The sequence below is a fragment of the Actinoplanes subglobosus genome (assembly GCF_042650585.1).
GTDB classification, from domain to species: Bacteria; Actinomycetota; Actinomycetes; order Mycobacteriales; family Micromonosporaceae; genus Actinoplanes; species Actinoplanes subglobosus.
Map to the genome: position 1 here is coordinate 52,086 of NZ_JBHSBL010000023.1, position 45,645 is coordinate 97,730.

The 45,645-nt window shown below is 68.9% G+C and carries 44 protein-coding genes and 1 riboswitch; of the genes, 25 read left to right on the forward strand and 19 right to left on the reverse strand.

The genetic code is table 11. From position 1 onward, the window contains the following. The 5 genes from ACFO0C_RS33865 to ACFO0C_RS33885 form a co-directional block, all read left to right on the forward strand. The coding region (locus ACFO0C_RS33865) for a hypothetical protein (RefSeq protein ID WP_378070835.1) at positions 1-766 on the forward strand (766 nt) is incomplete at its 5' end. Between the two features lie 95 nt (positions 767-861). Continuing rightward, complete coding sequence (locus ACFO0C_RS33870; protein WP_378070836.1) at positions 862-1,641, forward strand: hypothetical protein; 780 nt, start codon at positions 862-864, stop codon at positions 1,639-1,641. Between the two features lie 3 nt (positions 1,642-1,644). After that, positions 1,645-2,319 carry a class F sortase gene (locus ACFO0C_RS33875; protein ID WP_378070837.1) on the forward strand — a complete coding sequence of 225 codons (675 nt, stop codon included), beginning with the start codon at positions 1,645-1,647 and terminating at the stop codon, positions 2,317-2,319. Positions 2,320-2,474: 155 nt separating this feature from the next. After that, positions 2,475-2,834 (forward strand): response regulator, encoded by a 360-nt coding sequence (locus ACFO0C_RS33880; RefSeq protein WP_378070838.1) that lies wholly within the window; start codon positions 2,475-2,477, stop codon positions 2,832-2,834. Then, positions 2,831-4,291: an RAD55 family ATPase gene (locus ACFO0C_RS33885; RefSeq protein ID WP_378070839.1), complete on the forward strand. Its 1,461-nt coding sequence runs from the start codon at positions 2,831-2,833 to the stop codon at positions 4,289-4,291. Before ACFO0C_RS33880 ends, ACFO0C_RS33885 begins: the two co-directional genes overlap by 4 nt. 101 nt (positions 4,292-4,392) lie before the next feature. Here ACFO0C_RS33885 and ACFO0C_RS33890 read toward each other — a convergent pair whose 3' ends face one another. Next, positions 4,393-5,040 carry a hypothetical protein gene (locus ACFO0C_RS33890; RefSeq protein WP_378070840.1) on the reverse strand — a complete coding sequence of 216 codons (648 nt, stop codon included), beginning with the start codon at positions 5,038-5,040 and terminating at the stop codon, positions 4,393-4,395. A gap of 147 nt (positions 5,041-5,187) precedes the next feature. Then, complete coding sequence (locus tag ACFO0C_RS33895) at positions 5,188-5,961, reverse strand: VHL beta domain-containing protein (protein ID WP_378070841.1); 774 nt, start codon at positions 5,959-5,961, stop codon at positions 5,188-5,190. Positions 5,962-6,315: 354 nt separating this feature from the next. Between ACFO0C_RS33895 and ACFO0C_RS33900 the strand changes: the two genes are divergently transcribed. The 5 genes from ACFO0C_RS33900 to ACFO0C_RS33920 all read left to right on the forward strand — a co-directional run bounded on the left by ACFO0C_RS33900 (position 6,316) and on the right by ACFO0C_RS33920 (position 12,956). After that, positions 6,316-7,257, forward strand: coding sequence for a DUF4142 domain-containing protein (locus tag ACFO0C_RS33900; RefSeq protein WP_378070842.1), 942 nt, complete (start codon positions 6,316-6,318; stop codon positions 7,255-7,257). 46 nt (positions 7,258-7,303) lie between these two features. Further along, positions 7,304-7,960, forward strand: a complete 657-nt coding sequence (locus ACFO0C_RS33905; protein ID WP_378070843.1) for a DivIVA domain-containing protein — start codon at positions 7,304-7,306, stop codon at positions 7,958-7,960. Between the two features lie 178 nt (positions 7,961-8,138). Beyond that, positions 8,139-10,757, forward strand: coding sequence for a LuxR C-terminal-related transcriptional regulator (locus tag ACFO0C_RS33910; RefSeq protein ID WP_378070878.1), 2,619 nt, complete (start codon positions 8,139-8,141; stop codon positions 10,755-10,757). A gap of 165 nt (positions 10,758-10,922) precedes the next feature. Beyond that, positions 10,923-12,239, forward strand: coding sequence for a hypothetical protein (locus tag ACFO0C_RS33915; protein WP_378070844.1), 1,317 nt, complete (start codon positions 10,923-10,925; stop codon positions 12,237-12,239). 84 nt (positions 12,240-12,323) lie between these two features. Continuing rightward, positions 12,324-12,956, forward strand: coding sequence for a hypothetical protein (locus tag ACFO0C_RS33920; RefSeq protein ID WP_378070845.1), 633 nt, complete (start codon positions 12,324-12,326; stop codon positions 12,954-12,956). 11 nt (positions 12,957-12,967) lie between these two features. On the opposite strand, the gene ACFO0C_RS33925 is transcribed toward ACFO0C_RS33920, so the two are convergent. From ACFO0C_RS33925 to ACFO0C_RS33940, 4 genes are all read right to left on the reverse strand, one after another. Continuing rightward, positions 12,968-17,479 carry a fibronectin type III domain-containing protein gene (locus tag ACFO0C_RS33925; protein ID WP_378070846.1) on the reverse strand — a complete coding sequence of 1,504 codons (4,512 nt, stop codon included), beginning with the start codon at positions 17,477-17,479 and terminating at the stop codon, positions 12,968-12,970. Continuing rightward, positions 17,370-18,110, reverse strand: a complete 741-nt coding sequence (locus tag ACFO0C_RS33930) for a hypothetical protein (RefSeq protein ID WP_378070847.1) — start codon at positions 18,108-18,110, stop codon at positions 17,370-17,372. The genes ACFO0C_RS33925 and ACFO0C_RS33930 overlap by 110 nt, the downstream gene beginning before the upstream one ends. A gap of 139 nt (positions 18,111-18,249) precedes the next feature. Continuing rightward, positions 18,250-19,488, reverse strand: a complete 1,239-nt coding sequence (locus tag ACFO0C_RS33935) for a PP2C family protein-serine/threonine phosphatase (protein WP_378070879.1) — start codon at positions 19,486-19,488, stop codon at positions 18,250-18,252. Between the two features lie 76 nt (positions 19,489-19,564). Beyond that, a complete protein-coding gene (locus tag ACFO0C_RS33940; RefSeq protein WP_378070848.1) occupies positions 19,565-20,578 on the reverse strand; it encodes a chemotaxis protein CheB in 1,014 nt (337 codons plus the stop codon). 394 nt (positions 20,579-20,972) lie between these two features. Here ACFO0C_RS33940 and ACFO0C_RS33945 point away from each other — a divergent pair, with 394 nt between their 5' ends. Further along, complete coding sequence (locus ACFO0C_RS33945) at positions 20,973-22,103, forward strand: sigma-70 family RNA polymerase sigma factor (protein WP_378070849.1); 1,131 nt, start codon at positions 20,973-20,975, stop codon at positions 22,101-22,103. A gap of 124 nt (positions 22,104-22,227) precedes the next feature. On the opposite strand, the gene ACFO0C_RS33950 is transcribed toward ACFO0C_RS33945, so the two are convergent. Then, positions 22,228-22,614, reverse strand: a complete 387-nt coding sequence (locus ACFO0C_RS33950) for a DUF2795 domain-containing protein (RefSeq protein ID WP_378070850.1) — start codon at positions 22,612-22,614, stop codon at positions 22,228-22,230. Positions 22,615-22,693: 79 nt separating this feature from the next. Further along, positions 22,694-23,722: a zinc-dependent alcohol dehydrogenase family protein gene (locus ACFO0C_RS33955; RefSeq protein WP_378070851.1), complete on the reverse strand. Its 1,029-nt coding sequence runs from the start codon at positions 23,720-23,722 to the stop codon at positions 22,694-22,696. 169 nt (positions 23,723-23,891) lie between these two features. Here ACFO0C_RS33955 and ACFO0C_RS33960 point away from each other — a divergent pair, with 169 nt between their 5' ends. From ACFO0C_RS33960 to ACFO0C_RS33970, 3 genes are all read left to right on the forward strand, one after another. Then, positions 23,892-26,036 carry a SpoIIE family protein phosphatase gene (locus ACFO0C_RS33960; protein WP_378070852.1) on the forward strand — a complete coding sequence of 715 codons (2,145 nt, stop codon included), beginning with the start codon at positions 23,892-23,894 and terminating at the stop codon, positions 26,034-26,036. A gap of 83 nt (positions 26,037-26,119) precedes the next feature. Then, positions 26,120-26,455, forward strand: coding sequence for an STAS domain-containing protein (locus tag ACFO0C_RS33965; RefSeq protein WP_378070853.1), 336 nt, complete (start codon positions 26,120-26,122; stop codon positions 26,453-26,455). Further along, entirely contained in the window at positions 26,448-26,858 is a 411-nt protein-coding gene (locus ACFO0C_RS33970; RefSeq protein ID WP_378070854.1) for an ATP-binding protein, read from the forward strand. Before ACFO0C_RS33965 ends, ACFO0C_RS33970 begins: the two co-directional genes overlap by 8 nt. 19 nt (positions 26,859-26,877) lie before the next feature. On the opposite strand, the gene ACFO0C_RS33975 is transcribed toward ACFO0C_RS33970, so the two are convergent. Then, on the reverse strand, positions 26,878-27,045 hold the full coding sequence (locus ACFO0C_RS33975) for a hypothetical protein (RefSeq protein ID WP_378070855.1): 168 nt from the start codon (positions 27,043-27,045) through the stop codon (positions 26,878-26,880). Between the two features lie 93 nt (positions 27,046-27,138). Here ACFO0C_RS33975 and ACFO0C_RS33980 point away from each other — a divergent pair, with 93 nt between their 5' ends. The 4 genes from ACFO0C_RS33980 to ACFO0C_RS33995 all read left to right on the forward strand — a co-directional run bounded on the left by ACFO0C_RS33980 (position 27,139) and on the right by ACFO0C_RS33995 (position 29,847). Continuing rightward, a complete protein-coding gene (locus ACFO0C_RS33980; RefSeq protein ID WP_378070856.1) occupies positions 27,139-27,618 on the forward strand; it encodes a MarR family winged helix-turn-helix transcriptional regulator in 480 nt (159 codons plus the stop codon). A 72-nt stretch (positions 27,619-27,690) separates the two neighbouring features. Then, complete coding sequence (locus tag ACFO0C_RS33985) at positions 27,691-29,088, forward strand: MFS transporter (RefSeq protein ID WP_378070857.1); 1,398 nt, start codon at positions 27,691-27,693, stop codon at positions 29,086-29,088. Then, positions 29,085-29,336: a hypothetical protein gene (locus tag ACFO0C_RS33990; RefSeq protein ID WP_378070858.1), complete on the forward strand. Its 252-nt coding sequence runs from the start codon at positions 29,085-29,087 to the stop codon at positions 29,334-29,336. The genes ACFO0C_RS33985 and ACFO0C_RS33990 overlap by 4 nt, the downstream gene beginning before the upstream one ends. A gap of 31 nt (positions 29,337-29,367) precedes the next feature. Then, entirely contained in the window at positions 29,368-29,847 is a 480-nt protein-coding gene (locus ACFO0C_RS33995) for a GGDEF domain-containing protein (RefSeq protein WP_378070859.1), read from the forward strand. A gap of 63 nt (positions 29,848-29,910) precedes the next feature. Here the strand turns inward: ACFO0C_RS33995 and ACFO0C_RS34000 are convergent, their stop codons facing one another. Together ACFO0C_RS34000 and ACFO0C_RS34005 are read right to left on the reverse strand one after the other, a co-directional pair. After that, on the reverse strand, positions 29,911-30,456 hold the full coding sequence (locus ACFO0C_RS34000) for a transglycosylase family protein (protein ID WP_378070860.1): 546 nt from the start codon (positions 30,454-30,456) through the stop codon (positions 29,911-29,913). Next, positions 30,455-30,698, reverse strand: a riboswitch (cyclic di-AMP (ydaO/yuaA leader). (Overlaps the previous gene by 2 nt.) Before the next feature lie 170 nt (positions 30,699-30,868). Further along, positions 30,869-31,768 carry a CPBP family intramembrane glutamic endopeptidase gene (locus ACFO0C_RS34005; RefSeq protein WP_378070861.1) on the reverse strand — a complete coding sequence of 300 codons (900 nt, stop codon included), beginning with the start codon at positions 31,766-31,768 and terminating at the stop codon, positions 30,869-30,871. Positions 31,769-31,865: 97 nt separating this feature from the next. On the opposite strand from ACFO0C_RS34005, the gene ACFO0C_RS34010 reads away from it, so the two are divergent. Further along, on the forward strand, positions 31,866-32,366 hold the full coding sequence (locus ACFO0C_RS34010; RefSeq protein ID WP_378070862.1) for a GNAT family N-acetyltransferase: 501 nt from the start codon (positions 31,866-31,868) through the stop codon (positions 32,364-32,366). A 26-nt stretch (positions 32,367-32,392) separates the two neighbouring features. On the opposite strand, the gene ACFO0C_RS34015 is transcribed toward ACFO0C_RS34010, so the two are convergent. The 3 genes from ACFO0C_RS34015 to ACFO0C_RS34025 form a co-directional block, all read right to left on the reverse strand. Then, positions 32,393-32,935 (reverse strand): hypothetical protein, encoded by a 543-nt coding sequence (locus ACFO0C_RS34015; RefSeq protein ID WP_378070863.1) that lies wholly within the window; start codon positions 32,933-32,935, stop codon positions 32,393-32,395. A gap of 123 nt (positions 32,936-33,058) precedes the next feature. Next, positions 33,059-35,767 (reverse strand): beta-galactosidase, encoded by a 2,709-nt coding sequence (locus tag ACFO0C_RS34020; RefSeq protein ID WP_378070864.1) that lies wholly within the window; start codon positions 35,765-35,767, stop codon positions 33,059-33,061. Further along, positions 35,764-36,786: a rhamnogalacturonan acetylesterase gene (locus ACFO0C_RS34025; protein ID WP_378070865.1), complete on the reverse strand. Its 1,023-nt coding sequence runs from the start codon at positions 36,784-36,786 to the stop codon at positions 35,764-35,766. The genes ACFO0C_RS34020 and ACFO0C_RS34025 overlap by 4 nt, the downstream gene beginning before the upstream one ends. 275 nt (positions 36,787-37,061) lie before the next feature. Here ACFO0C_RS34025 and ACFO0C_RS34030 point away from each other — a divergent pair, with 275 nt between their 5' ends. Continuing rightward, entirely contained in the window at positions 37,062-38,030 is a 969-nt protein-coding gene (locus ACFO0C_RS34030) for a serine hydrolase domain-containing protein (protein ID WP_378070866.1), read from the forward strand. A gap of 298 nt (positions 38,031-38,328) precedes the next feature. Here the strand turns inward: ACFO0C_RS34030 and ACFO0C_RS34035 are convergent, their stop codons facing one another. Continuing rightward, positions 38,329-39,360 carry an NADP-dependent oxidoreductase gene (locus tag ACFO0C_RS34035; RefSeq protein WP_378070867.1) on the reverse strand — a complete coding sequence of 344 codons (1,032 nt, stop codon included), beginning with the start codon at positions 39,358-39,360 and terminating at the stop codon, positions 38,329-38,331. Between the two features lie 132 nt (positions 39,361-39,492). Between ACFO0C_RS34035 and ACFO0C_RS34040 the strand changes: the two genes are divergently transcribed. Continuing rightward, complete coding sequence (locus ACFO0C_RS34040; RefSeq protein ID WP_378070868.1) at positions 39,493-40,344, forward strand: helix-turn-helix transcriptional regulator; 852 nt, start codon at positions 39,493-39,495, stop codon at positions 40,342-40,344. A gap of 123 nt (positions 40,345-40,467) precedes the next feature. Here ACFO0C_RS34040 and ACFO0C_RS34045 read toward each other — a convergent pair whose 3' ends face one another. The 3 genes from ACFO0C_RS34045 to ACFO0C_RS34055 form a co-directional block, all read right to left on the reverse strand. After that, the gene (locus tag ACFO0C_RS34045; protein ID WP_378070869.1) at positions 40,468-40,725 is read right to left on the reverse strand and encodes a hypothetical protein; all 258 of its coding nucleotides are present in this window, start codon (positions 40,723-40,725) and stop codon (positions 40,468-40,470) included. Positions 40,726-40,846: 121 nt separating this feature from the next. Next, a complete protein-coding gene (locus tag ACFO0C_RS34050; protein WP_378070870.1) occupies positions 40,847-41,287 on the reverse strand; it encodes a hypothetical protein in 441 nt (146 codons plus the stop codon). A 962-nt stretch (positions 41,288-42,249) separates the two neighbouring features. Further along, a complete protein-coding gene (locus ACFO0C_RS34055; RefSeq protein WP_378070871.1) occupies positions 42,250-42,486 on the reverse strand; it encodes a hypothetical protein in 237 nt (78 codons plus the stop codon). 132 nt (positions 42,487-42,618) lie between these two features. Between ACFO0C_RS34055 and ACFO0C_RS34060 the strand changes: the two genes are divergently transcribed. From ACFO0C_RS34060 to ACFO0C_RS34075, 4 genes are all read left to right on the forward strand, one after another. Then, the gene (locus ACFO0C_RS34060) at positions 42,619-42,894 is read left to right on the forward strand and encodes a hypothetical protein (protein ID WP_378070872.1); all 276 of its coding nucleotides are present in this window, start codon (positions 42,619-42,621) and stop codon (positions 42,892-42,894) included. Positions 42,895-42,964: 70 nt separating this feature from the next. Beyond that, the gene (locus tag ACFO0C_RS34065) at positions 42,965-43,687 is read left to right on the forward strand and encodes a hypothetical protein (RefSeq protein ID WP_378070873.1); all 723 of its coding nucleotides are present in this window, start codon (positions 42,965-42,967) and stop codon (positions 43,685-43,687) included. Positions 43,688-43,920: 233 nt separating this feature from the next. Further along, positions 43,921-44,661, forward strand: a complete 741-nt coding sequence (locus tag ACFO0C_RS34070) for a hypothetical protein (RefSeq protein ID WP_378070874.1) — start codon at positions 43,921-43,923, stop codon at positions 44,659-44,661. A gap of 156 nt (positions 44,662-44,817) precedes the next feature. Further along, positions 44,818-45,174 (forward strand): hypothetical protein, encoded by a 357-nt coding sequence (locus ACFO0C_RS34075; protein WP_378070875.1) that lies wholly within the window; start codon positions 44,818-44,820, stop codon positions 45,172-45,174. A 48-nt stretch (positions 45,175-45,222) separates the two neighbouring features. Here the strand turns inward: ACFO0C_RS34075 and ACFO0C_RS34080 are convergent, their stop codons facing one another. After that, complete coding sequence (locus ACFO0C_RS34080; protein WP_378070876.1) at positions 45,223-45,501, reverse strand: hypothetical protein; 279 nt, start codon at positions 45,499-45,501, stop codon at positions 45,223-45,225. Positions 45,502-45,645 lie beyond the last annotated feature (144 nt).

The following is a 45,645-nucleotide window of genomic DNA, read 5'->3' on the forward strand; positions in this document are numbered from 1 at the left end:
CCGCCCGGCCGACAACGCCGTCCAGTACCGCTCCGCCGCCGCCCCGCTCGCCGCGGTGCCCGTCGCGCCGGCGCAACCCGTCGTGGAAGCGCCGCCACCGCGGTGGCGGGGCCTGCTCATCGCCGGCGTGGCCACCGCGGTCGTGGCCACCGGAACCGTCGCAGCGGTCCGGGCCAACGGTCGCGGTGACGTCAGCGCCGCGGCACCGGCACCGGTGGCCGTCGCCAGTCCGATGGGCGCCTGCCCCACGGCCGGGTCGCGGCCGGTGACCGACTCCGGCAAGGAGGCGCCGATCTCCCTGCCCGAGGGCTGGCTGTGGCACGTCGACACCGACGGGTTCGCCCTAGCCGTACCGCGTGGCTGGCATCGCGGCTCCGACAACGGCGACGTGTGTTTCGGTGACCCCGGCGGCGTCCGGTCCTTCACCGTGGCACCCGGCGGCCCGCTCGACGGCAAGCCGCTGCGCCGGTGGCAGGACGCCGAACGCAACGCCCCGCCCGGCTACCGCAAGATCAGCATGGGTCTGCTGCTGGTCACCGGTGGTGGCGCCGACTGGGAGTACTCCTGGCAGCCGGCCACCGGACCACGCCTGCACACCTATCGGATGCTGGTGGCCGCCGGCGACGCCCGCTCCTATGCGCTGACCTGGACCACCCGCGACGCCGACTGGAGCCTCGACCTGCCGATCCAGCGCACCCTGACCAACGGGTTCCGCGACACGTCACGGCCCGCAGTGACCTGGACGATCCCCGGCCCACGGAACTGACCGGAAAGAAATCCGCCGTCCGGACCAAACCGAGTAACTTTCGGCTACGAATCCCTGCTGACGGAAGAACCACCCCCGCTGGCAAGGAGCCCCTCGTGAAACTCTCCCGCACCCTTCTGGCCGTGCCCGCCGCGACAGCGATCCTGCTCGCGATCCCGACCGCCGCGTTCGCCGACGAGAGTGTCCACGTCAGGCTCGACCCGCTCAACAATTCCGGCGCCTCCGGCACCGCCACGCTGACCGCCATGTCCGACGGCGACCTCAAGGTCAGCATCCGGTCCACCGGCCTGGTCCCGAACTCACCGCACGCCCAGCACCTGCACGGATCCACCGACGGCATGGACTTCCACTGCCCCGACATGTCCGCCGACTCCGACGGCGACGGCTACGTCAGCACCGAGGAAGGCATGCCTGACTACGGCAACATCTTCATCTCGCTGACCACCAAGGGCGACACCACCCCCAAGAGCGGTCTCGCCGTCGACCGTATGCCGACCGCCGACGCCGAGGGCAACCTGTCCTACGAGCGTGTCATCCCGGCCGCCGAACTGCCCACCGGCACGATCAAGCACCTCAAGGACCTGCACGTCGTCCAGCACGGTATCGACGCCAACGACAACGACAAGTACGACCTGGACGGCCTCGGCGAATCCACCCTCGCCAGGTCGGCCGGCCTCACCGGCATCCCGCAGGAGGCGACCGACCCCGCCCTGTGCGGCATGGTCTCCGGCGCGGCCGCCGGTTCGGTCCCGGTCGGCGGCGTCGACACCGGCGACGGCAGCACCCGGCACGACTCCACCCCGCTGTACGGCCTCGGCGGCCTCGCCCTGCTCGGCGCGGCCGGCGCGTTCATCGCCCGTCGCCGTCTGGCCTGACCCATGACCGGCACCGGCACGTCACAGCCGGCCGGGAACCGCTGGGGGCGCTACGCGCTCTCGGCGGCTGTCCTGGTCCTCAGCATCATCGGCGTCACCGCACTCATCCGAGGCGGTCAGGACCAGCCTCGCCAGATCCCCCTCGCGGTCACCGCGCCGCCTACCGCTTCCGGCAGCACCCCGTCCGACGGCGGCGCGCTGACGACCGGACCCCTGATGGGCACCTCGAACCCGACCCGGCTCGTCATCCCCGCCCTCGACGTCGACGTGCCGCTGACCGGCCTCGACCAGCGGGCCGACGGCACCATGCAGGTGCCCGCCGACGCCACGACCGTCGGCTGGTACACCAGGGCACCCACCCCGGGCGCTCTCGGTCCGGCCGTCCTCGCCGGCCACGTCGACTACAAGAAGCAACCCGGCACCTTCCAACGACTCGCCGACCTCGAGCCCGGCGACTCCGTCAACGTCAGCCGCGAAGACGGCAGCATGGCCATGTTCACCGTCGTCGAGGTGGAGCGGCACGCCAAGGCGCAGTTCCCCACCGACGCCGTCTACGGAGCGATCAACCACGCCGGACTACGCCTGATCACCTGCGGTGGCGATTTCGACCACACCACCGGCCACTACGAGGACAACATCGTCGTCTACGCCGACCTCACCGTGGCCCACCCCGCCTGAGCACGCCGACTCAGCGCGTCAACGGCTGCACTCGGCCCGCTGTCGATGCGCGGATCTGCTGGAACGCCGGACCGCTGGCATATGTGGTCAATAGGGTATTTATATCCGGCGTCGACGTTAACTGCTGCCGGTACCTCGAAAAGCGAATGAGGTCGATGGCCAGGGTCTTGGTGGTCGATGACGAGCCGGATCTGCGGTTCCTGCATCACCGCGTCCTCAGCCGGGCCGGGCACGAGGTGGTCGAGGCGGGCGACGGCCTGGCCGCGCTGGAGTCCGTGCGGGCGTCGCCGCCCGATCTGGTGGTCACCGACGTGATGATGCCGGTAATGGGAGGAATCGAGTTCATCCGACGGTTGAAGGCTGATCCCGCGACGGCGGCGATCCCGGTCCTGGCGGTCAGCGGGGACTGGCAGCTGGCGATCGAGGCGGACGGTGCGCTCGCCAAGCCGTGTCGCACGCAAGACCTGCTCGCGGCAGCCGAGGAGTTGCTGCGCAAGAGAGGTGATGGGCGGTGACGCGACTGACGAGCGGGCAGACGGATCTGGATCTGATCCTGGGCGGCGGCTTCGAACCCGGGTCCACGGTCGTCGTGGCGGGACCACCGGGATCCGGCAAGACCATCCTGGCGCAGCAGATCTGCTTCGCCGTGGCCAGCGCCGAGCACAAGGCCGTCTACTACACGACGTGGTCCGAACCGCACTCCAAGCTCGTAAAACACCTCCGCGAATTCACCTTCTTCGTACCCGAACATCTCGGTCCCCGGGTCGAGTACGTGCACCTGGGAGACCTGTTGCGCGAGGGCACCGGCAACGACCTCGCCCCGATGTTCGACGAGGTGCTCCGCAAAGCGTTCGATGACCAGCCCGCGGTGCTGGTCATCGACAGCACCAGGATGCTGCGCGACTTCGTCAGCGAGCACGAACTACGGATGTCGCTCTACGACCTGGTCAGCAAGGTCGCTCACAGCGGGGCGGTGCTGTTGCTGCTGGGCGAGTACACCCTCGAGGAGACGCAGAGCAGCGCCGAGTTCACCCTGGCCGACGGGATCGTGCAGCTGTCCTACCATTCCCGCGAGCCGATCGACCGGCGTGGGCTTCGGGTGATCAAGATGCGCGGTGCCCCGCACCTGCAGGGCACCCACACGGTGCACATCACCTCCGACGGGCTCCAGGTGTATCCGCGGATCGAGTCGATGCAGCCCGACGAGGGTGTCCCCGGGCCGCGGCGGATCCCCACCGGGATCAGCGGTCTCGACACGCTCATGGGCGGTGGAGTACCGGACAGCGACGCCACCCTCGTGCTCGGGCCCACCGGAGTCGGCAAGACCATCAGCTCCTTGCACTTCATCGCCGAGGGACTCGCCCGCGGCGAACGGTGCCTCTACATCAGCTTCCAGGACCCCGCGGAAGAACTGATCCAGATGGCCGACAGGTTCGGATGGGACTTCACCGCCGCCCGCACGGCCGGCACGCTGGACATTTCGCACGTGCCGGTGGGCAACCTCGACCTGGACGGGCTGGCCACGGTGGCCCGTCGCAGCCTGTCCGAAAAGGCCACCACCCGGATCGTGATCGACAGCCTGGCCGAAATGGCCTACACCGCCCGCGAAGCCGAACGATTCCCCGCCTACCTGCGCTCCCTACTCGGCTTGATCCGTGGCGCCGGAGCCTGTCTGTGGGTGACCAGCGAAACCCGGACCATCGGGCCGGCGGAGGAACCCCTCGCGGGCCTGATGTTCCTGTTCCACAACGTCATCCAGCTCCGCTACATCGAGCACTGCCGTGAAATCGGGCGCGCAGCCACCGTCCTCAAGATGCGTAACAGCAGCCACGACCACGCCGTGCACGCCTACCACATCACCGAGACCGGAGCCGCCGTCGGCGACCCGCTCGACCACGTCACCGGCATGCTCGGCTGGAGTGCCCTACGCGACTGCCCGATCACTGCCGCCGACGACAAGAGCACGCATTGAGGCCACACCTGATGGCTCCGGTCGACTCGCTCCAGCCCCGGCTTCCCCACCACGGCCGACCGGCCGGCACCGTCACCGCCGGCGCGGCGGCGGGTGCGTCGCTAATCCGAGGGGGTGGCCAACCATGTCGCCACGGGCAGGATCAGGTCGATGAGTTCAGCAACGGCCGCCAGGCCCTTGGCGGAGACGCCGAACCCGACGAGAGCGCCCAGGATGACGGCCCGCTCCAGCCGGCCGGCCGCCGCCATGTCGGCGAGTAGCCGGTGCGCACTGCCGAGGTCGGAGGTGTGCCCGTTCATGTCGTAGCCGGCGAGCGTGGTGAGGCAGTCGCGGAGTGAAGCGTCGAGCCTGGAGCGTTCGCCGGTGTCCAGGTTGACGGCTCCGACCGCCCCGGCCCACCCGGTGAGCCGGTGGGGCCCGCGGTCGCCGACGACGGCCAGGGCGCTGCCCGCCGACAGTTGCCCGGCCCACCCCAACAGGTCGAATGTCGGGTTGCAGAGGACCACCGCTCCCGGGCCGTCCCTGAGCGGAGCGTCCGGCGCGAGTCCCCGGCCACCGGCCCGGCGCCCGAAGACCGGCCCGCTGTTGGCGCTTCTGCCGCCACCGATGGAGATGACCGGCCGGCCACGCGCCGCGGCCTGCCGGGCAGCCCATTGCCACGCCAGATCGGATGCGGCCTGACGACTGCGATCGGGCGCGAAGGGGACCCAGGCCGCCTCGAATCGGCTGTACACCGGCGGTTGCGGCATCGCGGGATTCACTGCCCTCGCCGTCCTCACGTTATGTGTTCAAAAAATCACGCATGGGCACGCTATCGTGAGGATCGAAGAACGAACAGTCCTTGACGGACACCAGTACCGGCGCCAGGCCGGCCACTCCCCCGCACTCGGAGCAGCTCACGTGATAGTCGCCTGAGCCGGACGACTCGCGGGAAGGAAGATCGCCAGGCCATGGCCCCGCACGTCGGTGACCACCCACGGGTGGCTGACGTAGGTCGACTGCTGTCGTGCCTCCCCACTGCGGAGGATGTCGTAGCGTTCTCGCGCCCCGTGGTAGTCGAGCCAGTGGATGAGGACGGGCTCGTCCCGGCGGTTGACGAAATCGATCTCGGTCTGCTGCCTGGATTCACGTGAGCGGAGATATCGCTCCCGCAGTGGCGAGAGAACGATGACTTCCGCTGAAGCACGGGTTGCGCTCGGGACGGCGGGGACTGTCGGCGACGGGGCCATCGGACGGGGCGCCGTCGACGACGGCCACGACGGCTGGCGTGAACCCGTCGTCGCGCTGCTTGCCGCGGGGGTGGCGGTCTCGTCCGGATCGGGAACGGGCCGGGCAGGGGTCTCCGCTCCGGCACTGATCGGGTCGGCGTGCCGATCGACCGGTTCAGCGCCGGGCCACGTCAGGGCAGCGGCGGAACCGGCGAACAACAGACCGGTCAAGCCGGCGGCCAGGATCCGGCGCTGGACGCGTGGGAGCCGTGCCGGCCGATGCGGCGGTCCGGGCGGCGTCCGGCCCGCGGGCACCCCTGCGACCTCCGGCTCATGGCGGGTCCGCGTCGGACGGCCGGCATGACGGCGGGGTCCACCGCCGTGCACATTGCCGGTCTCGGCGGGAACCCAGCGGCCGATGCGCAGGCCCGTTTCCGGCGGCGCGTCGTCGGCAGGCGTCATCGGGCGTACTCGAACAAAGGTCGGCCTCTCAACGGCGTCCGGGAATCAATCGGCCCCGATCTTGCAGATGATCAAATGCATTGTCAACTTATCCAGGGTGTCGTTCCGTCGCGATGAGAGCGCATTTCGGTCGTTGCTGGACGGCGCTCCGGAGATTGGCCCCCCAGTGCCTCGCCCGCCTGACCGGGAGTGCGAATCGTTTCATTATCGCCCTGGGAGGGCTCCCACCGGCGCGGGCGACGGGCTGCATATCTGTAAAGATTCCGTCGTACTCGATCAGTTGATCCACAACGCTTTCTTCCGCGTATTGCCGGTCAACAAGATCGGTTGATGTGGCCGTTGAAGGGAGTAGGTTTGTTCTTCGTTGGTCGAACGCTCCGACGTCGTCGGGAATGGACGGTCGGAACGCTGGCCGCCATCGCTCTGATCATGCTGAGCCCGTTGAGCGCCCACGCCGAACCAGGGGTACCGGAACCGCCCAGCGGACTACTGCCCGACCGCGGCGTGGGTGACGTCTCGGAGGCCGACCGAGACTTTCTGATCAAGGTTCGCCTCGCTGGGCTATGGGAGACACCTGCCGGCGAGATGGCGCAGTCACACTCGGGGAGCCAGCGGATCAAGTCCATCGGACGTGACATCGCCGCCCAGCACAAGGCGCTGGACAAGCTGGTCGTCGAAGCGGCGGGCAAACTCGACGTGGCTCTGCCGGACGAGCCGAACAAGGACCAGCAGGGCTGGCTCGACGAAATGGAACAGGCGCGGGGAAACACCTTCGACCAGATCTACATCGACCGGTTGCGGGCGGCACATGGAAATATTTTTCCGGCCATAGCAATGATCCGGTCCAGTACACGCAACGATACGGTTCGTAAACTCGCTCAACGCGCCAATCAGTTCGTCATGACACACATGACTCTGCTGGAGAGCAGCGGAATGGTGAATTTCGCCGCACTGCCCACCGCGAAGGCGCCGGCGGCAACCGCATCGGCCGCCACTGCGCAGACGTTGCCGAGAGCCGGTCGAAGCGATGCCGACCCGACGGCTATCGGGACGCCCGTGCTCGTCGCCGTCATCGCCGTTCTCGTCCTCGCCGCGCTGTTCGTCACCAAGCGAATCCTGCCTTCGCGCAACCGGCTGGAACCTCGGTACCGCGGTAGATATCGATATGCCTCTCCGGGCGCGGCAACAGCTCGTCAAGCACTGCGGTCTCTCGGCGAAAGTAAACTTGCTGGACGGCCGATCCGGACCGCCACAGATCTTCTGGGCATCCGGCGTCAGAAAGGCCGGCGGAAATGACGGATCCACGAATTCATGGGTGTAGGCGCACGCCGGAGGCATCGTCGTGACGGGCCGGGCGGGCTCGTATGAGAGAGCCGGGGTCTCGTCGGCGCCGGCCGGCACCGGCCACAAGGCCTTCCGGCTGTCCTCGGTACGTACTCGCAGCTACGACAAGGGCGAGGTCGACGCCTTCATGGCGGAGGCGTTCCGGGAGATCGACCGGATCGAGGCGGAGAACCACGGCCTTCGCGGCGAACTGCGCCACAACCGCCCCTCGAAGCGTGAACTGGCCGCCGAGCTGGAGCGGCTCCGGCGGGAACTGGCACGAGCGAAGGAGCACACCCGGAACGTGCGGGCCGAGCTGGAACACCACCGGACGGCGGCTCGATCACCCACTGAACGGCCCGGTGACTTCGTCGTCATCGCTCAGCGATTCGCCGACCAGCACATCCGTGAGGCCGAACGGGATGCGCAGGAGTTGCTCAGCGTCGCGCGCACCAAAGCGGACAAGCTTCTCGGTGAGGCGGAATTGCTGGCTTCCACGATCGACAGCAACGCCCAGGCTCGGCACACCGAAGCGGTCGGCCGGATCGTCAGCGACCGGACAGCGGCACGCGAGGACATCGACCGACTCACCACCAGGCTGATCGCTCTACGCGACTCCTTGCGCGACCAGATGGTCCGGGACGTGCCCGAACTGCTGCCACCCGAGCAGATATAACGTTCCCGGCAATGGCCGCCAGCGCCTTCAGGACACCGGAGTGGCACGGATGGTTCGTAGACTCCTGGAACCGACTCATCCCGAACGGGTCCGCTTTGAACGGGACGATCGGATCGTCGGGTGACCCTGGTGGTGGTCGCAGAGGCCGGTGGGGTGACGCTGAGGAGTGGTAGTGAGGATGCCGCCTTCGGCCGCGGCCAAGACGTCGCGTCCGCGGAAGATGCGCTCGGCTGTGCAACGGACCGGGCTGACCACGCTGCTCGACGCGGCCGTACGCCACCCGGTGACGCTGGTCTGCGCGGGCGGGGGCTGGGGCAAGACGATGGCCGTGTCGGCCTGGGCGGAGGGCCGCGACGGGATCGCCTGGTCGACCGCCGACACGCATGACAACGATCCGCAACTGTTCTGGGCGTACGTGCTCGCCGCGCTGCGGACAGCCGACGTGATCACCTCGGGGAACCCGCTCGCCGAGCCCGGTTCGATCCCGGCTGACCAGCGCGAACGCGGCAACTGGCTCGCGACGGGCTTCGCCCGGCTACCACTCGGCACGATTCTGGTCATCGACGACGTACACGAGATCAACGACGCCGACGTCCTGCGCGAGCTGAGCGAGATGCTGCGCCGGCTGCCGCCGTCGTTGCGGCTGGTGCTGGTCAGCCGGGCCGAGCCACAGCTGCGGTTGCACCAGCTGCGGGCCGCCGGGGAGATGACCGAGATCCGCACCGAGCACCTCGCCTTCACCCGCCAGGAGACCATCGACCTGACCGCCGGGCACGGGCTCGTCCTGACCGCCGACGAGGTGGCCACGTTGCTCGGACGTACCGAGGGCTGGGCCACCGGGCTCCAGCTCAGCGCGGCGTATCTGGCCGGGCACGACCGTGCGCAGGTCACCGACATCGTCGGCGACCTGCGCACGGTCGACGACTACTTCGCCCAGGAGGTGCTCGCCGGACGAACCCGGCAGCAGCGGCGGTTCCTGTTGCAGACCAGCATCTGCGAGAACCTGTGCGCCGGCTTGGCCGACGCCATCACATACGGCGGCAACGCTCAGCGCACCCTCGAACAGTTGGAACGGGACAACGAATTCGTCGTCCGGCTGGGCACCAGGGCGATCTGGTTCCGCTACCACCACCTGCTTCGCGACATGCTGCTGCACCGCTTGCGGTCGGAGATCCCGGCGATGGTGCCCGAGCTGCACCGCAGGGCCGCGAGCTGGCACATGGCGAACAACTCGATAATGGAGGCCCTGTTTCACGCCGTGGAGGCGCGGGACTGGGCGTACGTCGGACGGCTCATCGTGGTCGAGGCGGGCCCACTGATCGTCTCGGCACGCCGTCCGGCCCTCGTCAAGATCCTTCGCGGCGTGCCGGCCGCCGAATTCGCCAGCACCCCGGAACTGATGATCTGCGCTGCGCTCATGATGTTCCACACCGGTGACTACGCGGCGATTCCCGCCCGGCTGGACGGGGCTCGGGCGCGTTCGCAGAACCGGCCGGATGCCGAGCGTGAACCGGTCGAGATCTTGTCGTACACGCTGAGGCTCGCCGCGGACCGGGTGGTCGGTGACATGCCCGCCGTGATCGACGGTACCGGCCGTCTGCTCGAGATCCTGGCCGGCGCGCGGTCCACGGCCGTACCCGCAATCGCCCAGAGCCGAGCGATCGCGCTGAACAATCGTGGCCTGGCGCTGCTGTGGACGGGACGCACGGGTGAGGCCGAACGCGACCTGTGGGCCGGGTCGAATGCGGCCCGCGGGGCCGGTGTGGAACTCACCGAGATCAACGCGACCGGGCATCTGGCGCTGATGCAGGCCATGTACGGATCGGTGCACGAGGCCGGGAAGCTGGCATCGGACGCGCTCGACCAGGCCGACCGGCGCGGGTGGCGATATGCGCTGCAGACCGTCGCCGCCCACTTCGCCCTGGCCCTGGTCCGGCTGGCCGGGCAGGACCTCGACGGCGCCGAACGAGCGAGCCGCGACGGCGCCCGCGCCCACCTCAGCGACCCGGAGACAGCCCAGCGACTCATCATGCTGGGCGTCCGGGCCCGACTGGCCGTCGCCCGCGGGTCCTTCGACACAGCCCGCGAGTTGTATGTCGAGGCCACCCGCGAGCGGGGCCCACGGTTGAACGTCCCCGCGATCGACCGCTGGCTGGCCCAGGGCATGGCCCACCTCAACCTGGCCGCCGGTCACCCTGACCAGGTGGAGCAGGGCTACGCCGGCTCGGCGTCAGGCCCGCCCGAGCAGGTCCTGCTGGCCGGTGCGGCCTACCTGCGGGGCAACCAGCAACGCGCTGAGGAAATCCTGACCGTCACCACGGTCGACGAACGCGACACCAGCACCCAGGTTCAGGCCCGAATCCTTGCCGCCTTGGTGGCCGACGCACGGGGGCAGGGCATCCGAGCCACCGACCAACTGGCCGACGCGGTCACCATCGCCGCCAGAGAGGGCATCCGGCGACCGTTCGCGGCAATGGCCGACGCCCGGCTGGACGGGCTCTTCCGCCGGCTGCGGCTGCTCACCTCTGCCGGCGAGCCACTGATCGCGGACCTCATCGACGACGTTCGCCAGATCGGTGCCGGCTCGGACGACGGGCCGCCGCCGGTGGCGCTCAGCGAACGGGAGACCGAGGTGCTGCGCTACCTGTCCACCATGCTCACCGCGGCTGAGATCGCGACGAGCCTCGGCCTGTCGGTCAGCACCATAAAGGCACACACCCGAGCGATCTACCGGAAGCTGGGCGCCACCCGCCGTACCGAAGCGGTGCTGATCGCCCGCCGCAACAGAATCCTGTAACTCGCCGCCACTCCGCCGGAACCCGTGGCCTGCTTCCAGGTGCTGCGGATCACCATCCCACCGGGCACCTCCGACGTCAGCGGCCATCCGCGTTTACCAGCGGTTCGGGCGGGTAGCCCTGTCCCGGTTTGCGGTGATCATGAGACAACGAACGGTGGCGGAACCATGCATATCTGGCCGGGCAACCCGTACCCGCTGGGCGCCACCTATGACGGCGGCGGCACCAATTTCGCGCTCTTCTCCGAGGCGGCCACCCGCGTCGAGTTGTGCCTGTTCGACGACGACGGCAAGGAGACCCGCATCGACCTGCCGGAGCGGGAGGCGCTGGTCTGGCACGGCTACCTGCCCCGGGTGGTGCCGGGCCAGCGCTACGGCTACCGGGTCCACGGCCACTACGAGCCGGCGAACGGGCTGCGCTGCAATCCGAGCAAACTGCTGCTCGACCCGTACGCGAAGGCGATCGACGGCACCTACGAGTGGGATCAGGCGCTCTACTCCTACGATTTCGGCGACGTCGACTCGTACAACGACGCTGATTCGGTGCACTTCTCACCGCGGTCGGTGGTGATCAACCCGTATTTCGACTGGAACAACGACCGGCCGCTGAAGATGCCGTTCCACCAGACCGTCATCTACGAGGCGCACGTCAAGGGCATGACGATCCAACACCCCAACGACGGCCGCCGCCCGATCGCGTCGATCAACTTCGTCACCGCGCACGACGGGTTCACCCTGCACGACCTGGTCTCCTACAACGAGAAGCACAACGACGCCAACGGTGAGGGCAACCGCGACGGGGAGAGCCACAACCGGTCGTGGAACTGCGGTGTCGAAGGCGAGACCGACGACGCCGACGTCATCGTGCTCCGCGAGCGGCAGAAGCGGAACTTCCTGGCCACCCTGCTACTCAGCCAGGGCGTCCCGATGATCGCCCACGGCGACGAACTCGGCCGTACCCAGCACGGCAACAACAACGTCTACTGCCAGGACAGCGAGATCTCCTGGGTCGACTGGGCCGAGGCCCGCAACGAGGACGTGCTCACCGGTTTCGTCCGGCGGCTGCTCAAGCTCCGGGCCGACCACCCGATTTTCCGGCGGCGGCGGTTCTTCACCGGCCAGCCGGCCGGCGACTCGGCGCTGCCGGACATCGCCTGGCTACGCCGTGACGGCAGATCGATGACCGAACACGACTGGGACGCCGACGCCGACCGCACCCTGGCGGTGTTCCTCAACGGCGACGGCATCCATGAACCTGATGCGCTCGGCGGGACCATCCGGGACGACTCGTTCCTGCTGATGTTCAACGCCTCACCGAACGACGCCGAGTTCATGCTGCCGCCTACCGAGTTCGGTCAGATGTGGGAGGTCGTCCTGGACACCACACGGACCGGGGCCGGAGAAGACGCCGAGCAAACCGTGAAAGCGCAGACGGCGGTACTGGCCGAGTCGCACAGCATGCTCGTCCTGCGCCGCCGATACTGAGAAACGGGCCGGCTGCCCGGTCTTTGGTGTTTCTTTGGCGGTTCTCTCCATGCTGTCCGCACAGGTCAGACAAGGAGAGACAACATGTTCAGCGCTCGACGGACCGCCTCGGCCCTGATGGCCGTCATCGCGGTCGCCACCCTCACCGCATGCGGCAGCGCCGAGGCCGGGCCCGGCCCGATCTTCGACACCGGGCCTCCCGGCAGCGAGATCTCCGACGAGGTCGCCCTCTCCATCGCCCCCAGGGTCACCCTCACCTTCGACATCACCGGAGCAAAGACCTTGAGGGGTACGGCCACCGCGCTCGCCCCGTCCGGCGGCGCACACTTCCTGGAGTACTGCGACGAGTACGCGAAGGGCACCGCCGACGGGCAGTACCTGGCGGCGGGGCTGCTCGACGGCCCGGTCGACGGTCACAAGGTCACGATGGAGATGCGGGTCTCCGGCTACGCGGGACCCGGCACCTACCCGAAGGACCAGCTCGCCGCGCCCGGCTCGCGGCCGAACATCGCGATCGACGGCACCGTCTACGGGACCTGGTCGAACAGCACCGCCGGCACGGCCACCACCGACGGCAAGGGTGGCGGCACCTGGACCTTCGGGAAGCTGGCCAAGACCGGTGAGGGCGGCCTGCCCGGCGCCGCCATCAGCGGCACAGTCTCCTGGACCTGCCAGGAGCCGGTCAGGCCCCAGCCGAGCGGCGTGGCCGGGCCCTGACCGATCAGCGCCTACGCACCGCCCAGCTCGCGGGCCATGATGGCGTCACTGCCCTCCTGCTGCCAGACGACGACGGTGGGGTTGTCGGCGAGTTCCATGTCGGAGACCGCAAGGTACTGCCCGGCGGCGAGCTCGTACTCCTCGCCGGTGGCGGTGTCGTACAACACGACTCGTTCGTAGCCCCAGTTCGGATCCGACAGCAGCGAGATGGTGGTCGTGTAGCCGATGATCCGGCCGTCCTCGCTGATCGAGAACGGTCTCACCCAGATCCCCTCGTCGAACGGTTTGATGACGTCGGACATCTGAATCGGCCCTGTCGCGCCCGGGGCCCGCACCAGGCCGTACCAGTTGTAGGGGGCGGTGAAGCCGTCCCAGTAGGAGTACTCGGCGGCGATGAACTCTCCGGTCCGGGAGATGACCGGGTCGGAGAGTGTCGACTCCTCCCAGGGGGATTCGTACTTCTGGGTGAGGTTCGTCGTCGATCCGTCGACCACGTCGTAACGGAGCACGTCGTCCTTGTAGCGCAGCGTGTAGAGCACCGCGGTGCCGTTCTGGTCGGCGTGGACGTCGTCGCTCTCAGCGGGACCGGTCACCAGGTCGCAGAACTCGGGTGGGCACGGCATGGCTCTCGGCGTCGCGCCGGGAGCGTCGATGATGAAGACCTGCTGTTCAGCAGAGGATCCCGATGCGGTGTCGTGTCCGTGAACGATGGCGCCCGCCCCGTTGCGTACGAGGAACAGGTTCTGGACGTCGTCGATGGTGTCGTCGCTGTAGACCACCGTCCGGCCGGCGGCGATGTCGTGCAGCAGGACCCGGCTGTGGGGCTCCCCGTCGACCCAGCTGTCGGTGACGAAAAGGATCCGGTTGCCGTCGTAGCTGGCGTCGGTCGTGGTCCCGTCGATTCTGATCGGGGTGTGCCCGTCGGTGTCGCGGGACACCACGATGATCTCGCCGGTGACCCGGTCCTTGCGGACCAGCACCCGGCCGCCGCCGATGGGGCTCTCGGGGTCACCACCGGGCCCGTCGTAGACCTCACGTGGTGCGATGGCGTCGTTGGTGTCCAGGTCGAAGAAGACGTACCGGCCGTCACCGGACAGCGTCGTGTTGTAGATGTGCCTGGTGTTGGCGACGCCGTCGGCATCGGTGGCGATGTTGAAGACGTCACCGGTGGGACGTACTCCGGCGACGGGGCTGACCGCGTCGGTGGCCACCGAGGCGCCGCTCTGGCCGATGGCGTTGATCGCGTACACCTGGAATCGGTACGGCGTGTCCGCAGCGAGGCCGGCCACTGTCGCGGTTGTCTGCGCGCCCGGGACGTAGGTGACCGGCCCGTCCGGGAGGGGCACGACCGCATACCTGACGATGGGTGAGCGCCCGTCGGTGATCGGGGCCTGCCAGCTGACCTGGGCCGCGAGCGGCCGCGGAGCGGCGTGCGGCTGTTGCGGCGGCCCGGGGCGGGTCGATCCGGTGATGTTGACGACCGCCCGTGCCCGCAGTTCCCGGTGCCAGTCGGTCGGTGCGCTGTATGCCTCGATCACCGCGGTGCCGGCCAGCGGGGACACGAACGTCCCGTCGGCGCCGACAACACCCGGTCCGGAGACCAGCCGCCAGTCGACGGCGGGGGTGCTGGGCAGTTGGGCGCCGGTGGCCGTGAACGTGACGGGCTGGCCGGGCAGTACGTCGGCGTCCTCCGGGTCGAGTTTCAGGCCGAAGAACGCCCCGTCGGCCTTGGCGACGGTGACGAAGAAGTTGGCGAGGTCCTCCCGGCTGAAGTCGAAACTGTGGCCGAAGAACTCGCGGCTGCGGAGGAAGACGCCCAGAGTGACGCCGAGCCGCACCTCCCACCACGGGTCCTGCGTGGTGTCGACCTTGAGCTGCAGGTAGGGGCGCACGATCAAACCAGGGCCGGCGGTGTTGTAGAAGTAGACATTGGCCTCGACCGGCACCGCGATCGTCGCATTGCTGTCGCCGTACGCGTCGAGGTCGTGCCGGGCCGGCGTGAACGCGTCGTTGATGCCGTGCAGGTCGGTGACGGCACCGTTGCGGGTCGCCATCTCCGCGCCGACGATCCGGCCGAAGCTCAGCGCGGCGGTGAGACCGACCGATCCGTCGATGGTGAACCGCGGCCGGACGTTGAGTTCCAGGCAGACGACGATCGGCACCGGCCCGGCCTGGATGTTGAAGCATCGTGCTCGCAGCCTGAGGCCCGGCAGTTCGCGCTCGCCCGTGATCATGGCACCGACCTTGGCCCGCAGTTCGGCTTTGAACGCGATCCGGTTCAGGTGGTGGGTACTCACGTCGCCGCCCGAGACGGTGATGGAGTTGTCGAGGTGCGGTGCGAAATCGAGGTTGGCTTCGAGACGACCGCCGACCGGTGGCATCCGGTCGGCGTTGTTCAGGGGGTCCTGTCCCTGCTCGGTGTTGAGGGACAGGCCGATCTCGGCGATCAGGTGGCCGTCACGGATGCCGATGTCGGTTCCCAGCGCGGCCGCCTTCGCTCCCTGCGACAGGGTCTTGCCCTTGATCGTGGGCTGGCGCAGCCGAATCGCCGGGGACTCCGCAACCACGTCGATGATGTCCTGGTCACCGATCTCGGTGGCGGCGCTGAGGTCGGCCTGATCGAAGATGTCGGTCAGCGGCGTCTCCCGGGTGGTGACGCTGACGATGCCGCCGGTACCGGACACCGAGGTCACCGTGCCGAGCAGCCCTCGCGGGCTGACCGCAGTGACCGGGACGATCACGATGGTGCCGCTGGTCAGTGCGGTGATCGAGGCCGGCGGATTGGCGAACACCAGCGTGGTGCCGGACAGCCGGGTCAGGGTGGCGGCCTCGTCAGAGGTGATCAGGCGGGGTGCGGCCTTGAGCGAGAGCTGTGGCCGTACAGCGGACGGTGTCGAGGTCGCCGGGCCGGTGCCAGCGCTGTTGGCCGCGGAGACGGTGAAGGTGTAGCTCGTGTCCGGGTCGAGTCCGGTGATGCGGGCCGAGGTGTTGGTCACCGTGGTGGTCAGCCCGCCGGGGGAAGCGGTGACGGTGTAACCGGTGATCGACGAGGTGCCGGGATCGACCGGGGCGTTCCAGCGGACCTCGACCGCACCGGTGGCGGCGGCACCGGCACGCAGGTCGACCGGGGCCGCGGGAACACGTGCCGCCGCCGGCTGCACTCCGGTGGCCTCGGCCGGCGAACCGGTGCCGGCCTTGTTGGTGGCGGTCACCCGTACCGCATAGGTCGTGCCGTTGATCAGCCCGGTGATCCGGGCGACAGTGGTGCCGGCAGCCACGGTGAGCCGATGGCCGCCGGGCTCGGCCGTGACCGTGTAACCGGTGATCGGTGCGCCGCCGTCGGCGGGAGCGACCCATTGGACGTCGGCCGCCTCGGCGAGGGCGACGGTGAGCAGGCCGGCCGGTGGCAGGGGTACGTCCGCGGCGCGTGGGGTGACCGGTTCGGAGGGCGGCGACGCCTCGCCGGGGCCGTTGCCGTTGAGGGCGGTGACCGTGACGGTGTAGGTCGTCCCGTTGGTCAGGCCGGTGATGATCGTTTCGGTGGCCGTTCCGGAGACCGTCGTGGTCGTGCCGCCGGGCTGAGCGGTGATCCGGTAGCCGACGACACCCGCAATGCCTTCGGCCGGGGGTGACCAGGCCACTCTTGCGGCGCCGTCGCGGGGATAGACGAAGGTGACAAACGGGGCGCCGAGGGTGGGCGGCGGTGCGGGCTCCGCTGACGCCGGGGCCGAGGGATCCGACGTTCCGATGGCGCTGCGGGCGGTGACCGTGAATGCATAGACGGTCGCGTTGGTGAGCCCGTCGACCCGGGCGGAGGTGGCACTGCCCGGCACGGTGACCGTCCTGCCACCGGGCGAGGTCGTGACCGTGTACCCGGTGACGGGTGCGTCGCTGGTGCCGGGCCGCCAGTAGACGACGGCGGAGCGGTCACCGGCGGCGGCTGTCACGTCCTGCGGCGGCTCGGGCCGGCGCTGCTTGCTGAAGTAGCAGGTCAGGTCGGCGGTGGCTCGTACCGGGCTGATGCCGATGTTGGTGATAGCGATCCCGCCGGTGCCCGCGGAGGTGTGAACGACGGTGTTCGTGCGCCGTGTCGTGCCATAGGAGGCGCTGACCGCGCCCGGGCGGTTCGTTCCGGCCGGGTACGCCACCAGCGAACCGGTGCCCTGCGACGGTTCGGTGTTCACGCTCAGGCAGCCGCCCGCGGCGTCGGCGGGGACGCCCTGCCGGCCGGCGAGGGTGGCGGTGGCCGAGGCGAACGCGGTGATGCTCGTGTCGTCGAGGACTCTCACCGACGGTATCGGTGTGATGTTGAGGCCGGGGTCGCTCGCGGTCGGCCGGGCATAGAAGCCGCTGATGTACGCGTCGACGGTCACCGCGGCGGTACTGCTGTTCGTGACCGTGAGGGCGCCGCCGTCACCGGGCGCGACCACAACCGAGCTGGTCGCGACTGCGGTGAGACCGGCGTTGCCGGCCAGTTCCAGCTGGGGCAGCGCGACCGCGGCACCGGCTGCCCGCACGGCCACCTGGCCGGCCTGGGTGCCGGTCGCGGAGACGCTGAGGGCATACGCCCCGGCCCCTTCGGCGGGGCAGGCCCGCGGCAGCCGGCGTGACGGTGGCGGCTCCACCAGCGGGAACGGACAGCCTGGTGATCGCGGGTGCCGAGGTCAGCGGGTGGAAGGTCATGGCGTCCGGCGGTGCCGTGCCGATCACGTAGGCGACGGCGTCGGCGGAGACCTCCACCGGGACGGTGCCGTTGTTGGTGAGTACGGTGTGCCCGGCACTGTCGACGCTGACCATGAAGGATCCACGGGTCCAGTGGTTCGCATTCAGGTGAAGGGTGGCCGGGCTCGCCCCGCCGGGGCCGGCAGTGAGTGTGCCCGCGGCGGTGGCGCGGGCGCTGACGTTGATCACTGCTCCGGTCGATGTGCCCGCGGCCGGCCCCAGATGGTCGGTGATCGACAGGTCGAGGGTGCCGCCGGCCGCAATGGTCGCGGCGTCGGCGACCCGGACCGCCGGTACGGTGACAAGCCGGCCGGGCCCGGACACCGCCGAGATCGTCACGGGCGGTGCGGCCGTGGCGGGTCGAGGTGCGGCGGTGAGGCCTCCGGCCGCGGTCAGGAGCGCTGTCGTCGCTGCCGCGACCAGACGCCACATATATTTATCCCCGTTGATTTGCATCCATGGAAGCTACCGAAACCCGCAGTTTCGTGACGACCCGTTTCTGCACGCCGGCACCTCGGCTCAGGGGCGCTTCCAGCAGGAGATGGATGATCACCCGAAACGCTCCCCGCGTTCAGGCGCCGTTACGGAAGGGCGCGTGGTTGTCGGATTCGGGCAGTTCGGTGTCGGATCGGGGAGGAGCCGGGCTGCTCCATCGGGTGAGCAGGACGGTGGCGTCGTCCTGCAGGCAGTCGTCCTGGTAGTCGAGGATCGCGTGCACCAGCCGGCGGGCCGTCTCCGGCAGCGGGAGCTGGTCGGCGATGGCCTTGACGGTGAAGTCGACGAGCCGATCGATGCCGAACCGATCCCCGTCGACGGAGCGCGCCTCGGTGATGCCGTCGGTGTAGAGCAGTACGTGGTCGCCGGGCTCCAGCGCCTCCTCGACCACGACCGGTGGCCGGTGGTGACCGAGCGAGACCGGCAGGGCTGTGGGGGTCGGCAGGACCTTGACCGCTTTGCCCTGGCGGATCACCACCCCGCCGGGGTGCCCGGCGGAGATGACCTGCAGCAGCCCGGTGCGCTGGTCGAGCTCGGCGAGGACGGCGGTGATCAGGCCGCGCCGGTCATGGTCGTGGATAGCCTGGTCGATGCGGTGATAGGTGTCGGTCAGGTCCAGGCCGTCGCGGCGCGCGTTGCGGTAGGCCGCCAGCGCGAGGGAGGCCAGCGTGACGGCTCGCATCCCGCCCGCCGAGCCGTGACCGACCGCGTCGAAGAGCGCGAGATGGGCGATGTCGCCGTTGACGGCGTAGTCGAACGCGTCTCCGCCGACGTCGTAGCACGGTTCCAGAACGCCGCTGATCATGAGGTGGCCGGTGGAGAACGTCAGCGGTGGCAGCTGGGCGCGGAGCATCTCGGCCGCCAGGCGCATCGGCTCGCGGCGGCGCAGGCGTTCGATGGTGTCGCTGTAGAGATTGCGGGTCACCACAAGCTCGGCGAGCAGGCTGGAGACCGTCGCGCAGTCCTCCACGACTGTTTCAGCGGGTGTGCCGGGCAGCACGGCCTCGATCACGCCGAGGCGTTCGGCGCCGTTGATCAGTGGCAGCCACAATCGGGCACCGTCGGGTCCGGAGTCGCTGGTGCATGCGGCGACCGTGGAGAATGCGCGCCCGGCCAGCGTGCCGTCGATCATCACACGGTCCCGGGGCGGTGCGTCACCGGCGAGCAGGGGCAGCAGTTCGCGCTGCTGATGATCCACCAGGTAGATGATCATGGCGGTTGCGCCGGCCAGCGGGGCGGCTCGCATCGCCATCTGCGGAAGGTCGTCCGGCCGGGCGTGGTGGGACTGCCGCAGCAGCCGTCCCAGCGCATCCATACCGCCCACTGCCGTCCTCCCTCGTCACCACCCTCGGGCAGTCTGCCTCATGCCGCCCGGCAACGAGCACGGCGTCTCAGTACGAGTGACCGAGAAGGTGGGCCACGGGATTCTCGGCGTCCGACAAGTGCAGATTGTTCCGCAGCACCGTCGCTGCGCGGCTCGCGCGGCCGGCTTCGGCCCGGTGCTTCTCGGCTGCCTCGATGTCGTCTGCCGCCTGCGCCCGTTCGGCCAGCTTCTTCAGGAGCACGACTTTCTCCAGCAGTGCGCTGACCGCTGTCCAGACCGCCTCCTCGATGTTGTCGTCGCGGACCGAGAGCAGCGACTGTGGCGAGTACGAGTGGCCGACGTGACAGACGTAGTGGTCGGCCAGACCGGTACGCACCACATACATGCCGCCGCGGCACTCCGGGCAGCCGAGCTCCACGGCCTGCCCGTGATCAGGAGTCCTGGAGGCGCCGTACGCGAGCATGTCGGTCTCCCAGATCAGGGGTTCCGGCGGCCGGCTCTGTGCGGTGACCGGCTTGCCGACCACCTCCGCGATCATGTCACCGAGGTCGAACCCCGGAAGCGTCTCCGCATCAGGCACGACACGCAGCGCAGCCGTCGGCATGCCGGGAAAACGGGCCTCCGCGGGGTCCTGCACCAGGGCGACCCCGCCTCCCGCAGCGATCGCGGCCAGGCCCGCCGATCCGTCGTCGAGGCTGCCCGACAGGATCACGCCGACCGTCCGTGGACCGCACCACCGGGCGGCCGACCGGAACAACGCGTCCACCGCCGGGCGCACCAGATTCTGCCTCGGGCCGTCACTGACCCGCAGTACGGCGCAGTCGTCCACGAGCAGATGCCGGTTCGGCACCGCCACGTGCACGGCGCCCGGTTCGAGGCGGGTACCGTCGACCGCCGGCCGCACCGGCAGGGCACACGCCCGGGCCAGGGTTTCGGCCAGCGTGGCCCGCGCCCCCGGCGCCACATGCACGACCACCAGCACGACCGCCGGCAGGTCGGACGGGAACCGCGCCAGCACCTGTGCCAGCGGTTTGTGAGAGCCCGCCGAACCGCCGATCACGACCACGTCGCGATGCGTCATCACCGTCCGCCCTTCCTCGGTGGATGGGGCGGGTTTCCCTCTCCGGAACCGGGCAAACGCCCGCACGGTGACGGGGTCAGGCGCCGGGAACCTCCGGTCACGAACACCACCCGCGGCGAGGAACGTGACTCGTCGCTGGTCCACCACGAACGCGGGATGTCCACACCGGTCATGCTCGGATAGCGGTTCGCCGGCCGATGTCCGGTCAGTCCGGTGAGCCCCCGGTCATCGCCGGAAGAGCCGGAATCAGAAACCGACGGGCCGGTCAACGATCCGGGCGGCGCGCCACTCGGTCCGGCCGCCGGCACACGACCCCAAGGCTGTCCGGCCGATGTCGTTTCGCCGGGGCCGAGGGGGGCAAGTGTCGGGGACGGGCCGGCTAGAAGGAGACCACATGCTGCTCAAGGCCGACATCGAGCTCGAGAATCTCGACGAGATAGCCGAACGCTACGCGTACGCCAGGGAAAACGCGGACGGGGTACGGGCACGCCGGTTGCGCGACGGCATGGTGAGAGCCGCGATGCCGATGGCCGACCGCCTCGCCCGCCGGTACCGGGGCGCCATCGAGCCGCTGGCCGATCTGGAACAGGTGGCCCGGCTGGGCCTGGTCAAGGTCGTCGACCGATATGCCCCGGACCGGGGATCCTTCACCGCCTACGCCATCCAGACCATCGTCGGTGAGCTGAAACGGCACCTCCGCGACCGCAGCTGGGCCGTACACGTTCCCCGCCCCATGCAGGAACTGTCGATGGCGGTCGCCCGGCACGAGTCCGACCTGGCCCGCGAACTCGGCCGCCGGCCCACCGGCGGCGAGACGGCAGAACGTGCCGGCATCACCATCGGCGACCTCGATCGGGCGCGCGTGACCGCGGCCGCCTATCGCTCGCAGTCGCTCAACACGCCGGTCGGCGACGGCGACACCCAGCTCGGTGACCTGTTCGGCCAGCCCGACCCGGCGATGGAGAAGGTCGCCGACAATCTGACGGTCGCCGACATGCTGGCCCGTCTGCCCGAACGGGAACGGCATGTGGTGATCGCACGCTTCTACGGCGGCCGTACCCAGGCCGACATCGCCGCCGAGATCGGCGTTTCGCAGATGCAGGTCTCCCGCATCCAGTCACGGGTTCTGGCGTGGCTGCGCGACGGCCTGCTGACCGACTGTGTTCCGCACTGGCCGGGGCAGCACCACCACGACCCGGAGGCCTTCGACATCACCACCACCATGGTGTCGGCCGTCCACCTCGAGATCCGTATCCGTGGCGAGGTCGACCGCGACAACGCCGGTGGGCTACGGACCGCCCTTCTGGACATGGTCTGCCGGCAGGCCGCGGGCCATCGGGTCACGCTGCATCTGGCCGGCGTACCACTCCTGGACGCGGCCGGCATCCGGGTCCTGCTCGCGGTGTACGAGGCCGCGCAGGCCCGCCACATCACCGTGACCGCGACCGGCCTGAACCCCGTCATCCGCAGAGTCGCCGCCGCCACGGGCCTCACACCGATGCTGGCGCCGCAGGACCGCAGCTGAGCAGGAGATCAACTGCGGTCCCGGGTAGGCGGTCACCGGCCGGCCACCCCGCCGATGGCAGCCGCGGGCGCGGAGGAACTGCTCACCTGACCGTCGTGGCCGGCACCGTACTCAGCGAGAATCTCTAGGAAACGGCGCCCGCGCGCCGGTCGGCCGGGCCGCGGCCGAGAGCCGCCCAGATCTCGGTGACGGTGTGGAACACCTGGCCGTCGGGCAGCCGGTCGAGGTCGGCGAGCACATCGTCGGGAGCCGCCAGCGTCTCGGCGCCACGACGCAGTGCCTCCCGGTCCCCCGGCATGCTGGAAAGACCGATGTAACGTCCGAACCGGCTGAGGTCCGCGGTGGTGTCGGCGTTCGGTACCCGGCTCACCTCGGGCTGGTCCTCACCGGCCGGTTCGGGTGTGTGCCACTCCTCCGACCGGCCGCCGGCGATGCCTTGGACGTGACCGCGGACCTCCTGCTTCATGCTCTCGTCGAGGTGGCGGCCGTGTTTGCTGCTCTGTCGCTCCATGGCGGCCGCATACCCGCGTTGAGCAGGACCAACCTCGGTGACGGGCGAGCTGGCACCGTCTCCCTTCCGGGGAGGTGGTTCAGGGGCGTAGCAGGGCCTTGACGGCACGGCGCTCGTCCATCGCCCGGTAGCCCTCGGCGGCGTCGTCGAGTCCCAGTTCCAGGTCGAACACCCTGCCCGGGTCGATCTCGCGCCGCAGGATCAGGTCGACGAGCTCCGGCAGGAACCGGCGCACCGGGGCCGGGCCGCCGTGCAGGTGCACGCCGGAGAAGAACAGCTCCATGCCCGGCAGCGTCACGCCGTGCGCGACACCGACATAGCCCACGTGGCCACCGGGCCGGGTCGACCTGATCGCCTGCATCATCGACTCCTGCGTGCCTACGGCCTCGATGACGGAGTGTGCCCCGTACCCTCCGGTCAGGTCCTTGATTTTGGCGACGCCCTCGTCGCCGCGCTCGGTGACGATGTCGGTGGCGCCGAACTCCAGCGCCAGCTTCTGCCGGTCGGCGTGCCGGCTCATCGCGATGATCCGCTCCGCGCCCAGCTGCCGGGCCGCCAGGACGGCGAGCAGGCCGACCGCGCCGTCACCGACGACCGCGACCGTCCGGCCGGGGCCGGCCTCGGCGGCGACCGCGGCGAACCAGCCGGTGCCGAGCACGTCGGAGGCGGCCAGCAGCGACGGGATCAGGTCGGCGTCCGGCCGGCCCGGCGTGGCGACCAGGGTGCCGTCGGCCCACGGAACCCGCAGGTAGTCGGCCTGCGCGCCGCCGGTCTCGCTGACGATGGGTGCGAAGTCCGGGCACCGCGACTGGTAGCCGGACCGGCAGATCTCGCAGGTGTTGTCGGAGGTGAAGAACGAGCCGACGACGAACTGTCCGGGACTGATCTCGCGGACCTCGGAGCCGACCTCCTCCACCACGCCGACGTACTCGTGACCCATCGGCGCCGGGCCGTTGAGCTGCTCGATCCCCCGGTACGGCCACAGGTCGGAGCCGCAGACACAGGCGGCGGAGACGCGGATGACGGCGTCGGTGGGCTTGATGATCGACGGCTGGGCGCGCTGTTCCACACGCACATCGCCGGGCGAATGCATGACGACCTGACGCATCAGTTCTCCTCGGTGGTGACGACGGGATCTCCTGATTCATGGAAGCGGATCCGCCAGGGATGAGGGAGTCACTGACGAAGGAGGTACCGGCAGGGCACCCCTGCGGCTGAGCCTGCGTGGCTGCTGCCTCGCCGGGTGACATCATCATTGCCGTGGAGTGTGCGAACCCGTGACCGGGTCAGCCGGCACGACGGGCCGTGCGCCGCTGTGGCAGGTGCTGGCCGTGGTGGTGACGGCGTACGGTGCCGGCGCCTCCCTCGCGTTCGTCAGCTTCGGCGCTCCGGCGATCGTCGTGCTGTTCCTGCCCGCCGGTGTCACCCTGTCGGCTCTGGTGCTCAGTCCCCGCCGCAGATGGCCCTGGATCCTGGCCGCGGTGGCCGCCACGGAGATCGTCGTGGACGTGTCGCACGGCATGTCCCTGGGATGGGCGGCTGGTTTCGCGCTCACCAACACGGCCGAGCCGCTGGTCGGGGCGTCGTTGCTGCGCCGGTACCTACCGGCTGAGGTGGACCTGCGGCGTCGTCGTGACCTGGTGGTCTTCCTCGGGTGCTGTGTCGGTGCGGGGCCGCTGGTCGGTGCCATCATCGGTGGCACGTTGCTGGCCGCGAGTCTGGGCGTGCCGTGGCCGCAGTCGTTCGTGTCCTTCTGGGCCGGTGACGCGACCGGCGTACTGACCGTGGCCGGCTGTGTCCTCGCCTGGCGGTACAGCCGAGACGGCAGGTCGGGGGTCACGCGCTGGGTCGGGTGCGTCGGTGCGGCGGTGGCGGCGACGGTCATCGGTTTCTGGCCGCATTACGTGCCGCTGTTCTACCTGCCCATCCTCGTCCTGTTCACGCTGGCCTTCAGCCAGTCGCTGGTGGTGACCCTCACGGCCGGCATGGCGACCACGGTGACGGCGAACCTGATGACCAGCACCGGCCACGGCCCGTGGGCGGCACTGGAGACGTCGGACCAGCTGATCACCATGACGCTGCAGCTGTTCCTGACGACCACGATCCTGGGCGCCTGGACCCTCGCGGTCGGGGTGGACGAGCGGGATCGGGCTCGCCGGGACACCTCGGTGGAACGGGCCGCCCGGCTACGTCTGCACGCCTTGCAGGTGCTGACCACCGACCTGGCCAAGGCTGCCACCTCCGAGGAGATCGCTCAGGCGGTCGTCCGGGAGGGCATCGGCCTGATCGCCGACCACGGCAGTGTCGCCATCGTCGCCCCCGGCAGCGGCGAGATGGTTCTGTGGACGTCTCCGAGCCGGCCCGCGGGCATGGCCGAGCGGTACCGGCTGACTCCGGCCGAGGGCGCGACACCACAGCGCGACGTCATCCGTACCGGGCGGCACCTGCTCCACCGGACGCAAGCCGACGCTGCGGCCGCCTATCCGCATCTCGACGGGACCTTCCAGCGGCTCGACATCAACAGCACCATCTGCGTACCCATCACCGGCGGCGACGCCGGTGCCCTGGGCGCGCTGTCCTTCAGTTTCCATCGTGAGAACGCCGCCGACGCCGACGTCCTGGCCTTCGCCGAGGCTCTGGCGAGCCTGACCGGGCAGGCGCTGCGCCGGGCGCAGATCTACGAGCGCGAGCACCATGCCACGCAACAGCTGCAGCTGGCCCTGCTTCCGGCCCTCGGCGGTGTGCTCGAGGGCATCCGGGTGTTCGCCGATTACCGGCCCGCCGATCTGGCCCATCAGGTGGGCGGAGACTGGTACGACGTGTTCGCCCTGCCGGGGAGCCGGATCGGGTTCGCGGTCGGCGACGTCGTCGGGCATCAGCTGGCCGCGGCGGCGGCGATGGCACGCCTGCAGTCGGCGCTGCGCATCCTGGCGCAGACCGCACCCACGCCGGGCCGGGTTCTCGATGATCTCGACCGGGCCAGCGCCCTCATCCCGGACGCCAGGACGGCGACGGTGGGTTACGCCGACTACGACCCGGCCACCCGCCTGCTGCGGTACGCCTGCGCCGGGCACCTGCCGCCGTTGCTGGTCACCGGCGACAGTGCCGCCTATCTGTGGGACGGCCGGTCGCTGCCGCTCGGTGTCGGCGGGGCCGGGCACGGCCAGGGCCAGCTCGTGGTCCCGGACGATGCCGTGCTGATCTGGTTCACCGACGGCCTGGTGGAACGCCGTGGCGAGCAGCTCACCGTGAGTCTGCAACGCCTCGCCGACGCCGCCGGCAGCCTCTCCGGCCGGGACGCGGCAACATTGGGCGGGCACGTCGTGGACCGCCTGGTCGGCGACCGGGAACTCGCCGACGACACGGTCATCCTGTGCGTCCAGTTCACCGGCGCGGCACCGGTCGGGGTGGTGGCCGGTTGACACCCACCGTTCATGCCGATCATGCTGGCCGGGATGTTCCGGACCTCGCCCTCATCGCACCGGAAAGGCCTGCGAACACCGTCATGTCGGGTTTCGAAGCACGCACGCTGCGCGACGCCGATTCCCTTGTGGTCGCCCTGGCCGGTGACTGCGATCTCGACAGCCGTGACGAGATGACCGCGGCCCTGGTCGATGCGGTGCGGTCCAGCCGTACCGTCATGGTCGATCTTGCCGACGTGGGTTTCCTGGATTCCAGCGGCCTGCACGCGCTCGTCACCGCCCACCACGCCGCGCTGGAGCGCGGCGGCGTTCTTCACGTCGTCAACGTCACCGGAGCCGTCGCGACCGTCCTGGAGATCACCGGCATCCTGGAACTGCTCCGGCCGCCCACGCCGAGGCAGGCTGATCAGCGTGACTGAGCCGGACCCGTCCGCCGCCTCCGCGGAGGTGATGGGCTATCACCAGGCCCAGGACCTTCCGGGGGTACGGGCATTCGCGCAACGCCGTTCCGAACGGCTCGGTCTGGCCCCGGACCAGGTCATGTCACTGACCATCGCCGTCAGTGAGCTGGTCACCAACACTTTGCAGCACACGTCCGGCGGCGGCCGGGTGTGGATCCGCGCCGAGGACGGCTACGTCGTCTGCGACGTCATCGACGGTGGCCCGATGCGCGCCTTCGGCCGGCCGATGCCGACGCCCGAGGCCCGCCGGGGCCGTGGCCTCGCCATCGTCGAACGACTGTGTGACCAGGTCGACGCCATCGCCGCCGCGGAGGGAACCATCGTCCGGATGCGGTTCGGGATCGCCCCGCGAGGTTCCTGAGCGGCGCGGTGGCCGCCGTTCAGAGGGTCAGGCAGCGGCCGTCCGGGAGCAGGCCCGCGTACCACTCGTGCCAGCGCGGGCCGGGAGTGAGATCGCCGAGCACGCAGACGTCGCCGATGCGCACCGCCCAGAGCAGTGCGCCCGGCACTGACGGGTCGTCGGGACCGGCCTTCGGTGATCCTCCCACCGCGAGGAGGGTACGTGCTCCTGGTTGCGGGAGCGGCGGATCGTACCGAAAGCGATTATCCGTCTCGGATCCAACGGCGGCTACGCTGGGCGGATGACTGCCATGGCGCCCGCCCGGACCGAGACGGACCTGTCGTTCCTGCTGGATCACACCAGCCATGTCCTGCGGACGCGGATGGCGGCGGCGCTGGCCGGGATCGGGCTGACCGCGCGGATGCACTGTGTGCTGGTGCATGCGCTGGAGGAGGAGCGGACGCAGATCCAGCTGGCCGAGCTCGGCGACATGGACAAGACGACCATGGTCGTGACCGTGGACGCGCTGGAGAAGGCTGGCTATGCGGAGCGGCGGCCGTCGAGCACGGATCGCCGGGCCCGGATCATCGCGGTCACGCCGGAGGGGGCGGAGGTGGCGCGGCGCAGTCAGGAGATCGTCGACGGGGTGCACCGGGAGGCCCTCGGCAGCATTTCCGAGCAGGACCGGGAGGCGCTGGTCCGGGTGCTGAGCCGGCTGGCCACGGGCCATCTGGCCACGCCGGTCGAGGGTGGTCGCCGGGCGCGGGAGCGCGCCAGGTAGATCCGTCCAGGATCGTCTGCAACAAAACTATCTGCTAGCGTCCTTCCCATCGCACTGATGGGGAGGCTCTTCATGCATCGCTGGACCGCGCTCGGCGTCCTGTCCGCCGCCGGGCTGATGACGATTCTCGACGGCAGCATCGTGACCGTGGCGATGCCCGCGATCCAGCAGGACGTCGGGTTCTCCCCCGCCGGCCTCAGCTGGATGGTCAACGCGTACCTGATCCCGTTCGGCGGACTGCTGCTGCTCGCCGGACGACTCGGCGACCTGGTCGGACGGCGCGCGATGTTCCTGGCCGGCAACGCCGTCTTCACCGCCGCCTCGCTGCTGGCCGGACTGGCGAGCACGCCGGGCATGCTGATCGCGGCACGGTTCCTGCAAGGCGCCGGCAGCGCGATGGCCTCGGCCGTGGTGCTCGGCATCCTGGTCACGATCTTCACCGACGACGCGGACCGCGGCCGGGCGATCGCGATCTTCAGCTTCACCGGCGCGGCGGGGGCGTCCATCGGGCAGGTGCTCGGCGGGGTGCTCACCGACACGCTGAGCTGGCCGTGGATCTTCTTCATCAACGTGCCGATCGGGCTGGCCACGATCGTGCTCGCGGTGCGGGTGCTGCCCCGCGACCGAGGACTCGGGCTGTCCGCGGGCGCCGACGTCCTCGGGGCCGCCCTGGTCACGTCGGGGCTGATGCTCGGGATCTACACGGTCGTGCAGGGCGGCGCGCAGTGGTGGACCGGGGTCGTGTCGGCGGCACTGCTGGCCGGGTTCGTGATCCGGCAGGCCACCGCCGCCAATCCGCTGATGCCGCTGCGGATCCTCCGGTCCCGCAACGTCACCGGGGCGAACCTGGCGCAGATGCTGGCCCTGTCCGGGATGTTCGCGTTCCAGATCCTCGTCGCGCTGTACATGCAGAAAGTGCTCGGCTACACCGCTCTGGAGACGGGACTCGCCATGCTTCCGGCCGCGGTCGGGATCGGGATCGTGTCGCTGCTCGTGTCGGCGCGGGTCAGTGCCCGGTTCGGGGCGCGCACGGTGCTGCTCGCCGGATTGGTGCTGCTGATCGCGGCGATGGTGCTGCTGACCCGGATTCCGGTACGGGCGGGGTACGTCACCGATCTCCTGCCGGTGATGGTGCTGATCTCCGGGGGCGGCCTGGTGCTGCCGGCACTGGCGACGCTGGGCATGTCCGGTGCGCGGGAGAGCGACGCGGGGCTCGCGTCCGGGCTGTTCAACACGACCCAGCAGGTCGGCATGGCGATCGGCGTGGCGGTGCTGTCGACGCTGGCGGCCTCCCGCACCGAAGGGCTGCTGGCGTCGGGCTGGACCCAGGCGGAGGCACTGACCGGCGGCTACCGGCTGGCGTTCGCCACGTCGGCGGGACTGCTGGCCACGGGATTCCTGGTGGCCCTGACTGTGCTGCGCCCGGCGAGATCGCGCGCCCACGGAAACGCCCTCAATTCGGCTGGTTGACCTGCCGACCTGAGAGGTATGGAGCGCCGCCGTTCCCGTCCCGGGCGGACGCCGGGTGGCTGCTCTTCTACCCGCAGGCGTACGCGGGCGTGCTGCTGTTCACCAGCAGGCACGTCTCGGGCCGGCGGGTGGTGCTGGACGGGACGATCGCGGGGCTGGGCGGTGCCGCGCTGTTCTCCGCGGGGGTCGTCGACTTCCTGGCCAGCACCACGGGAGCGGGGGACTTCGCCCACTACACAGCGCTGTGACGCGCTGACCGGGCTGGCGAACCGCCGCTCGGTGCTGGAACACCTGGACATCCTGCTCGCCGCGCCCCGGCACGACCCGATCGCGTTGCTGCTGCTCGACCTCAACCGGTTCAAGGAGGTCAACGACACGTACGGGCACCAGGCCGGTGACAACCTGCTCGAGCAGGCCGCACGGCGGCTCGCCGCGGTCACCCGGGACGGTGATCTGCTGGCCCGTCTCGGCGGCGACGAGTTCGTGGTGGTGGTCTCCGGACCGAACGTGGACGAGCGGGCGGCGGTCGCCGTGGCCGACCGGATCCGCGAGGCGTTGCGCGAGACCTTCATCGTCGAGGAGATCGACATGACGATCGACGTGAGCATCGGTGTCGCGCTCGCCCACGGGGACTCGAACCTGCTCTTCCAGCAGGCCGACATCGCGATGTACCACGCGAAACGATCCGGCGGCGGCCACGCGGTCTTCGACCGCATCCCGGTGCGGCCATCGGTGGCCGCCTCGGTTAATCGATCATGACCGTGTGGCGCGCGGCGGCCGGAGGCGATGGACGCTCCCGGCCGCCGCTCGGCGGAACCCGGCTCAGAGACGGATGCGCTGGCCCGGGAAGATCAGGCCGGGACTGCGGAGCTTGTCCTTGTTCAGCGCGTAGAGCGTACGCCAACCGCCCTTGACCTTGTATTTCCTGGCGATCGAGGCCAGTGTGTCGCCGGACTTGATCACGTAGGTCTTGCCGGTGGCCTTGGCCTTCTTCTTCGGAGTCGACGTCTTCGTCGTCTTGTAGACACCGGCCTTCTTGCCGCAGACCGGCCACGGGCTCAGCCCGCGTTTGGCGTGCAGCTTGTTGGCGATCGCGATCTGCTGGGCCTTGGTGGCCCGGTCAGCCGTCGGGGCGTACCTACCGCCACCGTTGGCCTTCCACGTGCTGCGGCTGAACTGCAGGCCGCCGTAGTACCCGTTTCCGGTGTTGATGTGCCACCTGCCGCCGGACTCGCATTTGGCGACGACGTCCCAGTTGACCTGGCGCGCGGCCTGAGCCGGGGTGGCCGGGCCGAGCAGGACGCCTGCTCCGGTGATTCCGGCTGTCGCCAGAACCAGGGCAAGGCGGATTCGTCTACTACCAGACATGGATGATCCTCCACGCCTGCGAGGTGAGCTGTCGGGTTCGGGCGGACGAGAATGTTCACGACCTACCTCGAGTCACACCGTCGAGGCGGTCTCCACCGTCGTGAACAATTCTCGCTGGCCCGGCCGCGTGCACACGGCTTCACCCCAAGGCGCGCATCCCGCGCACCGTCGAAAAGTGGGTCCCCCGCTCCTGCCCTTGCATCGAGTCTGCGGACGGGGGCAGGACTCGGCGGTCCGTCCACAGTGCCCGCGTCGCGGGACGGCCCGACGGTAACCACGTCGATGGGCCGCGAGCCAAGAAAACAGCCCCGGATAGTGACGTTCTTCTCAGTATTTGCCCGCTTTGATCTTGTTAGCGCCCGGAAATTACCGACACTGCGCTTATACCCTTTTCATCAGCCTTTTTGGCGGCTCAGTGGGCCAAGCCGTAGGCCACGATCGGGCTCGCCGTGTGCAGCCGCCGGCGCCGGGCCAGCCACACGATCACCGCGGCGAATCCGATCAGGACCGGCACGTCGGCCACGAACATCCACCACGGCATGTCGGCCGCCGTCTCCTCGATGGTGAGCTGCCCGAACGCCGCCGCCACCAGCATCCCGAGCAGGTTGTTCACGACGTGCAGCGCGATCGCGGCCTCCAGCCCACCGGTGCGGATCGTCACCCAGCCGGCCACCATGCCGAACATCATCAGGTCGGCGAAGCCCCACGGCGTACCCCATCCGTGCAAAGCGGCGAAAACCGCGGCCTGCACCAGAATCGGCAGCCAGGGGCTGCGCAGCCACGCGCCGAGCCCCTGCAGCAGCCAGCCACGGCACAGATACTCCTCGGCCGCCGCCTGGAACGGCACCACCGCGAGCAGCACGGCCGCCGACACCAGGAACGGCCCCCAGCCGGCCAGTGACTCGTCGGGCCCGGAATCCGGGGAGAGCACCGTGACCGCTGTCAGAAACACGACGATCGTCACCGTCGCGACGCCGAGACACACCGCGAGCCATCGCCACCGGATCCGCCCGGCCACCGATGACAGGGTCCCGGCCGGGCGCCGCTGAATCCACTGTGCGGCCAGCAGCGTCAGCGGAAGGGCCACCGCAATCGACAGGAAACCGGCCGCGAGATCGGGCAGAGTACCGAGGGTGGCCATGCCGTCCGGCCCGCCGGGCCGCCCGAAGATCTCCGCGACGATCACGTAGAAGATCATCACGACGAAGGCGGCCCCCACGATGAACACGGTGCCGAGCGGAAAACGCCACCACCGGTGCAGGGCGGTGCGGGCAAGACGGTGGTACGGGCTACCGGGCGCCGAAATCATCATGGCGACGAGTCTTCCCACCGGACGTGCCGAGCGGATCCGGCCACAGCCGGATTCCCGTGCCTAACCAGAGATATAGACGTCCGGCAGAATACGGATCATGGAACCACCCGAGATGATCAACGCCGGCGATCTGGTCCTCAAACGCTGGGAACCGGAATGGTCCGCCGAACTGGCCGCGGCCGTCCACGAGTCGGTGCCCGAACTGGCGCCGTTCCTGCCGTTCGCCACCCCGGAGTACGGCCCGGCCGAGGCCCGCGACTACACCGAACGCTCGGCGGCGAACTGGACGGCCGGCACCGAGTTCAACTACGCGATCTTCACGGCCTTCGGCGACCTGATCGGCTCGATCGGCCTGATGACCCGGCCCGGCCCGGGCGCCCTGGAGATCGGCTACTGGATGCGCACCCCATGGGCGGGTCAGGGCCGGATGACCGCGGCGGTCAAGGTGCTTGCCCGGGTCGCGCTGACCCTGCCGGGGATCGAGCGGCTCGTCATCCGCCACGACCCGGCCAACCTCGCGTCCGCGGCGGTCGCCGCCAAGGCCGGCTTCGTCGAGACCGGCCGTGACGGCGACGACGTCATCCGCGAGCTCCGCTGATCACTGTCATCCGCGGCCCGCGGTGATCACTGGAACGTGACCGGCACGAACAGGTCGACGTAGCGGTTGCTCAGCCCGGTGTGGTCCGCGCGGGTCACGATCGCGCACCGTACGGTCTGCCCGCAGACCTGCGTCGCGGAGATGTTCGGGTTCACGTAGATGTTCACCGCGAACCCGCCGACACCCGTGCCCTCAGTGGTCCACTTCGACGAGTTGGCGATCAGTCCGGCCAGGAACGAGCTGGACACCCAGTGCGAGGCACCGGTCGCGCCGCTGGAGTCGGCGCCGCCGAGGCAGGGCGTCGGCGTGGTGGCGTAGACCGGTGCGGCCGGGTCGAAGCCGTCCGGGATGACGCAGAGGCTGACGTAGACGCCCTGACCGGTGGGGTAACCGTGCCCGGTGACGGTGACCGTCTGCCCGGTGGCGGCAAGAGTGTCCTCGGCGGACAGGGTGAGCTGGTAGGCGGCACCGCTGACGGTGGTCGCCCGGTCGGCGGTGACGACGGCGGGCGACGCCGCCGAGGCGACACCGAGGGTGAGCACGGCGGCACCGGCACCGACGACGGACATTCGGCTGAAGGCACGACGAATCCGGGAACTGAAAACGGGCATGCTGCGGCAAATCCTTCCGGAGTGGACCGTTGGTTAGGTTAGGCTAGCCTAAGTTCACTCCACTGCCGACATAGACTCGCGTCACACTCCCAGGACCACGACGCCGCGGGCCGGCAGCGACGGCGGAGCGTCCGGCAGGCTCGACAGATCGACCGGCTCGGCGGTCCGATTGATCAGGAAACGGACCGGGCCGCGGACCGCCAGCTCCACCCGCCCGCGCAGGTCGGGCGGCAGCTCACTGCCGACACCGGCGAGAGCCAGCAGATCGTCGAGGATCAAGGACAGGCCTTGCGGCCCCAGACGACTGGAGACGTACGCCGCAGAGCCGCCGCCCACCTCCCGGCGAGTGACGGCCGCCCCGCCCGTGGCATACCCGGCCACAACCTTGGTCGCCGGGTCGGTCACCGCCAGGCGCTCCGACCACAGCGTGCCGATCGCCCCGTTGGTCAGCGTCACCGACTCGCCGTCGAGCAGCGGCGCGAACTCCTCCACATGAACGCCGAGCAGGTCACGCAACGCCCCCGGGTAGCCGCCCGGCCAGGCGTGGTCGTTCTCGTCGACGATGCCCGAGAAGTACGTCGTGACCAGGTGACCGCCACCGGCCACGTAGTCCTCCAGCCGCTGCTTGAGCGCGGCCGGGACCAGATGCAGGATCGGCGCCACGACCAGGCGGTATCCGGTCAGGTCGGCGGCGACCGGGATGACGTCGGCACGGACACCCAGGTCGAGCAGAGCCGTGTACCAGTCGAGGGCCTCGTCGCGGTACCGCAGCCGGTCACTCGGGTGCGAGTCCTGCTCGGCGGCCCACCACGACTCGTAGTCGATGACCACGGCGACTCGGGACGGCGTACGACCGATCGATTGCAGAAAGGACAGCGACCGCAACCGCGCGCCCAGATCGGTGACCGCCTCGAAGATCGCGCTGGTCGTCCCGGCGTGCGGCAGCATCGCCGAATGGAACTTCTCGGCGCCGGCCCGGGACTGCCGCCACTGGAAGAAGCAGACGCCGTCGGCGCCGTGGGCGACGTGCGTGAGCGAGTCGCGGGCCAGTTCGCCGGGCAGTTTCGGCACGTTGACCGGCTGCCAGTTGACCGCGCTGGTGGAATGCTCCATCAGGAACCACGGTCGCCCGGCGATCAGGTTGCCGCACAGGTTGGCCGAGAACGAGAGCTCGTCACGCGACTGCGGCCCGGGCCGGGTGTAGTGATCGTTGGCGACGAAGTCGACCTCGGCCGCCCAGTCCGGATAGTTCATCTCGTTGATCGGCCCGGCGACCATGAAGTTCGTCGTCACCGGCACGTCCGGGGTGATCTCCCGCAGGATCCGCCGCTCGGCGAGGTAGTGGTCCTTGAGCGCGTCCGACGAGAACCGTTTGAAGTCGAGCTGCTGCGTCGGGTTGACCGGCCCGTTCGCGTGCCGCGGCGGCAGGATCTGCTCCCACTCGCCGTACCGCTGCGACCAGAAATCGGTGCCCCAGGCCGCGTTCAACGTCTCCAGATTCGTGTACCGCGCCCGCAGCCACACCCGGAACGCCCGCGCCGCGTCGTCGGAGTAGTCGTACACGTTGTGGCAGCCCAGCTCGTTGCTGACATGCCAGGCGGCCAGCGCCGGATGGTCCGCATAACGCCGGGCAAGCACCCTGACCAGGCGCAACGCGTGCTCGCGGAAGACCGGCGAGGTGGGCCGCCAGTGCTGCCGGGCGCCCGGCCACACGGTCCGGCCGTCACGGTCGACCGGCAGGATCTCCGGATGCTTCGTGGTCAGCCACGGTGGCGGCGAAGCCGTCGGGGTGGCCAGATCGACCAGGATGCCGTTGTCGTGCAGCAGGTCGACGACCTCGTCCATCCACGCGAAGTCGTAGCGGCGCTCGGCCGGCTCCAGCCGCGCCCACGAGAAGATGCCGAGCGACACGATCGTGACACCGGCCTCGCGCATCGCCCGGACGTCGTCGGCCCACACCTCCCGCGGCCACTGCTCCGGGTTGTAGTCGGCGCCGAACTCGATCCGCGGCTCCCCCGCACGCCGCAGCCACCGCGGCGCCGGACGCGGCGCCCGCAACGCGGCCGCGAGGAAACCCAGGGACGCGTCCACCGCGTCGGGGACGTCGTGCGGGCGATTGAGATGCCCGTGCGTGGTCCCGGGAGCCAGAAAGACCTCCACGGGTACGCCCACCTCGCGCAACTGCCGCTCCAGCAACTCGCCGGACGGGCGCAGATCGTCGAACTCGGAGAGCAGGATGTGCACCGGCGGCAGACCGTCCAGGCGCGCCGCTCCCGGCAGGGCGTCGGCGGGCAGATCGCTGATCCGGCCCACATAGTTGCGGACCATGTCCTCGATGTTCTCCAGCGTGCGGCCGTGGCCCAGCGTCGGCGTCGGGAAATGCGCGAACGGGTAGGCCAGCAGCAGCAGGTCGGGCTGGTTGTCCGGGACACGCAGCACGGTCGAGACCGCCAGCGCGGCGCCGGCGCTGGCCCCGCCGAGCGCCCGGCGGGCCGGCAGGTCGTCGCGGCCGGTCACCCACGTCCAGACGGCGTGCACGTCGTCGATCGGCACCGGATACCGGACCCCGCCCACCGCCAGCCGGTAGCCGACCGAGACGACGACCGCGTCCGCCCGGCGGGAGAGCTCGGCGCTGACCATCTCGGCCTCGGCCATGTCCAGGTCACCGTGCCGGAAACCACCGCCGTGCGCCCACACGAGCACCGCCCCGGCCGGGCCCGCCGGCTCGTAGACCCGGACCGGGACCGGACCGTGCGGCCCGTCGATCTCGAGGCTTTGAAACGTATTCACCGGATCGACAGCTCCTGGAGACGGGAGAGGACGAGCAGGCCGATCCGGTCCGCGCCGTACTCGGAGAAGTGCGTGTTGTCGCGCTTCTCGTTGTACAGGAAGATCGCCTTCGAGTCCTCCGGACCGAGCCCCTCGACCAGGGCGGCGCTGTCCGCGGTCAGGTCGATGTAGGGCACGTCCAGCCCGGCCGCGACCGCCTCCATCTCCGCCGGCAGGTCCACACCCAGGCCGTTGACATGCCTGGCCACCGGGGTCAGCTGCCCGGCCGAGTCGAACAGCCGGCGCACCGGCGGGCTGACCAGCACCGGCCGGGCCCGCACCGAACGCAGCTCGGTCACCATCCTGGTCAGGTTGGCCCGGTAGTCCTCAGCGGTCGTCGCCTTGTCGTTGTGACCGAACTGGATCAGCACGACGTCATCCCGGCCCACCCGCGGGAACATCGCGCCCCACAGCCGGCTGTCGGCCAGGAACGATGCCGTGCTCTCCCCCGAGTCGGCGTAGTTGGCCACCGCTACGCCGCGCGGCAGGTGCTGGGTGATCGCCTGCCCCCAGCCGGTGTACGGGGCGATGCCCTGGTCGCAGACCGTCGAGTCGCCGGCCAGGAACAGCTGCGGAGTCCGGCGCGGCGCCGGGCGGACCTGCACCCGGTGCGGCAGCGGGGCCGTGCCGGTGAAGGTGAGGGTCAGGCCCGGGGTGCCGAGGTCGGGGAGGGTCGGCTCGCCCTCCGGCTCACGGACGTCGACGATGAAGTCCCGGCGCGTGAACCGGCCCACCTCCGTCACGGTCTCGGCGACCATCATCCGGCGGGCCTCGGCCAGCACCGCCGTGCTGCCGGCCGCGTCGGGGGCGCCGAGGATGACGGAGACGGCGTATTCGCCGGGTGCCACGTCGTAGTGGCAGACGATCGGGGCGGTCCCGCTGCACTCGCCGGGGATGTCGTGGCGGGGTCCGGCCAGGGCCGGCGCCGGGACCGCTACGGCCGCGGCGACAGTCAGGGCCAGGATGCGGGATCGCTTCAACGTCGTTCTCCTCTCGATGCCAATTGAAACGTTTACATCGATGAAACCCAATCAGTCAAGGTTGTCGCGAGCCCCGGCACGCGATGGACGTCGACTGACACAACGCGCGATATGGCGGGCAGGTGACCACACCTGGGGGGTGGCGGCGTCCCGTATCAGCGCCATCCGCATCAGAGGTCGCCCCGGCAAGACGCTCCCGGACTTCCGGCATGCTCTGCCTTTACGAAACGCACCAACTCGATTGCCTGGTGGTGGCCAATCCGGATACTGGGCCGGTGGACCGAGGGATTCCCGAGCGAGTCGCTGCGCTCATCGAATCGGCCGGGTACGGCGACGGCGACCGGGTCGTGGTCGGCCTGCGGCACGGGGACCCGCCGCCGGTGTACGTGAGCCACGGCGAGCCGTTCACGACGGCCTGTGTCGCGTCGGTGTCGAAGCAGATCACGGCCGCGTGCGTGGCGCTGCTCGTGCGGCAGGGAAAGCTCGATGTCGAGTCGGTGCTGGCCGAATGGATCCCCGAGCTTCCGGCGTGGGCGGCCACCGTCCGCGTGCGGCACCTGATCCACCACACCGGCGGACTGCCCGAGGCCGGCGAGTTCTTCGCGCTCAAGAAGGCCGGGCGGGACCGGACCGCACCCGGCATGCTGGCCGAGCTGGGCGGGCACGACACCCTGGAGAGCACGCCGGGGACCGCGTTCAGCTACCGCAACCCCGGATACACCTGCCTGTCGGTCATCGTCGGACGTGCCGCCGGCGAGCCGTTCCCCGACTTCGCGCGCTCGCGCCTGTTCGAGCCGCTCGGCATGGCCAGCACCTGTTACTGGCCCGGCCCGGATCCGTTCCCGCCCGGCACCACACCGACCGAGCCGGGCTCCCCGGCACCGCTGTCGCTGGGTGACTGCGGCGTGTGGTCGACAGCGGCCGACCTGATGCGCTGGAACGAGGCCCTGGCAAACGACGAGCTGAGCGTCTCCGGCCTCCTGCACACGGCGGGCCGGCTCGACGACGGCACGCCCATCCCGTACGGCTGGGGTGTCGACGTGCTGACCCGGGCCGGTTTCCCGCTGCACCGCCACGGCGGCGTGTGGGCGGGTCTGAGCGCCCAGATCGCCCGGTTACCCGAGCAACATGCCAGCATGGTCGTGATCGCGCTGGATCACGCGGAGACCCGGACCCAGAGACTGGCCGACAGTCTGATCGACGAGCTGGTCGCCCGCTGCGAGAGCCGGCCGCTCAGCGGTTGATCAGCTCTGGGCGGCCCGATCACCACCCCTTCTGTGGCCAGAAGGCTGTCCGACGACCTCTTCGGCACGCCCTCGCACCACGGTGACGTTTGTCCAGCCGAGACCGCGAGCACCGACGGCCACGCGCGATCTTTCTCGGCAAGCGAGGGAACCAGGCAGAACGCCCCGCCAGCCGCGACCCGCGCACTCACACGCCGATCGTCTCAACCCGGCGGACAGAACTCGATGGCAAGGACAACGTGGTGGCCTACGGCGCGATTCGCGGCGTAGGCCACCACATGTTGGGCTGCCGGGTCGGTCAGGGGTTGAGCAACAGCTTGCCGCGGGTGTGGCCGGTGGCGCTGCTCTCCTGGGCCTTCGGTGCGTCGGCCAGCGGGAACGTCCCCGCCACCTCGACGCGCAGCTTGCCCGCCGCGGCCAGGTCGGCGAGGGCGGCCAGGGCCTCCGCGCTGCGCTCGCCACCGGCGGAGTAAGGGACGCCCAACTGCTGGGCGCCCACCGCGTCGGCGATGGTGATCGTGCGGTCGGTGGTGCCGCGTAGCTCGACCGACGCCTCCAGAGCACCCTGCCCGGCGGCGTCGAAGACCGCGTCGACGCCCTGCGGGGCCGCGGCCCGGACACGGTCGGCGAGCCCTTCACCGTAGGCGACCGGGATCGCGCCGAGCGACCGCAGGTAGTCGTGGTTCGCGGCGGAGGCGGTGCCGATCACGGTCGCCCCGCGAGCCACCGCCAACTGGACCGCCACACCGCCGACCCCGCCGGCCGCGCCATGGATCAGGACCGTCTCGCTCCCCTTGACGGCCGCCTTGCTCCCCTTGGCGCCCGTCTCGCTCACCTCGGCACCCGTCTCGCTCACCTCGGCACCCGTCTCGCTCACCTCGGCGCCCGTCTCGCTCTCTTCGACAGCCCCCTCGCCTTCTTTGATTCCGAGCAGATCCAGCACCCGTTGGGCGGTCTCCCCGGCTACCGGCAGGGCCGCGGCCTCGTCCCAGGACAGGCCGGCGGGCTTGTGTGCGACGACGGTGGCCAGGGCGTACTCCGCATAGGATCCGGTGTCGGTGAAGCCGAACACCTCGTCGCCGACGGACAGGCCGGTCACGCCCTCCCCCACCGCGTCGACGACGCCCGCAGCCTCCCAGCCGGGCGTGGACGGGAACGTGGTCGCGAAGACCTGCGCCAGCCACCCGTTGCGGATCTTGTAGTCGACCGGGTTGACGCCGGCCGCCACGACGCGCAGCCGGACCTGGCCAGGGCCCGGCTGCGGAACGTCGACCTCGGCCACCCGCAACACCTCGGGTCCGCCGAACTGCTCGAAGACGATCGCCTCCATGACTGCCACCTCTCCTCGTGGATCGCTGTGGCACCCAGGTTGCTGCGGACGCGGCCGGTTGTGGAGCGGACGTGTTTGCCTAGGATCGGCGATCCTTGGCTCCGATCCGGCGGTTGCGCGAGCATGGCAGGCATGGATCGACGCGAACTGGCCGACTTCATCCGCCGATGCCGCGAACGGCTACGGCCACAGGAGGTCGGACTGGCGGCGGGGCCGCGACGGCGTACCCCCGGATTGCGTCGTGAAGAAGTGGCGATCCTCGCCGGGATGTCGGCGGACTATCTGATGCGGCTGGAACAGGCCCGCAGCCCGCAGCCGTCATCGCAGGTGCTGCGGGCGCTCGGCCAGGCGTTGCGGCTCAGCGACGACGAACGTGATCACCTGTATCTGCTGGCCGGGCACCGTCCACCGGCCGGGCGGCTGGCCGGTGCGCACGTGCGGCCTGGTCTGCTCTATCTGCTCGATCAGCTGACCGGAGTTCCGGCGCAGGTGCTCAGTGACCTCGGTGATCTGCTGGCCCAGAACGCGCTGGCCGAGACCCTGTTCGGCGGTATCTGCCCGCCGATGCGGCATGATCACGACCAGGACCACAACATCGTGTGGCGGTGGTTCAACGATCCGCGAATCCGGCTGGCCCATCCGGTCGAGGAGCACGACTATTGCAGCCGCCTGCACGTCGCCGACCTGCGTGCGGCGGTGGCCCGGCGCGGTTCCGATCCCGTGGCGATGTCGTTGGTGGAGCGGTTGCGGGCATGCAGCGACGAGTTCGCCGAGTTGTGGGACCGTCACGAGGTGGCGGTGCGCCGGCAGAGCCGCCTGGTCGTGCAGCACCCGACGGTCGGCCTCCTCGAACTCGACTGCGAGACGCTGCTGACTCCGGCCGAGGATCAGAGGTTGGTGCTGCTCACGGCCCCTCCGGGCAGCCCGACCGCGGGCCACTTGGAGTTACTCCGGGTGGTGGGCCAGGAATCCTTCGCCGGTTGACCCCAGCGGTCAGCGACCGCCGACTCACGCAGTGATTCCGGCGGCCGGGCGGCCGCGGCTGACGTCCGGACATGCCGATGTGAGTGCGCCAGCTCGGCCGCCCGGCCAACGCTGAAGGACTGCCTAGTCGTCGCCGGCAAGGCGAACCCGCGCCTGGTCAACAAGCTCTGAGTAGTTCTGCTGGAAAGGCGCCACAAGTTCTCGTTCGAGCAGGGCAGACAAGTTGAAGAGAGCAGCTCGCTCGCCCTCATGAGCTGGCTGCACTACCCGGCGCTCGTCTTCACATCGGTGTAGCCAGTCGAAGAGCACCAGGGCCTCGTCCGCGGTCAGACGGATGTTTACATCGCTCGCCGCATCAGGCATACCAGAAGAATCCTTCATGCTGTCCTGATCGACAACAGGTTTGCGACCTACCCTGCGTCTGTGCGGTACCGGCGATGGCCGGGGCAGCAAAGGCCGGATCTGCCGATGACAGTGAGTGAGGAATAGACCTGACCGGCCATTAAATCTGCTGAAAGATGACGCCTTCTGGGGTGACGAAGAGGTCCAATGAGTCAGCCTGACGATAACCTTGATTAATCCAGGACTCCAATTCGTACACAGGCTGCGAGTATCTTCGTGCCGGGATTCCGCGAATCCAAGAGTCGGCGATGTAAAACGGGATCTCAAGGATGCCAACTGGGGGCAACAAGAGTCCAAATAAGGCACCGCTCAAAAATAGCTCGTAAATTCTCGCATCAAGCCCGATTCGAAATCCGGCGGCGAGCGTCCCTGAAGTTACAAAGTCTACACCGTTCACGGATATGCGTTCAGGGTCTGCCACGTCGCCTAATGTCGCGATAATTTGAATGATAGGTTGATAGAAGTTCCGGTAAAAGAGCAGCACCTCAGGTAAAAGCTCGGTTCTGCGCGCGGGACTGTCTGAGCCTTCGGGGTCCGACACATGCAAATTCCATTGACCATGGGGTCCATCCCGGCGCACTACGGACGAGATATAAGAGTTGGGGGCAGCTAGCCCTGCACCTGGCACCCGGATGCTTGTAATCCGCAAGGATTGCCCAAGTGCCGCTTCCAAGGCATCTGTGCAGCTAGTTGACCAGGCCCTACCCACGCTACCCTTGCACTCCCATATGTGGCACTGATTCAGGGCTGTGTCTACCCATGCAAGATCAGGTAGGCCAGGGCCTCGCCGGAGGCGAGGAGTAGCGACGTAAGCCCGACCGCGCCCGCCGTGCGATCGAACATATAGAGAGAAGTGGAGAGGAAACCGCAATCCGGCCGCCCATCCAGCATATAACGCAAGCGTCATACCGAGGTTGTATGAGAGTGCACGCTTCTCCTGAGTCTCCAGGTTGTCAAGTACAGCAGTTGGTTCAAGAAAACTGCCGTTAAATTCTGCGGCGGCGAAGAGGCTACTCACGCGCCACACTACCTCAGCGGCTGGCGAATGGCTCCATGGCAGGCGCCCGTTTATAGAGGCCGCGCCAATAAGAGCCATGGGAGTGAAGGGAATGCAGTCCGTCAATGCCGGAACCGCGGAGAGGCCACCTCCCGGCCCTGGGAATCCAGGTAATGCTCCCCCCGAGGCCCCAGCCATACCTGCTAGCGGAGAGTGAGCCGAGGAGACCTTCGAAACCCTGCTAGTTAGATACTCGTAGGCAAGATGTGGCATTAGCGAACCCTCCCTGTCTAAGTAACCTCAAGACTACATAGAGGCAAGGATAGTCATTGTAGTATTCGCGAATGCCGCCGCTGCCATTTTTTCGATCCTGCACAAAAGTATCGGAGCCTGCAATCCCACGGCGCTCTCTTCTGCCGCTGATCGTTCGAGCGCGGCGTTCAATGGTCATCGGCCTGCCTGCTGCAAGCGGTTGAGCCGCGGGCGCCGAAGGTCAACGGGCTGCTCTACGGGTTAGCAGTCGCCTCGATGTACGACAACACCCGTGGGAGGAGGTAACGGAACTCGCTGCCACCCCATGAGTCCACGAGGCCGCCGGCTCGTTCCATCGCGTTCCAGAACGGCTCGGTCGACCGGATGATGTCTTCCGCGGTGGCCGTATCGACGTCGATGGCCTCACAAACGGCCGCCACCAATCCCGTGCGTGCCAGTGCTGGGATGTCGTCCACCGGATCAGATTGCACCGGTAGAAGCTACCTTGCCGGACGTGCGTCCTCACATACCGCCTGTAGGTCGTTGCAGCCGCTCAGCCCCGCCGCCGGGGAACCGGGTCGTCCTGGCCGCATACTCCACCTGTGCGGTCTATCGAGGGTTGGGTGTCAGAGGACAACATCGTCCGGTTTCTGGAGAAGATCAGCAGCTACATCGGGTACGACTACGACGCGCTCGACGAAGCCGCGCTTACCGGCGCTCTCGAAAGTACCGACGATGAGTCGGCCGACGGCTGGTTCAACTATCCGCTGGTGGGAACGCCGCCACTGACGGTTTCGCTGGCACGGGCGGTAGGCGGGAGCATAATCAGCGCCCGGGTGCAGGGCGAGATCGATCCGGTCTTGGCCGCACGATTCGAGACGCTCCTCGACCTGCTGTAGTTGGGCTTGCTCTTCTGCCGCAGAGCGGGCGCGGGCTACGGTTGTTCTCTCCCGCCTTTAGCATCCATGCGTGGTCAATAGCCCTGACAAACCCGCCCCCACTGACAGCCACGTTGAACCGCCCGATCCGGTGGCGGTACTCCGGAAAACTCAGTGGGCCGCTCTGAAGCACGCTCGGGGCCGCGCCGATGCCGTTGTCACTCTGCTGAGGCACCTGATCGACGACGACCCAGACGTTCGAACAGCCGCTTTGGAGGTGCTTGAGCTGGTAACCCATCAGAACAGCATCTACTCGGTGACCGCGCCCGTGGCCCTCTATGTCGCCGGGATACTGAGTGACCCACGGACCGTGCCAGTGATTAAGGCCTATCCCACCTGGCGCGGCGGGTCCGGCTGCCTTCGTGTCATCCTGTTGGACTTTCTCGGCGGGGTGGCAGAGGACGTCGGCGACGAGACAGTAGGAGCAGCAGCCAGCGCCGGCTATCGGATGGAAGACGATCCGGCAGTTACCGCCGTATGGGCAGCTCGGCCGGCGATGTTCGCATCGGTGTCCCGGTACCTTGGAGACAGCGATGCACAAGTACGGAACTCGGCCGTGGTCGCGGCCGGACACCTACTTGATGCCCCGGAACTGCTCGGCCACCGGTCGGCACTTCGTGCTCCTCTGCGTGATGCTTCGGTGACCAGTCGAGACTTTTACCAGCGAGCCCGTGCCGAGCACACCCTACAGTCGTGGGGCACACATTCCGCAGCGGTCGTCGACTCGGGAAAGGCCGGCCTGCCGCCATTCTGAGCGTATATCCGCCGGCTCAGGCGGCCGAGCCCAAAGCACCCTCATTTGCCGCATACGGGGCGGTCAGCGGTTCGAGGTGCAGCACTGTAAGTAATGCAGGTGGCCCGGGCATTTGCCGAGCTTGGAGGGCCTCTCGTGTGTCGTCGATGAGCCTCGCGGGATACCCGTTATCCGCCGCTTTGGCCTTGTAGGTTGAGGTCGTGGCGAGTTCTCGGCGGAGGACACGAGCTCAGGTGCTCAAGGCGTTGCTGGCGGCATGGGAGGTGCCCGCACCGGATGAGATTGTCCGAAGCCAGGCATCGGTAGAAGTTCGCTACGTCAGGAGCGGGGTCCGTCGGACTCTTGGCCTGTGGGCGGGCCGGCCGGGGCAGCTTGGGTGGGACGTGTGGGCCGCGGACGAAGAACTCAATGGCCTCGCACCGGGAGGCTGGAAGTTCATGGCTCGCCTGCGCGTGAAAGGCGAGGTAGGCGGGACGGCAGATTCCGATCCAGAGCAGCTGTGCAGAGGTGAGTACCCCTGGCCGCTGGCCGGCGAAGCGCTTGATTCTCGGCTGGTGGACGAGGGTCGCAAGTTTGTCGAGCCGATGCTCTGGTTCTTCGAGGATCGTGCGGACCTGGGCCGTCTCTTACTCGCCCGAGATCCGCACAAGCCCTGGTGGTTGGGTCCTGAGTTTGCTGACAACACCGGGTCATGGCAGCGCGGCGAGATCTTCGCGCAGCCCGTCTCGGGCACATCGGCCGGAGTCGTCCTGGCCGTCATCCTGGCTCGACACACCGGCGATGAAGAACTCGAGCGTCTGGCGATGAACAACCTCAGCGACATGGCCGACCACATCGTTGACGGCACTGGGCTGGCGTTCCGCACGGTGGTTGGTTCGTATGCGGAGGAGTTCCAGGAATGGTCGTCCGTCGACCTATCGGATCTTGCCCAGCTCGCTCCCAAACGTCGTCGGCGAAGAGCGACAACGACATAAACCCGATAGCACTCTTGTGGGAGGTTCACGCCGCCGTCGATGCACTGATCCGCCGCAATCCGATCGCTCCGCCGGCCTGCGGCGATGCCTCGCGGTGGACGGGCTGATCGTGGAAACGAACGAGCGTCTTCTCGCGTGTGCCTCTATGGTGCGAGGGTGCCTGGACTCAAAGTCGCCGACGATGCGACATGGCTGGAGGTCTTCGGCGTGGTGCCCCAGACGGAGGAGGTCTCGGGCGATGAGTACGTGAGGGAACTCCGAATCTCGACGGACGTCGCGGAGGAGCTTCACATCACGTGGGATGTCACGGATGACAGTGTCCGTGTCCGTCACCGGAAAGCGGCCGGTGTCGTGGTCGATCTGTATCGCGAGCAGGCGACTCTATTGCGGGCCGAAAGTAAAGGCACCACCACGGCGCTGGTCATGGAATACGGCACCTCCGATGCCGCGGGATGTGTTCGTGTTCAGGTGACGCCCGAGGTCGTCATCGAGGACAAGTTTCTGCGCACCTGAGACGTACTCATATAGCCGCGAAGCGGTCCGGGTGGAGCCGTGTGTCGGTCACCTCGACGCGGAGGGCTGAATCCGTGAGTCACGGAGGATCGCGAAGAGGTAGGCCCGCCCGGTTATCCGCTGGTCAACATCAGTCAGGGTAGCGTCGGGCCCCATCGCCCAGATCTGCCTCGCACCTTCCATGAGTAACCACGGCTTGGCGCGGCTTACCTTGATTCGGGATCCGTCGACCTTGTAGGTCATCGGTAGACCGCTTCGGGTTTCAAACGCCTCGCCCTGATGTTGCCGGATGAGGCGTTCCACCTCGGAGAAATCATCGCCAGTCATGCACTCGAGCATGGACTAGAAACTATGGTGGCCCGCAAGTGTTACTAACCGAACGGCCGATGATACGAAGCCAGGGCAACATGCTCTTCTGCCGCGGATCGCGCATGGCCGGTCGTATTGCCGTCGCGCAAACGGTCGACGCCG

Bases quoted from the DNA above. Each gene is read 5' to 3' on its own strand.
- ACFO0C_RS33875 (WP_378070837.1), top strand. From the start codon at position 1,645: ATGACCGGCACCGGCACGTCACAGCCGGCCGGGAACCGCTGGGGGCGC.
- ACFO0C_RS33880 (WP_378070838.1), top strand. From the start codon at position 2,475: ATGGCCAGGGTCTTGGTGGTCGATGACGAGCCGGATCTGCGGTTCCTG.
- ACFO0C_RS33890 (WP_378070840.1), bottom strand. From the start codon at position 5,040: ATGCCGCAACCGCCGGTGTACAGCCGATTCGAGGCGGCCTGGGTCCCC.
- ACFO0C_RS33895 (WP_378070841.1), bottom strand. From the start codon at position 5,961: ATGACGCCTGCCGACGACGCGCCGCCGGAAACGGGCCTGCGCATCGGC.
- ACFO0C_RS33910 (WP_378070878.1), top strand. From the start codon at position 8,139: ATGCCGCCTTCGGCCGCGGCCAAGACGTCGCGTCCGCGGAAGATGCGC.
- ACFO0C_RS33915 (WP_378070844.1), top strand. From the start codon at position 10,923: ATGCATATCTGGCCGGGCAACCCGTACCCGCTGGGCGCCACCTATGAC.
- ACFO0C_RS33920 (WP_378070845.1), top strand. From the start codon at position 12,324: ATGTTCAGCGCTCGACGGACCGCCTCGGCCCTGATGGCCGTCATCGCG.
- ACFO0C_RS33930 (WP_378070847.1), bottom strand. From the start codon at position 18,110: ATGTGGCGTCTGGTCGCGGCAGCGACGACAGCGCTCCTGACCGCGGCC.
- ACFO0C_RS33935 (WP_378070879.1), bottom strand. From the start codon at position 19,488: ATGGATGCGCTGGGACGGCTGCTGCGGCAGTCCCACCACGCCCGGCCG.
- ACFO0C_RS33940 (WP_378070848.1), bottom strand. From the start codon at position 20,578: ATGACGCATCGCGACGTGGTCGTGATCGGCGGTTCGGCGGGCTCTCAC.
- ACFO0C_RS33945 (WP_378070849.1), top strand. From the start codon at position 20,973: ATGCTGCTCAAGGCCGACATCGAGCTCGAGAATCTCGACGAGATAGCC.
- ACFO0C_RS33950 (WP_378070850.1), bottom strand. From the start codon at position 22,614: ATGGAGCGACAGAGCAGCAAACACGGCCGCCACCTCGACGAGAGCATG.
- ACFO0C_RS33955 (WP_378070851.1), bottom strand. From the start codon at position 23,722: ATGCGTCAGGTCGTCATGCATTCGCCCGGCGATGTGCGTGTGGAACAG.
- ACFO0C_RS33965 (WP_378070853.1), top strand. From the start codon at position 26,120: ATGTCGGGTTTCGAAGCACGCACGCTGCGCGACGCCGATTCCCTTGTG.
- ACFO0C_RS33980 (WP_378070856.1), top strand. From the start codon at position 27,139: ATGACTGCCATGGCGCCCGCCCGGACCGAGACGGACCTGTCGTTCCTG.
- ACFO0C_RS33985 (WP_378070857.1), top strand. From the start codon at position 27,691: ATGCATCGCTGGACCGCGCTCGGCGTCCTGTCCGCCGCCGGGCTGATG.
- ACFO0C_RS34000 (WP_378070860.1), bottom strand. From the start codon at position 30,456: ATGTCTGGTAGTAGACGAATCCGCCTTGCCCTGGTTCTGGCGACAGCC.
- ACFO0C_RS34005 (WP_378070861.1), bottom strand. From the start codon at position 31,768: ATGATGATTTCGGCGCCCGGTAGCCCGTACCACCGTCTTGCCCGCACC.
- ACFO0C_RS34010 (WP_378070862.1), top strand. From the start codon at position 31,866: ATGGAACCACCCGAGATGATCAACGCCGGCGATCTGGTCCTCAAACGC.
- ACFO0C_RS34015 (WP_378070863.1), bottom strand. From the start codon at position 32,935: ATGTCCGTCGTCGGTGCCGGTGCCGCCGTGCTCACCCTCGGTGTCGCC.
- ACFO0C_RS34035 (WP_378070867.1), bottom strand. From the start codon at position 39,360: ATGGAGGCGATCGTCTTCGAGCAGTTCGGCGGACCCGAGGTGTTGCGG.
- ACFO0C_RS34040 (WP_378070868.1), top strand. From the start codon at position 39,493: ATGGATCGACGCGAACTGGCCGACTTCATCCGCCGATGCCGCGAACGG.
- ACFO0C_RS34045 (WP_378070869.1), bottom strand. From the start codon at position 40,725: ATGAAGGATTCTTCTGGTATGCCTGATGCGGCGAGCGATGTAAACATC.
- ACFO0C_RS34080 (WP_378070876.1), bottom strand. From the start codon at position 45,501: ATGACTGGCGATGATTTCTCCGAGGTGGAACGCCTCATCCGGCAACAT.